Origin of the sequence: Bacillus halotolerans (assembly GCF_004006435.1) — a bacterium.
GTDB lineage: Bacteria > Bacillota > Bacilli > Bacillales > Bacillaceae > Bacillus > Bacillus halotolerans.
In genome coordinates this window covers 2,343,529-2,401,199 of record NZ_CP029364.1, presented here as the reverse complement: position 1 = coordinate 2,401,199, position 57,671 = coordinate 2,343,529, and the positions used below count along the sequence as shown (strand labels likewise).

Sequence of the window (57,671 nt, the reverse complement as noted above, 5' to 3'; positions counted from 1 at the left end):
AATTTTCATTGGGAAATATATTTCATGATTCATATGAAAGCATCTTTGACTCCCCTCTTGTCCATAAATTGTGGAAAGCGCAGGCGCCGCGGTTCAGCGAGCATTGCATGAAAGACAAATGCCCGTTCAGCGGCTATTGCGGAGGCTGTTACTTAAAAGGGCTGAACTCCAACAAATACCACAGAAAAAACATCTGCTCCTGGGCGAAAAATGAACAATTAGAAGATGTGGTCCAGCTTATTTAGGAGGGAAACAATTTGTCACCAGCACAAAGAAAAATGTTACTGTATATCCTTTCATTTATTTTTGTCATCGGCGCGGTCGTCTACTTCGTAAAAAGCGATTATGTGTTTACGCTGATTTCTATCGCCATCGCCATTATTTTCGGTATGCGCGCGCGGAAGGCTGACTCGCGATGAGCATTTTGGATATACACGATGTATCCGTGTGGTACGAGCAAGACAACGTCATCTTAGAAAACGTAGATTTACATTTAGAAAAAGGCGCCGTTTACGGACTGCTTGGGGTAAACGGCGCCGGAAAAACAACGCTGATCAATACGCTGACAGGGGTAAACCGCAATTTCAGCGGACACTTTACGCTGTGCGGCATTGAAGCGGACGCCGGCATGCCGCAGAAAACATCAGATGAGCTGAAGACCCGCCGCTACTTTGCTGCCGATTATCCGCTTCTATTTACAGAAATTACGGCGAAGGACTATGTTTCTTTCGTTCATTCTTTGTATCAGAAAGATTTCTCAGAGCAGCAATTTAACAGTTTGGCAGAGGAATTTCACTTTTCCCAATACACAAACCGGAGAATTTCCGAGCTGTCCCTCGGCAACAGGCAAAAGGTTGTGTTGATGACCGGGCTATTGCTCGGGGCTCCCCTGTTTATTTTGGATGAGCCGCTTGTCGGCTTGGATGTGGAGTCAATAGAAGTCTTTTATCAGAAAATGCAGGAGTATTGCAAGGCAGGCGGAACGATTTTGTTTTCTTCCCATTTGCTCGACGTGGTGCAGAGATTTTGTGATTATGCGGCCATTCTTCATCACAAACAGATCCGGAAGGTCATTCCGATTGGAGAGGAGACTGATCTTCGGCGTGAATTTTTTGAGGTGATCGGCCATGAATAACCTGTTTCCGATTCTGTCATTGCTGTTCAAACAGCTTTACGGCCGCCAAGGAAAAAAAGACGCCATTCGCATCACCGCAGGGCTTGCCGTTCTGGCCTTGTTTGAAATCGGGCTGATCCGCCAGGCAGGCATTGATGAATCAACCTTAGGAAAAACATACATCACGCTCGCGCTTCTGTTTATGAATGCGTACATGGTGTTTCTCTCTGTTACATCCCAATGGAAGGAATCTTACATGAAGCTGAGCTGTCTATTGCCGATCTCTTCCCGGAGCTTCTGGCTCGCTCAGAGTGTGGTTTTGTTTGTTGATACTTGCTTGAGAAGGACGCTGTTTTTTTTCATATTACCGCTGTTCTTATTCGGAAACGGAATGCTGTCAGGAGCACAAACTCTGTATTGGCTCGGCAGATTTTCGTTTTTTACTGTCTATTCAATTATTTTCGGCGTTCTGTTAAGCAATCTTTTTGTCAAAAAAAGGAGAACGGCACTCCTGCTGCATGCGGCGGTATTCACCTGCGTGTGCTTCAGTGCGGCTTGGATGCCTGCCGTGACGATCCCGCTATGTGCGATTCACATGCTCTGGGCTATTGTGATTGACTTCCCTTCATTTTTGCAGGCGCCTCAGCAGCAGAGCAAAATGCATTCTTTTATGCGGACATCAGAATTTTCGTTTTATAAAAGAGAATGGAACCGGTTTATTTCCTCCAAAGCGATGCTGTTAAATTATATCGTAATGGGGGCATTCAGCGGCTTCTTTTCGTTTCAGATGATGAACACCGGCATTGCCGATCAGCATGTCGTCTATATCGTAATTAGCGCTCTCCTGCTGATCTGCTCACCGATTGCTTTATTGTATTCTCTTGAAAAAAATGACCGGATGCTGCTGATCACGCTTCCGATTAAACGCAGAACGATGCTTTGGGCGAAATATCGCTTTTATTCCGGTTTATTGGCCGGCGGGTTTATTTTGATTGCCATGATTATGGGCTTGATCAGCGGCCGGCCGATTTCCCTTTTGACTTTTTTGCAGTGTATGGAATTGCTGCTGGCAGGGGCTTATATTCGGTTAATTTCAGATGAAAAAAAGCCGTCCTTCAGCTGGCAGACGGAGCAGCAGCTCTGGAGCGGTTTCTCTAAATACCGTTCCTATGTATTTTGTATCCCTCTTTTTTTAGCTACTTTAACAGGCACTGTTATTTCCTTGGCAGTCATTCCGATTGCCGGGCTGATCATTGTCTATTTACTGCAAAAACAGGATGGTGGTTTCTTTGATACAAGCGGAAAAAGAGAACGGCTTGGAAGTTAACCTGCTGACGACTGATCAATTTTCAACCATCTCGATTGCCGCGAGCTTTCTGAAGCCGATCGAAAGCGCGGCGGAACCTGAAGAAGAAACGATCTATTTTTATGGCGCGGCTGCACACCAGAAGCAAAACATCATCAACACTTTCGGCTATGCCGCCGGCCGCCGCTTCATGTATTCAGCAAATCTCTTTTTTGACCGGCAGCTGAAAACGTACGGGACCCGCATGATTCATCCGTTATATGCTGAGGGATTTCATACAGATGCCGTTCTGAACACCTTTGTTGACATGTCCTCCTTTCCGGCTTCTCTTTCTGCCAGCGCAGCGGAAAAGGCAAAAGCTGAACTGCTGCTGAAAATGGAAAAGACATTCGCTGACCCGTTCTCCTATTCAGCAGCCCGTCTGGCGGAGGAAGCCTTTGGAAACCCGATGTACGGCACTGCCATGTTTGGCCGGAAAGACAAGCTTATGGCTGTGCATCCTAAACGTTTTCTGGATGCGTCGGAATTTATCGCTGATTTATTTTCTCAGCAGAAAAAGCTGAACATATTAGGAAACATACAGTCATGTGATGTTCAGGGACATGCCCCACAGGCGTCTGCCATGTCTGCTGTAAGAAAACCCGTGAATCAGGATATTTTCGAAACAGAGACACGCAGCACAGCAGGTCCGTCCGTTATGACACTTGGCTTTGACTGCGGAGACATGAAAGATGTCCGCGATTATTTAGCCATCCAGCTGATAGACGGATTGCTCGGCAAGTACGGCCATTCCGCTTTATTTCGGCATTTTCGCGAAAAAGATCTGGCCGTTTATCATGTGATCACCCGCTATGACATCATGAGCAATATGCTGCTTGTTTCCGTATGCACCGACCAGCTTCATGAAAACGAGATTCCTCCAAGAGTTTTGGAAGCTGTATCGCGTTTCCACGCGGATGAACCGGAATTAAAAAAGGCACAACAATTTTTAATCAATGAAATCCTGCTGCAATTTGATTCTCCTGAAGGACTCTTAGCCTATATGGGAATCCTGCGCCGTTTCTCTTGCAAAAAAGAAGACTTGCTGGACAGCATCTCAGCGGTCACGTGCCGCGATTTGCTGCAATTCATCAAAAATCTTACATATATCGGAGCTCATGTAGTAAGGGGATGAGAGATATGGAAAAGGAAGCCTTTTTTCAACAGCTGGATGAACAAACCGATATCAGATACACAGACAAGGGAATGAAAATATTCAGGTTACAATTTCCCCGCGCCCATTTAAGATTGTGCAATGTCAAAACCGGCTTTGGAAGCCGGGATATCCGTTTACAGTCAGAAACCGGCGGCCGGATGCTGCCATATGGCACAGCGCACTTTTTAGAACATCTCCTCTTTTGGCATAACGGACGGAACCTGTATAGTGATTTTTTTGAACACGGCGCGCTGTTAAATGCGTTCACCACTTACACTGATACAAATTTCATGTTTACCTCATTGCCGGATCGGCTCAGACAAACCATTCCAATCCTGCTTGACGCTTTATGGAACCACTCGTTTGACGAGCAGATCATTGCTCAGGAAAAAGCCGTGATTACAAGTGAAATAGAAACGGCGCTTCTCAACCACCGGCTTCATTACCATTATCAGCTGATCCAGATGCTGTCTCCTGCCTCACCAGCCGCAGTCTTCCCCGCAGGCAGAAAAAAAGACATTGAGGCTCTGACGATCTGTGATCTGCAGGAAGCCTATGCTGCCGCCTACCAGCCCCATCGGATGACGCTGTTTCTGATTGGCGGCCCAGAAGATGCGGAAACTCTTTTGCCTTCTCAGCTGAGGCTGGAAAAGCGTTCTGGCAGCCGCTCTGACAGAAAGATCGTCCCTGCGTGCCCTCCCCTCTCACCAAAAGAGGTAAAGGGTGATCTGGAGCGGCCGGAAGACACTTGGACCGGAATACAAGTCGGGGCGCTCCCAGGAGAAAACGGACTTTTGACCTTGAAGCTGTACTGGGACATTGCCTCTCGCATCCTGTTTCACATGGATTCGCCGTTTTTTCAAGAGATCCGGCAAACGTACCGCTTGAATATCCAAAGCCTATCAGCGGAAGTTCACTTATCAGAGGATGGCGGCTTTTTGATCCTTCACAGTAAAGGGGCGCATTCTTCCGCATACATCGATGTGGCATCCTACTATATCACGCAGCAGAAAAACCGTACCGAAGCCTGGCTTGAGTACGGCAAGGATTCTTTAGTCAACGCGATCATCTATGACAGTGATTACGCGCGTAAATGCTTTGAATGGGCGGCAGAGTGTGAACAGTACGATTGCTCGTTTCTCGGCCTTTACCGCACCATTCAGCAGATGAATTCTCATGATTTCTTGGCTCTCATTGAAGCAATGGTTTCTTCTCACAAAGCAGTCATTCATGTACCCAAGAAAGAAGTGATGAGACAATGAAAAAAAGCACTGTCTTTACTTTATTATTGCTGCTTGCGGCCATGGCGGCTTATTCCTTCGGCTGGTTTCACTCAGGTGCCGAAGCCGCGGGCCAATATGTACAGCTGATCAAAAATGACGCTGTCCGCCTTGGGCTGTTGGCTTGTGCCGCTTCCGTACTGATGCTGCCCGCCTTTTTGTATCTTCACTACGTGACGCAATCTGTCAAAAACATGACAGCAGCTTTTCAGAAACTCACACAGTCTCATCAAAGCTGCTGTGACTTCCAGCATCGCAAGCTGTGCAGCCGTTATGCCGACGATGTAAAATTGCTGCGCGACAGCTATAAGGGCATCCGCCAATCATATGTGATGGCTGCTGTATTGTATCAGGTCATCGTTTTCGGCTGCATGTTTGAAATCGTCAAGGCCGTTCCCTTCAGCTTTCATACGCCCCCTGCCGTTACAATGGGGCTTGCGGTGTTACTGATGTTGTATTTATTGTTTTATATGCGAACGTACTTGCTGCAGCTTTTTCAGCACGGAAACCTGTTCAGAAAAGTGCTGGTGGGAGTGCTGACAGGAGCCGGGATTTGGTGGATGCTCAGTTTTACTATAAGTGAACTGCTGTTTCTGATCACCTTAGCTGCCATCCAGCAGATCGGATCTTTTGTTTATAAACGATTCTCTTACCGCAGCCCTGCTTCTCTCGATCTATAAAAACATCTACATTGCAATCGAGGACGGACCGGCGCCAACCGGAATGACCGTCACGGCTGAATCATCACTCGTGCTGTACACGGTCCCTGCATTGTCGCCGGGCTTTGTCGGGCGTTACTGTAAGGTCATAGACATTAGGAAGAGACACGTTTGCGATGATCCTTTGTGCGGCAGTATTAACGACATATACATTGTTAATGAGAAACGGTTCACTATAAGGCTCTAGAAAATAAGCCCTAGTACTATCCAGAGAAAATACAATTGTCCTCAAAGTTTCAAATAGACGGTCAAAGTCACCTCCCCTGCTCAAGGGTGACAAACTGATATCTGTTACACCCTTCGGCACAGTTCACCATTCATCACGTCTGTACTCCATGTAACCGCAGTGACTGCTTCCGCAGGATCAACGGCAAACCCCTCCGGAACTTCAATCGGCACTTGAAATAGCGCTTCACTGCTGGCATCTTCATCACAAAAACAGAAACAATTTTCCTGTAAAACAGAAAGATCATTCTTTTTCATGATTTCTCATCCCTTTTAGAAATGCACAATATACAGTTGATTAAATCGCAATGTCACTCGGTGAAACGCCAAGCGATATGACAGTTTCCACAGAATAATCATCCGTGTTGTAAACAGTGATGCTTTGCTCTATAAAATTTGTTGCATACAGAAATTCGCCATTCGGCGTAAACGCAAAGTCTCTTGCCGATTGCGGAAGATTTCCTATTACGCCTGCACCACTTGGACTGACGGAATATAGATTGTGAGTGAAATCATCAAACAAATACACCCCTGATCCGCTCTTGAACATTCCATATTCACCCTCATACTCCAGCTCTTGGGTGCTGCTGATCGTAAATGTATTCAAATCAATCACCGTCAAATAATTGAAAAAGAATTCTTGTTCTAATACATAAAGGTAACGTTCAGGCCAACCCGTTTCTAGGGCATTTACGATAAGATCCCGTTCAATAGTTCCTGTCACTTCACCTGTGTTTAAGTCCAATCTTTGCACTGAACCGAAACCAAGCAGATACGCGAACAATCCATTTGGATCAATTGCAACATCAAAGCCTTCAAAAGGAATAGACCTTTCAACAGTTAAGGTTTCAATTCCTATCACATTTATGGCACCACCAGCGACAACATAAAAAAATTCGTGTCCAGGTATAAAAGATATGGATTCCGGCGGCTGATCCAGCAAAATAGAAGCTGTAACACTCAATGTGTCTTGACTGATGACAGAAATGACACGATCATAGTAATGCAAAACAAACACAGAGGTGTTATCTGGCGCCTTTTCTATCCTTGTAGGTTGGTATGGAAGAGAAATCGTCGTCACAACAGTATGAGTGTTGGTATCAATCACAGAAACCGACTGATCATCTGGATTCGCTGTGAACGCATAAACGGGTTCGGGCTCCGGCGCAGGTACAAGCACAATCGTTCCCGTCACCGATAATGGACTGCCGTAAAATGGCGGGACGACAACAAGGTTCTCGATCGTAATGTCACTGACATCCGGACAATCATCCGGTTCATCAGAATAATAGACAACTTGATCGATCTCCACATTGTGAATGACAGAAACAGCCCCCTCCCCTTGTCCATATTGGTTTCGCACAGGTGAGACACTGACAAGAAGCGTAACGGTTCCCTGCAGGCGTACTGCAAATTGAACACCGATTTCATCAGGCTCAGGCCCCGTCTGAATTAAGCAACGTTCACTGACACAAGAAAGGCTGTCTGCATTCCACGTGACGTTTGCAACAGCTTCAGCCGGATCAACGACAAACCCCTCAGGCAATTCAATCGGCGCTTGAAACATGGCTTCACGACTGGTTTCTTCCTCACAAAAACATAAACAATCTTGTGCAGCTTCTGCTTTTTCTTTAAAGGAAAGCTTGTTTTTCCTCATTTCATCACTTCCTTTTCAGACATACACTGCTCACGCAGATACAACAGAATATGGAAGGTGAATGTATTTGCTTGTACAAACAGCCGAGGGTAAAAGCTGTTTTTGAAGAAATTCCGGCCATCATGCGGTGTAACGAAAGAAAAGATTGCGGTTTTTTTGCGCTTCTCACAAGAATGATGATGATAAAATATGACATATATAGAATAATGAAGGGAGGGATTTTCAAACGTGACAAGTGTCATATCTTCTTCTTCCGTTGGAGAAAAGATTAATGAATGGTATATGTACATACGCCGATTCAGCATACCAGATGCGGAATATTTACGAAGAGAAATCAAACAAGAGCTGGATCAAATGGAAGAAGACCAGGATCTTCATTTGTATTATTCACTGATGGAATTCCGGCACAATCTGATGCTTGAGTATCTTGAACCGTTAGAAAACATGCGGATAGAGGAACAGCCACGACTGTCCGATTTGCTGCTTGAAATCGATAAAAAACAGGCTCGTTTAACCGGACTGCTTGAATACTACTTTAATTTCTTCAGAGGTATGTACGAACTGGACCGCCGGGAATATATATTAGCCATTCAATTTTTTAAAAAAGCAGAGAGCAAACTGACTTTTGTTAAAGATAAAATTGATAAAGCTGAGTTCTTTTTCAAAATGTCAGAAGTTTATTACTATATGAAGCAAACTTATGTGTCTATGGACTATGCACGTCAAGCCTTTGAAATATACAACGAACAAACTACATATGATATCAGAATGATTCAATGCCAATCCCTGTTTGGAGCTAACTTTTTGGATCTGAAACAGTATGATAAAGCAATTGCTCATTTCCAAAAAGCTTATACACTTGCTGAGGCGGCACAGCAGCCGCAGCTAATGGGAAGAACGCTTTATAATATTGCACTTTGCAAGCAAAACCAACACAGTCTTGAATCAGCGATAGAGTATGTAAAAAAATCTATTCATGTATTTGAAGAATCGAAAATGCTTCCTTCACTGCCACAAGCTTTTTTCCTAATTACACAAATTTATTTTAAATTAGGTAAGATTGATAACGCTTGTGAATATCATAAAGAAGGAAGAGAATATTCAATAGCTGCCGGAGACACTGTGTACTTAATGGAGTTTGAATTTTTGGAATCTTTATACTTGTCTGGACCTGATGAAGAGGCAATAGAAAAATGTTTTGTTTTCCTTGAAAGTAAAATGATGTATGCTGATATTGAAGACTTTGCACTCGATGTTGCTAAGTATTATCATCAGCAGGAAAATTACAAAAAAGCATCTACTTATTTTTTAAAGGTTGAAGAAGCAAGACAGCACATTCAAGGGGGGGTGAATTTATATGAAATGGAAGTATAAATTATTACTCGCTTGTTTAGCGGTGAGTGCTGTATTTGTCACAGTAGAAGTATCAAATTCATCTACAGAACATTTTGATGTTGCACAACGTGCTATGATCTAAGACCGCCTTTATCGGCGGTTTTTTTCGTCCCCTCTTTCCATCTTGAATAAGATGTTTGCAAAGCATGGGAACAAAAAACATCCAGACAAGAGTCTGGATGTTTCTCTTATTTTACAAACCCAAGCAGCATTTCACGAATGATTTTGCTGGCTGTGTTTGCCGTTTGCTCTGAGTGGTCGTAAATCGGAGCTACTTCTACTAAATCAGCGCCCTTCACGTTTACTTCTGAGCGCGCGATTTCATGGACGGATGCAAGCAGTTCTTTAGACGTGATGCCGCCTGCGTCAACCGTTCCTGTTCCCGGTGCGTGAGCAGGGTCTAATACGTCAATGTCGATTGTGACATATACCGGACGGCCTGCCAGCTTCGGAAGAACCTTTTTCAGCGGCTCAAGCACTTCAAACTTAGAGATGTGCATGCCGTTTTCCTTTGCCCATTCGAACTCTTCTTTCATACCGGAACGGATTCCGAATGAATACACATTTTCCGGGCCGATTAATTCCGCCGCTTTACGGATCGGCGTTGAGTGAGAAAGCGGTTCTCCCTCATAATCGACGCGAAGATCCGTATGTGCATCAAAATGAATAATCGCCAGGTCAGGAAATTTCTTGTACATTGCTTTCATGACAGGCCATGACACGAGATGCTCCCCGCCCATACCCATCGGGAATTTTCCTTTTTCTAAAATGCTGTCCACATATTCTTCAATCATATCAAGACTTTTTTGCGGGTTTCCGAATGGCAGCGGAATGTCGCCGGCGTCAAAGAAGTTCAGGTCCGCCAGATCACGGTCCAGATACGGGCTGTATTCTTCAAGGCCGATTGACACCTCGCGGATTCTTCCCGGGCCGAAGCGTGATCCCGGCCGATAGCTCACCGTCCAGTCCATCGGCATGCCGTAAAGGATGGCGTCCGCCTCTTCCCACTCTGGACGGCTCGCGATAAATACTTTTCCTGAATAAGCTTCATCAAATCTCATCTATAAAACCCTCGCTTTCCTTTAAAAAAGCGCAAGATTCGCTCCTGCGCCATACATTCTTTATTTAATCAGGTCACTCACAAATTTCGGCAGAACAAACGCCGCTTTATGAATATCTTTTGTGTAATATTTCGTGTCAATATCAAAGAAACGGCTGTCTTCCACTGCAAGCGGATCATATTTTTTCGAACCGATTGTAAATGTCCACAAACCGCTTGGGTATGTCGGAATGTTCGCCGTATACAGCTTTGTAATCGGGAAGATTTCCTTCACGTCACGCTGTACATTTGTGATTAATTCCGGTGTGAACCATGGGTTGTCCGTCTGAGCGACGAAAATGCCGTCTTCTTTCAGCGCCTTCGCGATTCCGGCATAGAACCCTTTTGTAAACAGGTTAACAGCAGGTCCGACTGGTTCAGTTGAATCTACCATAATGACGTCATATTGATTTTCAGATTTCGCAATGTGCATAAATCCGTCATCCACTTGCACGTCAACACGCGGATCGTCAAGTTTTCCCGCAATAGAAGGAAGAAACTTTTTAGAGTATTCGATGACCTTGCCGTCAATATCAACAAGTGTCGCTTTTTTCACGCTCGGATGCTTCAGAATTTCTCTGATGACGCCGCCGTCACCGCCGCCGACTACAAGCACATGCTCCGGATTTGGGTGCGTAAACAATGGCACATGCGCCACCATTTCGTGATAAACGAATTCGTCTTTTTCTGACGTCATCACCATACCGTCCAAAAACAGCATGTTGCCGAACTCTTCTGTTTCCACCATTTCTAAATGCTGAAACTCAGTTTGTTCTGTATGTAATGTTTTATTAACCTTCAATGTAATGCCAAAGTTTTTCGTCTGCTTCTCTGTGTACCAAAGTTCGCTCAATTGTCATCTCCCTTTCAAGGCTGTATTCATTTATTGTAAGCGTCTTTTCAGCTTTTATTCCCGGTTGAAATCGCATTTTCACCTAAGGAAAAAGTATAGAGGATGGCGGGGAAAAAGTAAAGATACGTCCTGTCACACGATGTTTAAAAACAATCTTTTTTTCTCATAATAGTAGAAACATAAAAAAAGGGGGAACCATTGTGGATGCAATGACAAATAAACGGCTGAGACTGACGCTCAAAACCGTTCGCGCCTTTATCTTTCTTGGGGCTTTCGCGTGCTTAGCGGCAGCTGCTGTGTTTATGACTGTCATTTTGATAGCCAAATACCAGGGCGCTCCCTCGGTTCAAGTGCCGCAATCCACGATTTTGTTTGCGAGCGACGGCTCTAAACTCGGGGAGACGAACTATGGCGAAAAACGCTATTGGGTCCCCTTAAAAGACATGAATCCGACGATTGTAAAAGCGACGGTGGCGATTGAAGACCAGAACTTCTATGATCACCATGGCTTTGATTATAAACGCATGGCCGGTGCGGCGCTGGCCGACTTAAAAGCGCTGGCCAAGGTTCAGGGCGCAAGCACCATTACCCAGCAATATGCGAGAAACCTGTATCTTGAACACGACAAAACGTGGAAACGCAAATGGAATGAGGCATTCTATACCATTCGTCTGGAACAAAACTATTCTAAGGACGAGATATTAGAAGGCTATTTAAATACGATATACTACGGCCACGGCGCCTATGGCATCGAAGCCGCGTCCCGCCTCTATTTCGGCAAGCATGCCAAAAACCTGACAGATGCGGAGGCGGCGCTTTTGGCCGGTATTCCGAAAGGCCCTTCCGGCTATTCGCCTTATGTCAATGAAACAAAGGCCAAGGATCGCCAAAAAACAATTGTGCGGATGATGGAAAAGCAGCAGATGATCAGCCGCAAAAAAGCGGACGAGCTGATCAAGGAGCCTCTTTCCTATCAACCGTTGAATAAACACGCCATCAGCAGAAAAGCGCCTTATTTCTATGATAATGCGATGAGAGACCTGGAAAAAAAACTCGGCATGACACGGGAGCAAATTGAAACGAGCGGGGTAAATGTGTATACAACCGTGAATAAACGGCTTCAGCGCATTGCCGAGGAAACCATTACCGAAACGGTTAACGCCGGTTCTGACATTCAAGTCGGATTTTCAGCCATTGATCCACGCACAGGAAACGTTCTCGCTCTTGTCGGCGGCAGAGATTATCAAAAAAGCCCGTTTGACCGGACGACACAGGCGAAACGCCAGCCAGCTTCGACAATCAAACCGTTACTGTATTATAAAGCGATTCAGAGCGGGTTTACGCCAGTGACACTGATGAAAAGTGAAGAAACCGAGTTTCAAATCGATGCAAAGGGAGAAACCTATTCTCCAAGCAACTATAACGGTTACTACGCAAACAAACCGATTACGCTTCTTCAGGCCCTGGCGCTGTCTGACAACATTTATGCTGTGAAAACCCATCTCTTTCTCGGAATGAACAAGCTCGTTCAGGCGGCAAAGGAATTTGGCATCACCGCGCAGCTCCAAGCGCTGCCATCCTTGGCCCTCGGCACGGAACCGGTGCGCCCGATTGAGATGGTCAACGCCTATGCCATGCTGGCAAATGGCGGAAAGAAAATCGAACCAACCTTTATCACAAGGGTGACTGATGCGGCCGGACATGTACTGTACGAAAGCCCGAATCAGCAGAAACAAGTACTGGATGAAAAAGCTGCCTTTGTGACCGCTAATATGATGACAGGCATGTTTGATACAGATTTAAACGGCTATACATCCGTGACAGGACGGACAATCGCGGATCGCCTGACTAGAACCTATGCGGGAAAATCAGGCACAACAAGCGCAGACAGCTGGATGATCGGCTTCAACCCGAAGCTGGCTGCGGGTGTATGGACGGGCTATGACAAAAACAGCACCATTGACTCAGTCGCAGAAAAAAACTATGCCAAAACCATTTGGGCGGAGTTTATGGAGGATGCGCTCAAAGGAGAACCAGAAACAGCCTTTAAACCGCCAAAAGGCGTGACCGGCGTCTACATCGATCCGGCAACAGGCTACTCCTCCGGCCCCGGCTGCGCAGCCAAGCATTACACGTATTTTGTGAAAGGCACAGAGCCAGCGAATGTGTGCTACGGCTCAGAACCTGTCAAACAAACAAAAGACCAGCATCCAGTCAAGGAAAAGCCCGCCTCCCCGAAAAAGTGGTGGGACAAATGGCTGGGACGGAATCAGTAAAAAATAACCCGGCTGCTTGAATGCCGGGTTATTTAATATGGTTCTTCCATTATCCATGGGAGCAGCGTCACGCAGTCAAGCTGGAGAACGGGTTTCGGGAATCCTTCGGGGATAAAGCGGTCATCTCTCGGCACTTCAAATGATATATACCAGTTACGGTCCGGATCCCATTCTTTTTTCCCTTCTATAATACGTCCGACAATAAAATAGCTGGCCACATAAAGATGACGGTCACCCTCCGGCCCAAATTCATTAATATCCGTACAAACAGACGGCTGAAGACCAAAATCCTCAAACATTTGTGTCTTCTCACGCGGCAGTGTTTTCATTGCTTCCCGGTCATTTTCACAGAGAAGACACCCGCACATATCTTCAATATCTTTCGCATACTGCCTTCTCGTTTCCTCCACGTCCGCTTCAATGACCCAATCACCAATCCTCATGGTTTGAAACACGATATCTCCCCTATCTGCTGTCAAAAAAAATGAAAAACCCCGAGTCTTGGTTCGGCTCGGGATTTTCCATGTCCTATTTCTGTATCACCAGTTTACTCAATGTTCACAGAAAATAATTCAAATTTTCTAAAAGTTCACAGAAAGTTCACAAATTAATTTTCTTCTTGAAGCAGGCCTTTTTTCAATTCATCAGAAGAGCGTTCCCACAGGCCTTGGTCATGGTTTTTCAAAAATTCGCCAAGCACTTGCTTCGAGCTGTCATCCATTTGATCAATGATAATGTTCCGTTTCATCGATTTATCCATCAGATTCACATGCTCCGGGAGCGATTTGTAGCCTCTTCTGATGCTTCTGTCGACCGTCAGTTCACAGGCTGTTACCCCTGCGTAATAAGGGCCCTCTTCTCTTCTGTCAATCGTCACCCACACAAGCCAGTATGGTTTTCCGTTTGGAACATCTTCTTTATTAGGCAGAAATTTAATGCCTTTTTCAACGACGCTGCGGGCGTGCATCGCGCCGATATCAACGAACGCTTCTTTTTCCTCTACATCAACGAATACAGGTGAAATATTATCCAGGCTGAGTGCGCCTACGCCAAAGCCGCCGTGTCCGTCTGTCGGATCACTTTTGATAATATTAAACCCGATTGATTTTTTCTTTTTTTCTTCCATGAGTTCTACCTCCTACAAAAGCGGTTGAAATATCGCTGAAAACAAATGTAAAATCGAATCTCTTCCGGCGTTGAGCAATGGCCAAAGCACGTAAGATCCGAGCGGTGTCACAAACAGTACCAAAAAGACGATAAAGCCGTAGCTTTCCGCTTGCGTCATCTTGGCACGCGCCCCCGGCGGGACTAGATCTTCAATAATACGATAGCCGTCGAGCGGCGGCAGCGGCAGCAGATTAAATAAAAACAGAACGAGGTTCAGCTGTATCCAGATTGAAAAGAACTGGTCCAGTCCTGTACTGAATGCCGCAAGCAGTTCCATTCCGTAAGCATGCATCAACACTAACAAAGAGAAACCGATAAACGCAAGAATCAGGTTACTGATCGGCCCGGCAATGGATACGAGTACGCCGGCCAGACGAGGTTTCTTAAAGAAACGGCGATTGACGGGAACAGGGCGAGCCCATCCAAAGCCGGCCACCAGGATCAAAATGGTTCCGAACGGATCAAGGTGTTTGATAGGATTCAGCGTCAGTCTTCCTTCTTTTTTCGCCGTATTGTCACCAAATTTATATGCGACATAGGCGTGAGCGAGTTCATGCATTGTAAACGAAACAATTAAGGTAATGACCAGATATGGCATTAGAGACAACGGGTAATATAAAAAACGGTCCAAGTGAGATGATCCCTCTTTCTAAAAATGCAAGAATTTACTTTATTCAGTATACTATAAGAAGCCTCTTTTCCTAAAGAGAGGAAACGATATAAAGGAGGATTCACACCTATGCCATACGTAACCGTCAAAATGCTTGAAGGCCGTACAGACGAGCAAAAACGCAATCTAGTTGAGAAAGTAACAGAGGCCGTGAAAGAAACGACCGGTGCCTCTGAAGAAAAAATTGTTGTCTTTATAGAAGAAATGAGAAAAGACCATTACGCGGTCGCAGGCAAACGCCTCAGCGATATGGAATAATCTGATATAAAGCCGGCGCTTCGCAAGCCGGCTTTTTCATCTCTATTTCGTCATTTTTTCAATAATAGCTAAAAACGCTGCCTTCTCTTCGGCAGTCAAACGTTCAAACATGCCGTCAATCAGCTGCTGGCGATTTTGAATCATCTGAAGAGCCGCTGCCTGCCCCGATTCAGAAAGCGTAATCCAAACGGTCCGGCGGTCATTGTTATTTCTGGATCTCTTAATAAACCCTTCCTGCTCTAAGTGATTCAGAGCGGTTGTGGTGGCAGACGGAGACAGCGTGACCTCTTTTAGAATGTCCTTTATGGTGCAGCTCCCGTGTCGATATATAATCCGCAGAATAAATCCTCTTACATTATTCACATGTTTCGGAACGGTGGCTTCATCTAATAGTTTCGTGCTTTTCAAATATTTTGTTAGTGCGTGATCCAGCAAATTTGCTTCCAGTTTGTCATGATCCATGTAGATTTCCCCATTTCGAGATGCATTCATAACATACGAACGATATGATTACTTATTATTTTACTGATACCAGATAGGGAAAGTCAAAAAAGCAAACAGCGAATTCGCAACTTTTCTCCTACATGCTTCGATTTTTCACCTGTTCGACAATATTCTCTTTAAATACCTGAAAAGGAACTTGTTCACTCTTCTGATGTCCGAATTGACGGACGTTTACCGCCTTTTCACTCACTTCCTGATCCCCAAGCACCAGCATGTACGGGATTTTCTGCATCTGTGATTCTCTGATTTTGTAGCCAAGCTTTTCATTGCGTTCATCAATATCGACTCTTATCCCGAGCCGCTTTAGCTCAGACTGCACCTTTTCGCAGTAGTCCATATGAACGTGAGAAACCGGTATAATTTGGACCTGCACCGGCGCAAGCCAGACTGGAAAAGCTCCGCCAAAATGCTCGATCAGAATGCCGAAGAAACGGTCAATTGAGCCGAATACCGCTCTGTGAATGACGACGGGGCGAACCTTTTCATTGTGCTCATTAATATATGTTAAATCAAATTTTTCCGGCATTTGAAAATCAAGCTGGATTGTGGCGCATTGGTGGCTCCGCTTCAGAGCGTCTTTAATATGAAAATCGATTTTCGCTCCGTAAAACGCTCCATCCCCTGCGTTTACTTCATAAGGAAGACCCAGATCCTCAAGGACGTGTTTCAAGGCGTTTTCAGACATTTCCCACACGCTGTCTTCACCTGATGAATCCTCCGGGCGAGTGGAAAGCTCAACCGTATACTCGAAACCGAATGTGCGGTATACCTCGTCAATCAGCCGAATGGCTTCTTTAATTTCACTCTCGATTTGATCCTCCCGAACAAAGATATGCGCGTCATCCTGGCAGAACGTCCGGACGCGGAGCATTCCGTTTAGAGCACCGCTGTATTCATGGCGGTGCACCTGGCCGAACTCCGCCATACGAATCGGCAGATCCCGATAGGAGTACAGGCTGTTTTTAAAGATGAGCATATGGCCAGGGCAGTTCATCGGCTTCATTGCAAATGCAGTATGATCTACTTCCGAAAAATACATATTGTCGCGATAATGGTCCCAGTGCCCCGACTGCTCCCATAACCGCTGATTCATCATAAACGGCGTACGCACCTCGGCGTAGCCGGCATTTGTTTGCAGTTCACGCGAAAAGCGTTCCAGCTCATTGCGGACAATCTGCCCTTTTGGCAAATAAAACGGCATTCCCGGAGCTTCTTCCGAGAACATAAACAGCTCTAATTGTTTTCCCAGCTTGCGGTGATCCCGTTTCGCTGCTTCTTCCAGCATATGCAGATGCGCCTCGAGATCTTTTTTCTTTTGAAACGCAACACCGTACACCCGCTGAAGGACTTCATTTTGGCTGTCTCCTCGCCAATAAGCACCCGACACCCGTGTTAATTTGAACGCCTTGATCATTCCTGTTGAAGGAAGATGCGGCCCGCGGCACAGGTCAACAAATTCTCCCTGCTGATACAGCGTCATTTTCTCCCCGCCCGGAATGTCTTTCAAAATTTCCAGCTTAAACGGCTCGCCTTTCTCTGCAAAAAGCGCTTCAGCCTCCTCGTAAGAAACCTCTATTCGCTTGATATCCATATTTTCGTTTATAATATGCTTCATCTCTTTTTCGATGGTCTCTACATCTCCGGAAGTCAGACTCCGATCAAGCTTCATATCATAATAAAATCCGTCTTCAATGACAGGCCCTATTCCCAAAGATACTTCGCCGTACAGCCGTTTCACTGCCTGAGCCAGCACATGCGCTGATGTATGGCGAAGCACCTGCAAGCCTTCTGGAGAATCCAGTGTGATAATTGAAAGCTCAGCATCTTCCTCCAGCTTGAAGCTGACATCAACGAGCCGGCCATTAACCTGTCCCGCTGCTGCTTTCTTTTCCAAACTGGAGCTGATGGACGCAGCCGCCTCTTTGACTGTAGTGCCTTTCGGATATTCCTTTACCTGTCCGTCCGGAAGCTGAATACTAACATGTTTACTCATTTCAAACACTCCTTATTAATTGTTGTATATAAAAAAACACACCCGTCCCTCTGTAAGGGACGAGTGTGTGATTAACCCGTGGTTCCACCCAAGTTCCCAACGAACTTTCATGTTCATCGGCTCGGTGCTGTAACGCAGCATAAACGGCATTGGATACTGACTGTTCCCCAACGCTGCTCCAAGGCGGTAAATGATATTCCTAAGCTGGGAAGCTCGCACCTTTTCTTCCCTCTCTGAAAACCGTAAACATCATTCATGTCCTTTTCATCGCATATATTGACTCATATAAAAAAACACATCCATCCCTCACAAGGGACGAATGTGTTAAAATTCGTGGTTCCACCCAAATTCCCAACAAACATACATGTTCGTCGGCTCGGTGCTGTAACGCAGCATGACGGTATCAGATACTTAATTTCCCCGATACGGCTCAAAGGCGGTAAGCTGCTTTCTCTGCGTTAGGAAGGTTTCAGCTGATCCTTCCCTCTCTGGAAACCGTAAAAAGCATCTCGTGTCCTTATCAGTGCCTGTTTGAATAATTTCATATATCTTACTATATATTCCTTGAAAAGACAATGGACGATTTTAAGATGATGCGGAAGCGGACGTTTCTTTATGAAAAGTCAGAAACCGCCACACAAGGAATGCGGCCAGACTGTATGCCGCGCCCATCATCAAAAACGTAAACCCAGCTCCGGTGTACCAAGTGGCGGACAGATGAATGACCACTCCGGAAACCGCTACGCCAACCAATGCCCCGATTTGCCGGTTGGCATTTAAAGCTGTTCCTGCGATATTGGCATGCTCCTGTCCCGCTGTCTTCATAATCACAGCCGTCATGGCAGGAACCGTAATGCCGACACCAAGATTCATGACAGATGTCAGAACCGCAAGCTGCCAGTAAGGCAAATCCGGAGAAACCATGACAAATAACAGCAATGCCATGATGCAGCTGACAGCCATTGAAACAAACATAAGAAGCCCCGCTTCAAAACGGTTCGCCAGCCGGGCAAACAGCAGATTTCCGACCACAAAGACAGCCATCATCGGCAATAGTTCGACTCCCGCTAAAAAGGAACTTGCGCCTCTTGCTTCCTGCAAAAATAGACTTAGCATAAACATACCGCCGAAAAGAGCAAAATTCAGCAAAAACCCAACGAACTGCGCTGCCGAGAAACGTCCATTTTTATATAATGACGCAGGAAGAATAGATGTTGCCGAAAAAATTTCTCTCAGAAGAAAAAGCACAAACGCCAAAACCGCCGCCGCGAAAGCACCGAGAATGGTGAGCGAACTCCAGCCTATTGAAGCGCCCTGTATCAGCGCAAATGAAAGAAATCCGAGAGCCGCCATTCCAAGCAGATGCCCTGTGATATTCACCCGGCTGCCTTTTCCCGGGAAACTGCTGAGCGTTCGATAGGCGCAAATAAGCGCCGCAACCCCTAATGGCACATTGATCAGAAAAATACTCTGCCACCCTGCCGCATTCACCAGAACACCGCCGATAAAAGGCCCCAGTCCGGAGGCGGCGGAGACGAGAGCGGCCCACAAGCCAAACATTTTGGCCCGAACCCGTTCATCGGGGTAAGAGGCAGCCAAAAGGCTGAGTGAACTCGGCATAAACAAAGCCGCGCCAAGCCCCTGCAACAGCCGACCCGCGATCAGCATTTGGCCATTTGCTGCTACAGCGCATAGACATGAGGCAAGAACAAAAACGGCCAAACCCAGCATATAAATGTTCTTTGAGCCGTAACGGTCAGCCAGCGCACCGCCGGCCAGCAGAAGCGAAGCAAATGTAAGCATGTACCCGTCTACAACCCACGTCACACCTGAAAGTGAAAGGGAAAGAACGTTTTTCATATCAGCAATTGCAACATTCACCACGGTTACATCAAGCGTAGCCATGAGAAAACCGAGAGCGAGCACGATTAACACTGAGATGCCTGTTGATCCTGATTGATGTAAAGGCCCGCTGTTTTTCATTGCCATTGCCCTTTCAGCTGATGATGTACCCAATCATCGATTTTTTCGAGGTCATAAAGTTTACCGATTCTGTTCATGACACCCTGCAAGGTTTCTTCCTTCATGAGCGAAGACCATTTATCCTCAATATCCCCCATTACCGTCTCCAGCACACAGTGATCTCCGCTCTCAAATACAGATGGCAAAAGGCCTTTTCCTTGATACATGGAACCTCTTCCTTCAACAGCTTGATAGACATCATAGAGGGTAATATCCGTCAATGGCTTCGTAATCGTAAAGCCTCCCTTCGTACCTGGTATGGACTCTGCCAAACCAGCCTGCACCAAAGTTCTCATCAGCTTTTTCAGATAAGACGGAGACATGTGCAAGCGCTGGCTGATCGCCTCTGATGTTAAAGAAGCCTGCACGGGCAGCCGTGACAGTAACAGCAGCACAGAAACTCCCTGCTCCATTCCCGATTTCATTTTCATTATGTTCCCTCCCGGTTCATTATGGATAACTATTATCCACAATAGATCCATTAGCAGGTTTTGTCAATAAAAAAAGCAAAAGAAACGATTCATTTCTTTTGCTTGGTATGGTTAACAAATCTGCTTCAGCTCTTCTATGTATTGAAGCGCTTCGTCATATTCTTCATTGGTATACTTTTGCTTGCTTTTGATTGTAAATACCTTCTCTTTCTTTTCCTCAGCCTCAAGCCCGTCAAAGTAAAGAATCGTGGAGACCAGCTCTAAAAACCGTGATGAACGGTTGTTTACACTGTCAATATAGTGCTTGATATCAGGCATATCAAGATCGGCGTGGTCTAAAAACGCGGAGCCCGTCTCTGTCAGCGAATAACGGTATTGAAAGTAGCCGCCCTTTTTTTCCTTTACCTCATGCAGGAATCCAAGGTTGCACAGCTCTTCAATTTGGAGCGTCAGTTCCTCCGAATACGGCCCGTAAAAGTGAAAATCATATTTCTCATAGAAAGGAAACTGCATTTTCTTCGCAATATAAATCATTTTTTGCAGCTTCTTTCGCCCGATGATTTCTCCAGAATCCGAGAACACCTTCATCAGTTTTGCATGTTCTTTCAACAAATTCCCGACATCTCCTTTTTCCTTCTTTACCAATTTCTATGTCAGTCCCAGCAGCTGCCGGATTTTCATTTTCGCTTCCGGGTGTTCAGAGCCGTCATAAATCAGGTCCTTCGGATAGTACAGCTTGTGGTCCGTCCGCCGCTTACCGGAGATGGATTCCACAATGGCCGACTGTCTGGACAGCTCTTTGATTTGACCGTTTTGCGTCAAGAGATGGATCGGCAAACGCTCCTCTTCCTCTCCTGGACGGTAAAAATCGTATGGCAGATCTGAAGAAGAATCCACGACCAAATAATAGCTCGGATCGATTCCAGCCTCTTTGAATAATGAGGTCAGCTCAAAATATGCCGACATCTCTTCATTCGGATTAAATTCAACGTATTGGAACAGCTGGCGGTTAATGAATCTGCGGCACAAATCGGATAAAATCGGGTCTTCTTCATCCTCCCATGCCTGGAAATAATACAAAATAATAGATTCATCCAGCCTCAAATAATCCTCCAGCGTCAGTTTCCCTTCAAAAATAGAATAGAAATGAACCGGAGCATGAGTGAACACATAACCTTCATCATGGAGCTGCTTCGCTCTGTGGAGAATCTTCGTTAAAATAACCTCCGCACTTCTCGTCACAGGGTGGAAATAGACCTGCCAGTACATTTGGTAGCGGCTCATAATATAGTCTTCTACAGCGTGCATTCCGCTTTGTTTAATGACGATTTGATCCTCACGCGGGCGCATCACCCGGAGAATCCGCTCCATGTCAAAATGGCCGTAGCTGACGCCCGTATAGTAAGCGTCGCGCTGCAGATAATCCATGCGGTCCGCGTCAATCTGACTCGAAATCAGGCTGACCACTTGTTTGTTTTTATATGTTTTGGCAATGACTTCAGCAACATCCTGCGGGAAACGCGGGCTCACCTTTCTGAGCACCTGATTAACCTCTGTGTCTCCCAAAATGATATCTCTTGTAAAATCTTCGTGGTCAAGATGAAAGACTTTTTCAAATGAATGCGAGAACGGCCCGTGCCCGAGATCATGAAGCAGCGCCGCGGACAAGCAGAGTTCGCGCTCACTGTCATCCCATTCAGGACGGCCTTTAAAGACATCATCAACCATTCTCCTGACAATTTCGTAGACACCGAGAGAATGGTTGAACCGGCTGTGCTCAGCGCCATGGAACGTCAAATACGTCGTGCCGAGCTGCTTGATTCTGCGGAGACGCTGAAATTCGCGGGTTCCGATCAGATCCCATATCAGCTTGTCCCGTACATGAACATAGCGGTGCACCGGATCTTTAAACACTTTTTCTTCTGATAATTTTCCATTTGGATACGCCATCGTCATTCCCTCTTTTTTTTAGCCGTGTTTCTATTATATCGACTCTATTCTTTGAAAACATCCTTGAATTTGTCCGGCGATTTGTTCCATCTTTCCGAAAATCACATGATGTGAAGCAAAAAAGCCTGACCAGAGGGCCGAGGCTATGAAAAAATATGTTTTTACTTTTTTAATTTCTTTTTCACTTTGTCAATCAGCTCATCCTCTGTCGGAGCTGACAGCGGGCGATTGTTTACAAAAGCAAACGATTTTTTCCGTCCGGGCCCGCAATAAGATTGGCACCCTACCTCAACCTTTGCGTCCGGGTCTACTTCTTTTAAACGCGGCAGCAATGTTTTGATATTAGTGGCTTGGCAATCATCACACACTCGAAATTCATTAGCCATGACGTACGCTTCCCTTCATTTCTATGTTCATCTATGTTTTAAACCTAAAATCGCTTTGTCGAAAAAATCACATCACTCCTCATTGTACAAGGATTCGACTGTTCCTGCAAGCCGCTTCAGCCTCCGTATCTCCTATTCTTCCAGCCAATTTGTATAAATATTTTCCAATCTGGACATTCTAATATCATGAAAAGAAAAATGGGAGTTGAGATAAATGACAAAACAGCGCCAGGACGCTTGGTCAGAAGAAAATGATTTGCTTTTAGCCGAAACTGTGCTTCGGCATGTAAGAGAAGGCAGCACTCAGCTGAATGCCTTTGAAGAGGTCGGCGATAAATTAAATCGGACGTCCGCAGCCTGCGGATTCAGATGGAACGCTGTAGTGCGCCATCAATATGAAAAAGCGCTTCAGCTTGCAAAAAAGCAGCGGAAACAGCGCATGAGAGCCCTCGGAAACGGGCAGCCAGCGAAGAAAAGACTGCTATATCAGCCTCCTGCGGTTGATCCCGAAACAATTCAAGAAACTGCAGTGCAGGAGGAGCAGGTGAAACCTGAAACCCCGACTGCCGAAAATGAGAAGCAGGCTTTGATGTCAGGCGAGCACATGCCTTTTGTGGATGACAGCTTTAAGGAAGAGTTAGCTAGTCTATCACACTTATTGTCTCCTCAAACGTCTGCGCCTGAGATGACGATGAATGATGTCATCAGATTCCTGCAGAATTACGAAGGCAATCATGAGCAATCCTCAGCTTTAAAAATGGAAAATGAGCGTTTAAAGAAAGAAAATCAAGAATTACAAAGCAAAACAGAACAGCTGGAAGCAGAAGTTCAAAAACTTGAAAAAGATCAAAAAACGATCCAGGAAGATTATGAAACCTTGGTAAAAATCATGAATAGAGCCAGAAAACTAGTTTTATTTGAAGATGATGAACATGCCTCTCCGTCCTTCAAAATGGACCGGAACGGAAATTTAGAAAAAATGGCGGAATAGCTTTTAAAAACCCCAAAACGATGTCCTGTTTTGGGGTTTTGCCATTAAAAAATCCCCTTTTCCTTTTAGAAAAGAGGATTTTCTGTTTTTGCGGCGGCTCCGTTATTCTTGTAAAATGAGCCCAAGCTTATGCTAATCTATTAAGACACATGAGCCGCTTCAGCTGGCTTTTGCTTGCGAGGCGCCCCTGAAATGACCAGAAGCCCTAACATCATCAGCACGATGCCGAGCCATGAGGAAAGAGAAAGCATTTCACCTATGAAAAACACACCCAGCAATGAGGCGGTCAGCGGCTCAGCCAGGGACAGTGTAACCGCTGCCGAAGCCGGAACGCCGGTGAGCCCTTTTGCAAACAAAAAGTAGGCCGCGCATGTCGCAATTACCCCGATATAAAGGCTCGTTCCCCATCCTTTTGGGGTCAGCATCCAAGAGAGATCCGACTGCCACAATAGCGGCATCAGCAATATGGCGCTGAGCATAAAGACAACAGCTGAGGTAGCTCTCGGCGGCTGTGTTTTCATCATTGATTTACTGATCAAGGTATAACCCGCAAAAGATGCACCTGCTCCAATCGCCATGAGAACCCCTGACACATCAATCCGAACATTGGAGCCGTCTGAAAACAGGAGCCAGCATCCCGCCAAAGCCAATACAGTTGCAATCCACCAGGAATTTCGCGGACGTTTTTTCAAAACGGCCCACTCTAAGCTCCCGGCAATAATAGGCGCACTGCCGATGGCAATCACTGTCCCAACCGCAATCCCTGTTTCTTTTACGGCGGTGAAAAAAAGCGGCTGATAACAGGCCATACAAATCGCTGCTAAAAACACGGGCGGCCAAGACCAATTTTTCACGTGAAGCTCTCGGCTGATCCAGACCACAAGAAGCATGGCGCTGCCGCCTACCAATAATCTGACCGCTCCGAATGCCAGCGGAGTGGCGCTTTCTGGAGCCAGCGCCTGAACAGTGCCGGTTGTTCCCCAGAAAAAAGCCGCGATCAGCACAAACAGGCTGTAAACATTCCCTTTCATTTGCCTCTCCCCTTTGTATGCAGATGCTGCTGTTATTTTATCGCTTTTTTTGCTGTAATTGTTTTCTGTTTATAAGAAAGATTTATCTAAAGACAAGATGATAGCGAAAAAAAGCATGCCAGCCGTATCGGCTGACATGCAAGAGACGTTCATCCAAACACCTTTTCATTCCGTTCTGCCATCCGGACAAGATTTTTCTCAAATTCCAATTCCTCGTCAATGGACAGTCCGGCTGAGTAGAGGTGGGTGCTTAACGCTTTTAATTCCGTAAGCAAAGCAAGCATTAAATCCTGTACGGAGATATCGGTATGCAGAAGCTCACTTAACGATGCCATGGTTTCCGGACGTATATCCGGGTAGACGCCTTTTTTGTCGTTCTGTTTATCCTTCAGGGCGGCTTGATAGAATCGTCTGATCAGATCTGCCCTCTCGCTGCCGCTTTTATCTGCACAGAGATAAATTTGAACGGCTGCACCGCCGCGAAGACGTCTTTGAGAAATGCCGGCGAACTTTTTGCCGTCAATGCTGAGATCATAGCTGCCTGGACAATAGGAGCCCTCAATTTCATAGGCTTCAATCTTTGCCCCGTACGGCTTAAGCATCCGTTTCATCAGTTCCACCATTGCTTCGTATCCTCTGTCTATATCGATGCCCTTCTTTTGGTCCTCGAATATGAGAGAAATATTTAAAACGCCTTCATCCAAAACAACAGCAAGACCGCCGGAATTGCGGACGATGACGCGGTATCCCTCATTTTCCAGCAGGGCAATGCCGTCCTGCAAAAACGGGAGCCGCGTATCCTGAATACCGAGGACAATCGTGTCGTGGTGAACCCAAGAGCGTGCTGTCGCCGGCGACACGCCTTTTCCTACAGAGGCGCACAGCGTATCGTCCATAGCGAAGGATTGCTTCGCGTCAAATAAAGGGCCGAGACTGGATTGGTCAATGACTCTCCATGTCGGCTGCATCAGTAAATCAATCGGTTGGTTTGCCATCTATGTAAAACCCTTTCATGTTAGGCTTATGAACGAAAACTATTATATCATTTCACCCGTGATGATTGAAAATTGCTTTTCAGCATCGTAATGAAAATTTCTTTATTTTTTGTATTCTCCATGAGAGGAGAATGAATATAAGACAGCTTGCGCTTTAATGAGAAATCTTTAATGTGGAGAATTGAAATGTCACGGTGGATCAAATCCTTATGCAGCACGCTTCTTGATAAGACCGATAAACCCATGCCGCTGATCACCGCTTCTTTTACACCTTGATTGCTGCTGATCGTGAACATCGACTTCGGCCGCAGTCCGTTCGTGCTGAGCACATGATCGAGATATTCCCTTGTGCCGGAGCCTTTTTCCCTTGTCACCCACGCTTCATTTTGCAAATCGCTGATTGAAATGTCTCTTTTTCCGGCAAGCGGATGCTGGTTTGGCGCTGCGATGCACATTTCATCCTCCATAAACGGTTCAATTTCCAGTTCATTCTCGTCCGTATGTCCTTCAATCAGCCCGATATCAGCCTGAAGCATTCGGACACGTTCGCTTACCTCCTTTGTATTGCCAATCATGACGTCCAGATTCAGCTCAGGGTACAGCTTTTGCAGCTGGGCAAGAAGCGGCGGAAGAATATACTCTCCGATTGTAAAACTGGCGGCTATTTTCAATTCACCTTTTACATAATGATGGTGCGCGTAAATTTCAGCCTTGGCCTGCTCGTAGAGAAATACCATTTGCTTTGCCCTTTGATACAAAATGTCCCCTGTCGGTGTTGTCGTAAAATGCTTCGGCGACCGATTCAGCAGAGCCGTTTGAAATTCTTTTTCAAGATTTTTAATATGCAGACTGACGCTGGGCTGGGAAATCATCAGCTTTTCTGCTGCTTTTGTGAAGTTTTTTTCTTCCACCACCGCGATAAAGGTTTTCAGCACGTCGTAATACAAAGGCCCCACCCCTGTCATGAATAAGATTTATAATGATGATCAGTTTTCTTTATTTTACTCATATCATCTGTCCTGGTAAAGAAGGCGCAAAAAAAGCAGCCCTCTGCGAGAGAGCTGCCATCGCTTTTCTTACAGTGCTTGTGCCGCTGTAATTAATGCAAGATTGTAAACATCTTCAGCGTTACAACCTCTTGAAAGATCGTTAACAGGCATATTTAAGCCTTGCAGGATTGGTCCTACAGCTTCAAAGTTGCCTAAACGCTGAGCAATTTTGTAGCCGATGTTTCCTGCTTCCAAGCTTGGGAATACGAATACGTTCGCGTCTCCTTTGATCTCGGAATCCGGCGCTTTTTTCTCAGCTACAGATGGAACGAATGCAGCGTCAAATTGGAATTCGCCGTCAAGCGTTAATTCAGGCGCTTTTTCTTTCGCGATTTTCACAGCATCCGCTACTTTTTCTGTTTCATCAGATTTTGCTGAGCCTTTTGTAGAGAAGCTGAGCATTGCTACGCGAGGATCAATGTCGAACATTTTTGCCGTATTGGCGCTTTCGATTGCGATTTCTGCAAGATCTTGGCTGTCAGGTGCAATGTTGATCGCACAATCTGCGAATACGTACTGCTCATCGCCGCGTGCCATGATGAAGACGCCTGAAGTCTTTTTCACGCCTTCTTTTGTTTTGATGATTTGAAGAGCCGGACGGACAGTGTCGGCAGTTGAATGAGCCGCTCCGCTCACAAGACCCGCTGCAAGGCCTTTGTACACAAGCATTGTGCCGAAGTAGTTCTCGTCTAAGAGCGCTTTTCGAGCCTGTTCTTCTGTTGCTTTGCCTTTGCGGCGTTCTACGAATGCCTGTACAAGATCTTCCATGCCTTCATATGTATGAGGATCATAAATATCAACGCCGTCAAGCGTCACATTCAGTTCTTTTGCTTTTGCTTGGATCTCATTTTCATTGCCGATCACAATTGGATTCAGCACTTTATTTTCTGCAAGCTTGCTGACCGCAACTAAAATACGTTCGTCCAAGCCTTCAGGAAATACAATTTTAACGCCTTTTCCAGCTACTTTTTCTTGCACTGTTGAAAATAAATCTGCCACAATAAACCCTCCTCAAAAAGTTACAAAAACGCTTTCTTTTACTAGCATACTCTTCTTCCAGTCAAATTCAAACAGCCAACTTTTATTATAGCGCTTTCATCAAAAAATCTTATTTTTCTAACTAATTTAAGCAACTGATTCTTTCCTTATATGTTCTCTTATTTTTGAGGAGATATACGAATCGGATGTTCAAGGTTTCTCCACAGTAGAATCGGATAAACTATGATATAGTGAAGGCATTAACGAAAAGATAATAGGAGTGAAGATAAATGAGTGAACAGCAAATGACAAATGAAGCGGCAAAAACGCTGGACGGCTGGTATGCGCTTCATGATTTCCGCACAATGGACTGGACTTCCTGGAAGCTGCTGTCAAGTGATGAGCGCCAGTCTATCATTCATGAATTTACAGGATTGCTTGAAAAATGGGGAGTCGCCCAAAAAGAAGGGAAAGGCTCGCAAACCCTTTACAGCATCGTTGGCCAAAAAGCTGATTTTATGCTGATGATTCTTCGCCCTACAATGGAAGAATTAAATGAAATTGAGCTTGAATTCAACAAATCAAGACTTGCTGAGTTCACCATTCCGGCTTACTCCTACGTGTCAGTTGTTGAACTGAGCAACTATTTGGCGAGCGGCGACGGCGACCCGTATGAAAATCCGCATGTACGTGCGCGCCTTTACCCTGAACTGCCGGAATCAAAATATGTATGCTTCTATCCAATGGATAAAAGAAGATCCGGCAATGACAACTGGTACATGCTTTCTATGGAAGAACGAAGAAACTTGATGAGAAGCCACGGTTTAATCGGACGCAGCTATGCTGGCAAAGTGAAACAGATCATCACAGGTTCAGTCGGCTTTGACGATTACGAATGGGGCGTTACGCTGTTCAGTGATGATGTGCTTCAATTCAAAAAGCTTGTATATGAAATGCGTTTTGACGAAGTCAGCGCGCGCTACGGCGAATTTGGCTCGTTCTTTGTGGGCAACCGCCTTTCGCTTGATACACTTCCTCAATTCCTATATGTATAATTTCTCCTCCCGCCGCAGCTGGCGGGAGTTTTTCGATTCCTATTTGTCAGAATTTAAATAAGATTTGCTATTTTCTCCGTTTTTTTTTACGATGTAGATAATAATCCAATTTTTTCAAAGGGGTGCAGTTATTTGTCAAAACGAACCGCATTTATTATGGGAGCAAGTCAAGGAATCGGAAAAGCAATTGCTCTGAAATTAGCAGACCAGCATTTTACCGTCGTCATCAATTCGCGAGTCTTGGACAATATTGAACCTGTCAAAGAAGACATTTTGGCCAAGCATCCTGAAGCGAGTGTCATTGTCCTTGCGGGTGATATGTCTGACCAGCAAACGAGAGAGGAGATTTTTAAAGAAATAGAATCTCAATGCGGACGGCTTGATGTTCTGATTAACAATATCCCGGGCGGCGCGCCTGACACATTTGATAACTGTAATATAGAGGATATGACGGCCACGTTCACACAGAAAACCGTTGCCTATATTGACGCTATCAAGCGTGCCGCCTCTCTGATGAAACAAAACGAGTTTGGCAGAATCATCAACATTGTCGGAAATCTGTGGAAAGAACCCGGCGCCAATATGTTTACAAACAGCATGATGAATGCCGCTTTAATTAACGCCAGTAAAAATATTTCCATTCAGCTTGCTCCTCACAATATTACTGTCAACTGCCTGAATCCTGGTTTTATCGCTACAGACCGTTACCATCAATTTGTGAAGAATGTGATGGAAAAGAACAGCATATCCAAACAAGAAGCCGTAGAACAGATTGCTTCTGGCATCCCGATGAAACGGGTCGGATCAGCCGAAGAAACCGCAGCGCTCGCCGCGTTTCTCGCTTCCGAGGAAGCCTCCTATATCACCGGGCAGCAAATTTCTGCTGACGGCGGCAGCATGAAAAGCATATAAAAAAATCCCGCTTTTTAGCGGGATACTTCTTCTAATGAGGCAAACGGCAGGTTCAGCTTTTGAATCCGCATGACAAATTCCCGCAGATCCTCCTGCTTCGATACCATTGATATTCTGACATGACGTTTTCCGTTGCTGCCGAAAATCTCGCCCGGCGTTACGACAACATGGGCCTGCTCCAGCAGGTAGTCAGAGAATTGATGAGAAGACTCAAACATTTTTGGAATTTCAGCCCATACATAAAATGTTCCTTTAGGTTTTTCTATCTTCCAGCCCAGTTCTTTTTCACAAAGCTCCGTAAAAAAGTCAATCCGTTCCGCATAGATGCGTTTCAAGCGATCTGTTTGTTCCGGATCTCCTGACAGCGCCGCACTGGCCGCCTGCTGCAGTCCGCCGAACATGCCGACAAAGACGTGATCCTGAAATTCATTGACCGCTTGAATGATCTTTTCATTTCCGACGGCAAACGCCATTCTCCAGCCGGCCATGTTAAATGTTTTTGAAAACGAATAAAGCTCCGCGCCCACAGTTTTTGAGTCCTCCGCCTGCAGGAAGCTGGCCGGTTTTTTATCAAACTCAAATGCGCCGTACGCAAAGTCATGGATCAAATGAATCTGGTGCTCTTTTGCAAATGCGGCCGCTTTTGCATAAAAAGCCGCATCCGCCACAGCTCCCGTCGGGTTATTCGGATAGTTCAAAAACATCAGCTTCGCTTTTTGTAACACAGCGGGATCTATTTTCTCAAAGTCAGGCAGATAGCCGTTTTCTGCGTGCAGCGGCATTTCGTGCAGCTCTGCTCTTGCCATTGTAATACCCGAAAGGTATTCAGGATAGCCCGGGTTCGGGACCAAAGCGATATCTCCCGGATTGAGCAGGCATTGTGTCAAAACATACAAGCCTGCTTTTCCCCCGCCAAAGAGCGCCACTTCTGTTTCAGGATTGATTGTCACTCCGTATTCTCTTTTATAGAAAGCGGCAATCGCTTCCTTCAGAAAGGGATAGCCTCTGAATGGCCCATACCCGTGGAAAGAAGGGTTCACAGCCGCCTCCTGCAATGCCTGCACGATATGCGGCGGAGTAGGAAGGTCAGGGTTCCCCTGTCCAAGATTAATGACTTGCGCCCCCGTTTTTTCCATTTCTTTTACCTTTTGAAAAACGAGAGAAAATTCTTGCCTTGGAAGTGTCTTGATGACGTCGGACGGTGTTATTTCCATCTGAAAGACTCCTTATAAGTGAATTTGCTCAGTTTTTTTATCCCGTTCCAAAAAAGACTTGTTCACCAGCTTTGTATGCAAAAACAAACCGCTTACCATGATAACAATCAGCCCCATGATGACAGGAGCCTCTAATACGTTGATAAGCATGGAACCAATCGAAATGCACAAGCCAATAGACGCTTCAGCCACCGAAAAAATACGCCCTTGAATCTGGTTCGCCGCGTTTTCCTGAACTTTAACCTTTGCAAGCACTTCCCCATATTCCATGGCGATGAAAAAGAGAATGGCAGCAATGACAGATACAGCAAAAATGGGCGTGAATAAAAACAGCGCCAGCGAGACGATTGATAAAATGGTAAAGTACATCAAGCCTTTATTGTTGTTAAAGCCCCACTTGCTGACAAGCGCAGCTCCGATGAAACCGCCGAAGCCGATGCAGAAGGTAAGGATAAAGTTGCCGATCTCCCCGTCACCCAAAAAGCGGCTGACAATCGGAAAATAGCTGTACACGATCCCCCAAAGCATTGCCATCGTAATCATCGTAAACATGGCGTTTAACACGAATGAATTGGTTTTGATTTCCTTCAGCCCTTCTTTAAAAGACTGAAAGGCTTCTTTTATATTTTCAGACTGAATCGGGACAAATTGCAGCTTAATTCGCCTGATAAAAAACGCTGAAACCAGGTATGTCACACCGTTAAAGGCAACAGCCATCTCTACAGACCCGGCTAACAGGAATAACCCTCCGGCGGCCGCCCCGACAATGATAGAAATGGTCGTGGCTTTAGCGAATAAGGTATTGATATTTTTAATATCTGATTCCAGAGAAGACATGACCGCGAGACGCGCCGGATTAAAAAATACGCCGCTCCCGTAAGAGACAAACAGCAGGGCCAGAAAAACCAGCGGATACTCGCCTTTTGGGAGAAAGGTGAGCCCCAAAAAGATGATGCCCCTGATGACATCCGTCCACAGCATAATTTTAATTCTGTCCAATCGGTCAACGAGCACCCCTAAAAACGGCTGAAACACCATCGGAATGCTTCTGACCGCAATGACTCCTGACGTCACCCAATAATCGTGATAATATGTAGACAAAATGAGCAGGGCCGGGAGAACACAATAGTCTCCCATAAACGAAAGCGCCTGCCCGTAAAGCAAGTATTTAGAATTTGGCTTTAACTGTTTCATACCGGCAGCACATACTTCGCAGTAAGCTTTGCATGCTGCTGGATGTGTTTAATTGAATCGGCTACATCCTGGGAATTGCTTCCTTTCAGTTCAAATGCGGCAATGGAATTGAAGGCTTCAAACAGGCGCAAATCAACAGACGTACCTGGTGCCGCAGCCGAGAAAGAAACAAGTTCCGTATCTCCTTTCAGCAGCCCATCCGGAATGTTGATGGATTCAATGATCATATCCTCCGCCGCTTCAGGAAGCTGCCCGTTTTGTTTGAAATGCTCCGGGTACAAATGACAGTCGGCGATATAGCAAGGTTCTTGCTCCAGCAATCCATCCGGAAGATCGGCGTCTTTTCCGAAACAGAGAACATCCAGCAATAATTGCGCCATGTCGACGCCGAAGACCTTTTTAATATTCGGAATCATATTCCATCCGGCGAACCTGGCCGCAGACTCTATTAAACCGGCTTCTCTATTTTTCATTAACTTGATTTCTGTATGTGTCGCGCAGTTTTCCAGCCCAAGCCCTTCATTTGCTTTTTTGGCCGCTTCAATAATGATCTTTTTCGCTTCATCATCCAAGATGGACGGCGTGATATGCGATGTTTCCGTAAACCCGATTTGCGGTGTTTTGTCATGAATCGCGACTGGAAAATATTCTCCGTCCGCCATGATCCCTTCTATGCTGATATAGTCGGAGTATCCCTCGGTTTGATACCAGTCCGGGTATTCACCCTGTAAAAACTCCTCCGCAATAAACGGGGCTTCAAACGTAACCGCCTTCGGCACATTAATGGATTTCAGGTAGTCATTCACTCTGTTAAACTCGGCTTCTGCTGTTTTGGTGTCCGTAATCAGCGTCACGCCGATTGAACTCGCCAAGTATGTCGGTTTTAAGATGAGCGGCGTGCCGATCTCTTTCAGCGCGGAGCGGAAATCTTCAAGGGTTGTGACCCGTTTGTTTTTGATTGTTTTGACCCCGGCTTTATTAAACGCTGCCCTCATTTTATTTTTATCTCTGGCATTTTCGGCAGCTTGCACACCCGCTCCTCTTAAGCCGAGACGTTTACAGGCTTTCGCCATCGGAGCGATGAATAATTCATTGTTTGTTGTGATGGCTTCCGCTCCAAACATTTCGGCAACCTTGACGATTTGCTCGACTACCTCTTCTTCGGGTTTGTCATGATCCTCATGCGCCCAGTAAATGGAATCGGGATGCTCGAAATCTGTGATACTCTGAAAATAATCTTTATCCTTTATGACCGCGACCGAGTATTTTTCAATAAGTGCCGCATGGGAAGCTGTAATGGCAAATGGTCTCGGAATAAAGCTGACCAGGTTATATTTTTCAGCAGCGCTTTGATAAAACATATGCGGCGGGCAGCCTCCAAGATCAGCGATAACCAAAACTGTTTTTCTCTCCATATGTAAAACACTCCTTCTCTCTCTATTGTGCGGTATATCCTCCGTCTGCGGTGATGGCGCTTCCGGTCATGTAGCTTGATAAATCAGAGGCTAAAAACAGCATAACGTTTGCTATTTCTTCAGGTTTTCCGAGTTTTAGCATCGGATTCACCTTCGCCTTTTCTTTCTTGATTTCTTCAAGTGTGCCTTCATTATTTTCCATAAAGGATTTCTCATTTAACGGCGTATCAATAATCCCCGGACATACACAATTAACGCGGATTTGATGTTTGGCGTAATCAACAGCCATTGACCTTGTCAGCTGCAACACGCCGCCTTTGCTGGCGTTATATGCCGGGATATCAGGCCATGCCACGACTCCGCCGACAGAGCACGTATTAATGATATTGCCCTTGCCGGCAGCCAGCATATGCTTGAGTGCGTGCTTGCTCATTAAAAACATGCCCGTCAGATTGACTTGGAGCACCTTATTCCAATCGCTCAGCTCCATCTCATGAATAGGCGCCACGATTTCGATCCCCGCATTATTAATTAAAATATCTAATCCTCCGAATGTATTGATTGCCGATTGAACAGCGTGCTGGCAGGCAGCTTCGTCTGTTATATCTGTTTGCACAAAGTGCAGCCGGTCATTATTTTCTTGCCGGACCATTACTTCTCCCTGTGCTGCATCAATATCCGCCACAACCACATTTGCCTGCTGGTTCAAAAAAGCTTGAACCGCGGCATAGCCGATGCCTGATGCGCCTCCTGTTATGAGGACGGTTTTATCAATGAGGTTCATTATGATTCATCCGCCTTTATCTTTTTCATTTTTGCTCTGTTGTAGCGCGGCGGAAAGAAGATGTTAATGGATTGAGATTCTTTTTCAGAACGGTTGATGGCACCGTGGTCTTCACGAGGTTCACAGAAATAGGCGGTGCCGAATGTCATATCCACTGTGCAGCCTTCAACGGTCATATCATATCCGCCGCCGATGCAGATGCCGATTTGTTCATTGCGATGTTTATGGAAAGGCATTTCGCCGCCGTTTCCAGGAATCTTGGCCAGCATAATTTCTATCCAATCCTCAACAAAGAACGTGACTTCCATGCCAGGCAATAAATCTCTCGTTTTGAAAATATTCAAAAAGTAGTCTTCAGGACTTGTATACGTTTCATCAGCTTTATACCGTTTAATATCAATGGCAATGACTTCTTGGTCTGTTTCATTTCTTGCTCCGTGAGGCACATGCGGCGGCGCAATATATGCCGATTCCAAGGCTGTCATTTTTTTTGTGACGTCTCCGACAGTCATGGACAGCTCGCCTGAAACGACCATGCCGATTTGGACTTCCTTGTGCTGATGCGGTTCAACGTTCGTATGCGGCGGAACGTAAGACATTAGCACTTCAGTATCGCCGCGGACGGTGGAATACTGTCTCACTCCGTTCTCCCACTCTATTAATTTTGGTGTCGGGAAATAAATCTCCTTCACATCTTGTTCAGTTTTCATAATCAACGTCTCCTTTTCCGAATAATGACCAGCTCATAGGAATGCTTTTAAATGTCTTAACAAACTTGAGCCCGTATTTTTGTCTTGCCAGTTCATTGGTTAAAGCAATGTCAGAAAGACCTTCTTTTACTTTTTTTGCTGCGGCGCTGGTTGAGTTGACCAGCTCGAACCTGACGTCTTTCCGGGTAAAATATTTAATTAAATTGATAGGTGATGGGTGTGAAACAATAATAGATGTGTCAAGCATGTCGTCGCTGAATGTGAAATCAGGACGGACAGCCAGGCCGTACATCGGTGTATCGCACCTGAAGATTTGCAAAAGCTGCAAATCCGGCCTCATGTAGAAATGTTTAATGCCGTCATAAGCATGTGGAACGATGGTGTATTCCAGCGGGCTTTGAAGAGTCCTTTCGATGCATGATTCAAATGTATCATGCAAAGATAATTTACTGTTTAGCCCTTGGAGAAGAGTAAAATTAGAGATGAAATGTTTTGCTGCGTACTCACTGCTTGTCCCTTCTGGGCCGAGCGTGTTGACTGTAATCAGTTTTGATATTGAATAAGCTTTGTTTTTTGTCTGAATGCTATTATCCAATATAATCATGAGCACCAACCAATCTTTTAAATTTTAAGTAAATTTTATCCAGCGGAAATCGAACTGTCAACATTTTTTGAAAATACTGATAATTATTCCCATACAAACAGAAAAACCCTTAAGAAAGGGTTTTTTGTTATAGGAATTTAGAAACTTTGTTTATTGGGATAAGGAATGATCTGCTTTCTGCTCATGCTTTCCGTACTTTTTATATGCGAATACACTGAGCACAAAACCGAGCACTGTAATGATGGCGCAAATCATTCCGACAGCTGCATAACCGTATCCCACATATACAGGTCCCATCAAAGCAGAACCTAATGTCACAGCCAAATTTGAGGCAAGGCTGTAAAACGCCATAATTTTCCCGCGATGACGCTCTGAGCAATCACTCAAAATGGTGCTGAGCAGCGTCACCGTCAAGCTTTGCATTAACCCCCAGATGAATAGACTGATGATTAGCAGAGGCATTGATGCGGGCGCATACGCGATACAAGCCAGCAGAACGCTGATGACCGCCAGCGCAATGATCAGAGAGCGCATTTTTCCAATGCGGTCGGCAATCTTACCTGTAAAGACACTCATGGAAAACCCGATGCCATAAATCATAATAAATAAGCCGGCAGCCGTATTGCCTCCGGTAAAAACGTCCTGTAGGTAAGAGCCTAAAAACGAATACATACCGTAAAAACCAATCATATTGCACAAAGTGATTATGATATAAACGGGAACACGCGGCACTTTAAGCGCGTCTCGAAATGTCCCCGCCGGCTCATCTTTTTCCTCCTGGACGGTGCTTTTATTATCGTTATGGCGGCGCATTTCAAATAAGACGAGCAAAACAACAAGTGCACCCATCAAGGCGAAAATCCAGAATGTCCATCTCCAATGTAAGACGCCGCCTATAAATGATCCGATCGGCACACCGAAAATCAGTGCAAGCGACCAGCTTGATACGATCAGACCCATCACTTTCCCCCGATATGTATACGGAACACGATCCCCGACAACTGCGTAAGCGGTCGGGACAAACGCACCTGCCGCCAACCCTGAAAGCGCACGGCCTAAAAAGAAGAAAAAAATATTTTGCGCCAAAGCGCATATCACGGTTCCTATAATAAAGATCACGAGTCCCAGCATTAAACTCAGTTCTCTCGAGTATTTATCCCCTAAAGGCACCAGCAGCGGGGCACCGATAAAGATCATGATCCCATATATACTGATAGATAGCGCAAGCACGCTGACATCTGAGTTGAAGGCATCTGCTAAATCAGGCAGCAGCGGTGAAATGACAAGCTCTTCAGATCCAGCCGCAAATACGCCCATTGTTAAAGCCAGCGCAAGAAATAGCGGAAAATGATGTTTTGATTTGATGTGATTGTTTTGTTTACTGTTCATTCTCCCTTAACACCTCTTCCGGAATCTTAAAATAAAGTTGAATTATAGTTTAGCATCCTTTATTTGCAATTTACAATTCGAACGAAAATAATTTTCTTTTTATTATTTGCATTCAAATACGAATAAGGGATTTCTTGTTTCAAATTTAAAATAAAACAAAAACATATCCTGGGATATGCTATGTAATGCATTTGTTAAGGCGGGTCAGGTGATGAATCAAGGTTATTCACAGTTAGCCCGATTTCGGGAGGATTCATCCTTCAATTTACTGACTGGTCAACTTTGTTTATCATGCTGGCAGGGACCGGGTGTCTTATTTTTGTCACGGTTCTGACCGCATTGCCTGAATCACTGCCTGAAAGCTGATCACATGTCGGCACTTGCTTGGCGACCGGGCGTTTATGGGTTTTGCTTTCAGCCAGGCCTATATCGGGATCGGCATGTTTGCGTATATTTCCGGTTCGCCGTTTGTCCTGCAAAACATATACGGTGTGTCGGCTCAGATGTTCAGCATGCCGTTTGCCATCAACGGCGCTCGCCGGTGTTGCCGGGGAAGAAAACGCGCGGCCGATGGCGTTGAGTATATTCGGCTTTGATGTGCTCGCGATATTGTCCTATGTGTTTCTTGTCAGACGTAACGCGTAAAAAAGCTCTCCGGTCTCCCGGAGAGCTTCTTCTATTGCGCTTCTGTTTGCTCTTTTTTCAGCGGTTCATTTTGTAAGCGTTTCTTGACGCTCAGATGATAGTATGCATAGCAGAAAATAATGATTGGTACACCGCAGTACAAGCCGATTCTTTGATCTGGGATGAATATAAGGCTTATCAATACGCATCCGTATAATACAAACCCAAGAATCGGCACCAACGGATAAAGAGGGGTTCTGAATTCCAGGTCGTTCACGTTTCCGCCTTCAGCGAGGAACCGCCTGCGAAAGAAAAATTGCGAGGCGCAAATGGACATCCACGCGACAACTGTCACCATGCCTGAGATTGATATACACCATAAATACACGGTTTCTGCAGCCATGACGCTAGTCAGCAGCGAACAGCCGGAAATCCCAATCGTAATCAGCAGGGCATTGATCGGCACCCCTTTTTTGGTCAGTCTCGTTAAAAGGGCCGGGCCCATTTTGTTAGTTGAAAGCGACCACATCATACGCGAGGCTGCATATAAACCAGAATTGGCAACAGATAAAATCGCCGTTAATATGACAAAGTTCATCATATCAGCCGCAAATGGGATGCCGATTTGATCAAGCACCGCTACAAACGGACTCTCAATCACCCCAGCCGTTTCATACGGAAGAATGGCAACCAAGACAAACATAGCCAGCACAAAGAAAAACAGCGTTCGCCAGATGACATTTCGAATGGACTTTGGCAGTGTCTTTTCCGGACTTTCACTCTCCCCTGCCGCAATTCCGACCAGCTCTGTCCCCTGAAATGAGAAATTGACCATAACCAGCGTAAACATAACAGCCAGCACGCCATTTGGAAACAGTCCTTTATCAGTCATGAAATGAGATAGAAAAGGCGTTTCCTGACCGCCTTTAAAATCAATCAAGCCAAACACGGCGCACCCGCCGATCACGATAAATAATATGATCGCTGTCACTTTGATGCTCGAAAACCAAAATTCCATTTCCGCAAAGCTTCGGACAGACAGCGCATTAATCAAAAAGATGATGACACCGAAAACGAGACACCATATCCAGATCGGCACGGAGGGCAGCCATCTTTGCATCAAAATGCCCGCTGACGTTAGCTCCAAGCCGACTGTATTCGCCCAGCTGAACCAATACAGCCATCCGATCATAAAACCTGTCGACGGCCCCAAAAACTTTGTGGCGTAGGCTTGAAACGATCCGGACACCGGCATGGCGACAGCCAGCTCCCCTAAACAAAGCATGACCAGATACATTAAAAATCCGCCAATCATATAGGCAACAATGGCTCCGAGAGGACCCGCCTGGCTGATCGTAAAGCCGGAACCTAAAAACAGACCGGTGCCGATGACGCCGCCCAAGGCAATCATAAACAAATGCCGGCTTTTCATACTGCGCTGCAATTCATTTTTATGATCCTGCATCATCCTTCTCCCTTCGGCTCTTTTGTGCTGATATTCATCCGATAGCTTTGCAAAAGGTGAACAGTGGTCTGCTGTATCAGATCAGGCAATACATGAAATGTGTACGGCTTGTATACTCTTTCAGTCCATTTATGTCCGTCTTTTCCGTATACACCCATGTTAATGGAAGGAATGTTCAGTTTCCGTATGTCTTTAAACGGAATGGTTCCAATCATCTCCCACCCCGGGAAGTTTCTGATAAAGGAATCAATTTCGTCATCGGTTTCATGCAGCGATAAAAAGCTGCCGTCTGCCAAGTAAGGGAAAAACTTTTTGAAAACAAAGGTTTCGCCTGTCGTTTCGGCGGTTTTGTCCACCGCTTCTTTGATCACATGCTGCAATAGCTGGTCTCTTGTGCTTTCTTCTTTTAAATAGTTATGCGGTAAATAAGGAGGAGCATAAAACAGAATGACTTTTGCGCCCTGATCGGGATCAAGCTTTTGGAGTTCTTCAATTGCATGAAAACATCTCATGCGCAGTTCAAGGTGCTCATTGGCTTTGAATGCTTGCTCTATACACTGCTCAGGATCGACGCCGCGGCTTCTTAGCTTTTCCATGTATTGATCCAAACTGAAGACTTGAATATCCCAAGACAAATGTCTCTTCGGAAGATTTGTTCGTTTCAGATATTCTTCATAATAATCTGATAATTTTTGTTCTGTGTCCCGGCACGCCTCCTCAGCGACTTGGGTAAGCTGGTCCATGACTTCCTTTGCTGTTTTTTCATAGATAAAATAATTGAAATACAAATAGCTGCTGACGGCGGTTTGGACGTTATAGGATTCTTTGTTATCACGCTGGTACAAGCAGGATGGGGGCAGAACCAATTCGCCTTCAATCTTTTCTGCTAAATGAATATTGTTGTGGATGCGTCTTGTGATTTCAGAAGAAATGAGATTTGGATCGATGCCAGCAAGCGTGTCTCCGACATGCACTTCCCGGCCGGATATATAAAAGCAAGGCAGCAGCTTTCCCGCGGCTCCGGTATAAATATATCTGGTTGAATCACCATCGTACAGCGGCGTAATAAAATCGGTATTAATGGCAGCCAAATACTGAATCTGTTTTTCCTTTTTTAATCGGTTCAGCTCAGAAATACTGGCGAGAATACCGGCATGCTGACTTTCTTCATCCGGGTTTGCCATAAATAATAGATTTCCCGGCAATGCTTTGGGGTTCTCTGAAAAGTGCAGGAGATTGGACAAATGCACCGCGATGCCGCTTTGCATGTCGACAGAGCCTCTGCCGAACATCCACTCACCCGACTTGGCGTCCCGCTGAACGTCTTCATCAAAGTCATAGTTGGAGAAATACTCAGCCAATTTTCCAGAATCAAAAGCGATATCCTTAAGCGGGCCGAAATCTTCAATTCCCACCGTATCCAAGTGGGCGTGATAAATGACAGTATTCCGGCTTTCCCCGCTGCCTTCCACAAACGCAAAAATATTTTTCCGGTTGTACGGGTCATTAGGAATAGCCTGTTCCCATACATGGCAAGGATGTTCCTGAAAGTAAGGATAGCTCATGATGACTTCTTTGATAAAATCTGCTTTCGTCCCTTCGCCGATGGTGCCGTTTACACTGCTGAGGCTGACCAAAGACTTTGTCAGTGTCTCAACCCGTTCTGCCGGCGGCATGTGACTGATTTTTGTATAGAGCATACATCATCCCCCTCATCCAAACATGTAAATAGTGCGATCTAAAAACAATCGCACTATTTCGGTTTTCTCAATTAATACGCTTCGGACGTTGTTTTCGCCTGCATATGAAGAATTAAATAATCCGGACCTCCTGCTTTTGAGTCTGTTCCGGACATATTAAACCCGCCGAATGGCTGATAGCCGACAATAGCTCCGGTACAGCCTCTGTTAAAGTATAAGTTTCCGACATGAAAATCCTCGCGAGCCCGTTCAATGTGCACACGGTTTTTCGTCAGCAGAGCGCCTGTCAGTCCGTATTCTGTGTTATTTGCAATCTCAAGCATATGGTCGAAATCACGCGCTTTGCAGATGGCAGCAACCGGACCGAAGATTTCTTCCTGCATGAGACGCGCATGTTCATCAACATCTGCAAAGATCGTCGGCTGAATAAAGTAGCCTTTTGAATCATCGCCTTCTCCGCCGGCCAAAAGCTTGCCTTCAGACTTGCCGATTTCAATATAGCTCATGACTTTATTGTAGGAAGCTTCATGAATCACAGGCCCCATATACGTATCAGGGTCTTCCGGACTTCCGACTGTCAGCGTTTTGGTCAGCGCAACTGCTTTTTCTACGACTTCATCATAGACATCCTGATGAATCACTGCACGGGAACCCGCTGAACATTTTTGCCCTGAGTACCCGAATGCGGAGTAAACGATAGAAGAGGCAGCAAGATCCAAATCAGCATCTTTGTCGACAAGCACTGTGTCTTTCCCGCCCATTTCAGCAATCACGCGTTTCAGCCATTTTTGGCCAGGCTGTACTTTTGCGGCACGCTCATAAATCCGGCAGCCGACCGCACGGGAGCCTGTAAATGATACAAATCTTGTTTTAGGGTGTTCTACTAAGAAATCACCAATTTCCGCTCCGTCTCCCGGAATGTAATTGAGAACGCCGTTTGGCAAACCCGCTTCCTCCATCACCTCGACAAATTTAGCAGCCACTACTGGCGCAGCATCTGCCGGCTTCAACAGGATCGTATTCCCCGTGACAATCGCAGCCGCAGCAGTCCCTGCCATAATGGCGAGCGGGAAATTAAATGGCGAAATGACAATGCCGACGCCAAGCGCTTCATAATGATATTGATTGTACTCGCCTGCCCGGCTCTTTACCGGAGCCCCGTCCTTCAGTTTTAAGATTTGGCGCGCGTAGTACTCTAAAAAGTCTATTGCTTCCGCTGTGTCAGCATCTGCTTCCTTCCACGGTTTTCCCGCTTCCTTTACAAGATAGCTTGAAAATTCATGCTTTCTTCTGCGCAAAATAGCCGCAGCTTTAAAAAGGATATTCGCACGGTGCTCCGGTCTTTGTTTTTTCCACGATTCAAATGCCTGTAACGCTGATTGCATCGCTTTTTCAGCAAGCTCTTGATTAGCCGTTGAGGCGTAGCCGATCACTTCTTCCTTATTGGCCGGATTAATCGAAACAATTTTACGATCCGTTTCGATCTTTTCTCCATTAATGACAATCGGATAATGCTTGCCGAGCTGAGTATTTACAAAGGCCAGTGATTCTTGAAAGGCTGTTTTATTCTTTGCTTCCTTAAAATCAGTGAATGGTTCGTGCGCATATGAAACGGTCATATGTAATCCCCCTCGTTATGTAATGTGTCTTCATACGAATATAAAAGCAAGATTCGTACCAATATTTCGTCTTTTCACAAAAAAACTTGTAGAATCGCAGAGAACTTTGTCAGAAATCTAAACATTTTCCCTTTTATGAGTATAAAGTGCAAAATCACTTTGCGATTTTTATGTCGTTCGCAAACAAAAACGCAAAATATTTTTGCAGGAGAAAGGGGGGGATTATCCCCCCTAAACCCATCCGCGGAATTGAGACGCCTCTGCAGATTTTCTGATGCCCGTCATGTAAGCCGCCAAGCGCATATCGACTTTGTGTGCGGCCGCGGTCTGATAAATCGTTTCAAATGAATTGACCATCACGTTTCTCAGCTTTTCAGCAACCTCTTCTTCTGCCCAATAATATCCTTGGTTGTTTTGAACCCATTCAAAGTAAGAAACCGTTACGCCGCCGGCACTCGCCAGTATATCCGGCACCAGGAGTACGCCTTTTTCATTCAAAATCTTTGTCGCGTCGATTGTCGTCGGCCCGTTAGCCGCTTCGACCACAATTGAGGCCTTAATGTTATGGGCGTTTTTGGCTGTGATTTGATTTGAAATAGCCGCCGGCACTAAAATATCGCATTCTTGTTCGAGCAGCTCTTCATTTGTGATGACATCTGTAAATAAATTGGTGACCATTCCGAAACTGTCCCGCTTATCGAGCAAATAAGGAATATCGAGGCCATCCGGGTTGTACAGACCGCCGTGGGCATCCGAAATACCGATAACCTTGGCGCCGGCATCATGCATAAATTTAGCCAGAAAACTGCCGGCGTTCCCAAAGCCCTGTATGATGATGCGCGCGTTTTGCAGCTTGATTCCTTTTTTCTTAACCGCTTCTTCTATACAAATGGTTACGCCTTGAGCGGTTGCTGTTTCCCGGCCCTGTGAGCCGCCTAAAACGAGCGGTTTTCCTGTGATAAAACCCGGGGAATCGAATTCCCGAAGCCGGCTGTATTCGTCCATCATCCACGCCATAATTTGCGAATTGGTGTATACATCGGGAGCGGGAATATCCTTTGTCGGGCCGACTAACTGGCTGATGGCGCGGACATACCCCCGGCTCAGCCGTTCCAATTCTCCAAATGACATCGTCCGCGGATCACAAATAATGCCGCCCTTTCCGCCGCCGTACGGCAAATTCGTGATCCCGCATTTGAGCGTCATCCAAATCGATAACGCCTTCACTTCCTCTTCATTCACCTCGGGATGAAAACGCACGCCCCCTTTTGTCGGGCCGACCGCGTCATTGTGCTGTGAACGATAGCCTGTAAACACTTTCACACTGCCGTTATCCATTTTCACCGGAATTCGTACAGTGAGCATTCTCATCGGCTCTTTCATTAACTCATACATTCCGCTCGGATAGCCCAATTTCCGCAGGGCTTCCTTTATGATCGCTTGCGTAGACAGAAATAAATTGAGAGCTTCTTTTTCTTCATCCTTTGTGATTTGTTTTTCTGACATGTTTTTTCACCTCATCATATTTTTATCTCCAGAAAAATGTAAGCGCTTTTAAAAAACTGTAATAGATCAATTCCTTTCTTGATTGGGTTCACCCTTATCTACATGCAAGATTCGTACCAGTTTTTTAACCATACAAAAAAAGAGGCTGATATCACACCAGCCCCTGATCATTTCTATTGATATTAACGAGGGTCGATAACCAGCTGTGTTTCAGCATAAAAACTGCCGATTCCCAGACCGTTTACCACATCGCCTTTAATCGTGTATGTGCCTGCACGCGGAAGCGTTTTGCGCACCATGACGAGATCGAATTCAGACGCCCCTAACAAATCAAGAGTAAGCGGCAGCCTGACCGTTTTTCCATCGTTTAAAATCTGTGTTTCTTTCAGTGTTCTTCCATTCACAGAATCTCTTGTTGTCGCGTGGAATCCGTCAGGAAATTGAAACTCGACTGCTCCCAGAGAAAGCACTGCGTTTGGTTTATAAGTCACTTCAATATCTGAAGTCGTCCATTCTTTTGTACTGTTTACGGTTTTTGCCTCAATTGATGCAGACTGTGCATGCGCTTGGCCTGAAGGAAGCAAGATTGATAGCAGGACAGCTGAACTGATGAAAAATGAAGATACAAATGAATTTCTTTTTAACATGACATTTCCTCCTCAAATCACGGTTGGAATTTGGCCAGAGCGTCCTCTGCAGAAAAAGCGTTTTACCGTAACTCGCGAATTACCATTTCTTTTTCTTAAAAGTTAATCTATCACCATTTTCCATGGAAGTAAATGTTTTTTCAGGAATATTAACACTTGGAATGATGTAATAAATTCATCCTATTTACACAAGATTCTAATAGACTATTTCTGATCCGTATCTAGTAAAATATGCGCCTTGTATCTCTATCTTTTGTCCTGATATCAAAACAGGACAAAAAAAGTCGAAGATGCCTGATGATCTTCGATGGATAACTGCTCTATGATTTATTTAAATTCGGTATTCCAGTTAAAACCGATTGTCTCATCATTCCATGGGATTCTTTTTTCATCGGGCTGATCAGGGTTATACGAGGTTGTCGTAAAATAGATAATTGTCAGCGGCGTTTCGCCCAGCACTCTGTATCCGTGAGCGACGCCTTTTGGAATCAATAACAGCATCGGGTTGTCTTCTCCCATATAATAGACATCGGTTTCTCCCTTTGTTTCTGAATCCTCCCGCAGGTCGTAAAGGACAACCTGAGCGTGGCCTGTCGGGAAGAACCAGAGATCATCCTGCTTCTCGTGATAATGAAACGCTTTAATCACACCCGGATAGCTTTTGGACCAAGACGCCTGCCCAAAATGCTCAAGAAGGTTCTCATCATCGCGAACCAGTTCGGCAAAAAAACCTCTGTCATCACAATGCTTTGTCAGTTTCTTAACCTTGACTCCTTCAATCACGCGCACTGCTCCTTTCCTGCAAAAATTCCCGTAAAGCTTCCCGCCAATGGCGCGGGCGTATGCCGGCTTCTTCAATGGCCCGGTGGCTCAGCACAGAGTAAGCCGGCCGGGGTGTCGGATTCCCGTATTCCTCTGTCGTCACGGGCGTAATCGTTGTGTTCAGCCCGCTTTCTTCCATAATGGCCTTTGCGAACTCATACCAGCTGCATATGCCTGAATTGCTGACATGGTAGATGCCCGGCGGATGACTGAACAGCTTGATGACCGCTTCCGCCAAATCCTTCGTATAGGTCGGCGAGCCGATTTGATCATTCACAACCCGCAGCTCTTGTTTTGTTTCTGCGAGCTTCAGCATCGTATGAACAAAATTGCTGCCGCTTTGTCCATACACCCACGATGTTCTGATGATCGTGCTGTCGGTTCTTGCTAACTGGATCAGCTCTTCTCCGAGTTTTTTGCTTTTACCGTAGATGGTGTTCGGGTCAAGGTGGCCGTCTTCCCTGTATGGCTGGGTCCCCTTCCCGTCAAATACATAATCCGTGCTGATATGAACATATTGCGCTCCGATGCGGGATGACTCCAGCGCAGTGTAATAAGCGCCAACTCCGTTGATCAAGTATGCTTTATCCAGCTCCGTCTCGCATTTGTCGACGGACGTAAACGCGGCGGTATTGACCACGATATCCGGCTGATAATGCCCGAACGAATGCCGTACAGAACGCTGATCGGCGATGTTCATCATCTGCTTTGTTAATGCAATGACCTCATATCCGGCTTGCTTCAGCTGGCGGCACAGCTCCAAGCCAAGCTGTCCGCCCGCACCGGTTACCAATACCTTTGTCAATCGGATCACCTTCTCATCGGTCATTGTCTGTATACCAGCGAATCGTGCGCGCAATGCCTTCTTCAAACGGCACTTCCTGCCGCCAGCCAAGCTCATTTTTCAGCTTTGACGCATTGATCGCGTAGCGCCGGTCATGCCCTTTTCGGTCTTCGACGTGAGCAAACAATTCCTCACAGCCCAAATGTTTCATGATGATACTCGCCAGCTCTTTATTCGTGCGTTCATTTCCGCCGCCGATATTATACACCTCACCGTCGGTTCCTTTTTCTAAAATCAGCTTGATGGCGCGGCAATGGTCCTCTGCAAAAAGCCAGTCTCTGATCTGAAGCCCGTCGCCGTAGAGCGGAACCGGCAAGCCTTGTTTTGCATGGCGGATAATCGTTGGGATCATTTTTTCACTATGCTGATATGGGCCGTAATTGTTGCTGCAGCGTGTAATAATAGCCGGCAGTTTGTGTGTTTTCACATACGATAGAACAAGAAGGTCAGAGCTCGCTTTGCTCGCGGAATAAGGGTTGTTAGGAGAAAGCGGCGTTGCTTCCGTAAATGCGGGATCATTCGCTTCTAAATCCCCGTACACCTCGTCTGTTGAAATATGAATCAGCTTTTTGGCTTTTCCTTGTAAGACTGCCTCAGCCAGACGGTATGTGCCCATGACATTCGTTGTGATAAACGGCTCCGCTTGGGAGATGCTTCTGTCTACATGCGATTCCGCGGCGAAATGAATCACGGCGTCATAGGTCTCGTCAAACGCCCGGTCGATATCCTCCTGAATGCTGATATCCCCTTTTACAAACCGAAACCGGCTGTTTTCCTTTAGTTTTTCGATTTCCTGCGGGTGGCTGGCATACGTTAATTTATCTAGAACGGTAATGCGCGCATCCGTTTCCTCCAGCATGAGCTTTGTAAACGTGAGCCCTATGAACCCGGCCCCGCCTGTAATGAAATATGATTTTGCCATAGCTATTCGTCCTGTCCTTTCTGTAAAGCCTGATGTACCAGCCGGGAGGCGAGATAAAGCGATTCGTGTGTTCCTGCATCGACCCACCAGCCCGATAACACATCATACGTAAGCTTGCTGTTTTCAATGTATAAATTATTTACATCAGTGATTTCCAGCTCGCCGCGCTTGGATGGTGATATTTGTTCAATATACGAAAACACCTCTGCATCATACATGTAAATACCGGTTACACAAAGGTTGGTCGGCGGATGTGCAGGTTTTTCAATAATGGATCGAATGTGTTTGTTTTTCTCATCAATCTCAGCAATCCCAAAACGTTCTGGATCACCCACTTCTTTCAGAAGCACTTTCGCCCCTTTTCCCTGCTGTTGAAATCGCTCCGTATAAGGCTTTAATGAATCTTCGAATATATTATCACCTAATAATAAAATGAAAGGCTCCTTTCCGGTAAAGCGTTTTGCATATGATAACCCATCTGAAATTCCCGATGCGGCGGGCTGCACTTGATAAGTGACGGAGACGCCAAGCTCCTCCCCGCTTCCCAGCAGCTTATAAAACTGCGGCATGTGCTCTTTTTGGCTGATGAGTAAAATCTCTTTAATTCCGGCTTCCTCAAGCTTCATTATCGACCAGTAAATCATCGGATAAGGGCCTACAGGAAGCAAATGCTTGTTGACGGCTTTGGTTAAGGGCATAAGGCGTGAGCCGTTTCCTCCGGCTAAAATGACACCTTTCACATTAACACTTCCTTACGTGCATTTTTATATCTTATCATCAAGCAAATCATAAAGAATGGCTGATACCCGTTTCATTCCTTTTCCATCTACGAGCGGCCTTCCTCCCTCGTGCAGAGAAAGACGGAGAGGATAGCTGCTGAATATTTGTGACATATGATAAGCAAGCTTTTCAACGGATATATTCTCTCCCAGGCCAAGATCAAGAACGGCACCATGTTCCGCAAATTTTGCAGCGGTTGCGGTTTGATGGGCAACCTGAGAAAGCACGAGGCACGGCACGCCGATACAGATCGCTTCATAAAGCGAGATGCCGCCGGCGACAATGGCTGCATCTGCTTGCTTCATAAACACAGCCATGTCATTTGTCTGCTCGATTAGTGCGTATTGGGGTTTGTTTTGAATCAATTTACGGACCGCCTCTTGATGCGGTGAAGCGCTGCCCATGATAAAAATCATTTTCTTGTCTTTCCTGTCCGGAAGCTGATCGGCCGCTGCTATCACTTTAAAAACAAGCTGCTTTGGATCGCTTCCTCCTAATGCAACAAGAATATTGCGGCAGTCTTCCTTAAGTGCGTAATCAGCTCTTGCGGCTTGAAAGGCAGGGTGGAGAATAAGATAATCCGGGCCTTCATAGACACGGGCGTTTCCCTGATCGTAAACCTTGCTTCTAACATCGCCGTAAATTCCGTTAATGACCGCATCACTTTGACCTATCGCTTTCTCATTTTTTTCTTCGAACAGAACGATTTTGGCATCTGTGCCTGCTTTTATTTTTGTTAATAAATCGACAGGTGCACCAAGGATATCGAATAAAAGCAGATCGAGCTTTTTATCGTTTATTTCCCGGAGAATACATTCATTTTGCTGAAGCCCCGGTTTTACGATGACCTGCCAGTACTCTTCTTGAAGAAATTGTTCAGACTCGTCATTTGTGTAAAACGTAATGGAACAGCGGTGTTTGAGTTCTTGCGCAAGCCTTTTCATTCGAACGACGTGCCCCATTCCTTTCTCGAACCCGCCGTCTGCGAATATCCCGATATGCATGCTACTCAACCTCTTTTTGCTTTGTCATACCGTTCATCGCCGCCAGATCAGGGTGCTGGTTCAGCAGGCTGATTAACTCTGCAGCCGAGACATCAGGGCGCTCGCCTGCTTTTTGATAGAGGGCTGAGACCAATTGATAGTCTTCCTCCGTATCGACGGTCAGCCGATATTGAGGAGCGCAGAGCTGTTCCGGAGCCTCTAAAAACTGCAAACGGTAAAGATGGGGATGTTTCCGGACATACAAGGTGACATGCTCTTGGTATTTATCCTCCAGCATTTTGATGCCGCTGATATCGAGCAAAAGCTTGGCGCTCACCGCTTCACCGCAAATGCCTAACGGCGTGTTCAGGATATACGTATAATCCGCACCTTGATCAAGATGAGCCGAAATCATCATATCGAGCAACTCTGGATCGACAAACGGATTATCCCCCGTTAAGCGGATGACGACTTCCGGTTTCGAAGCCTTTATGACTCGCGCAAATCTGTCGAGAACCCGTTCCTCACTGCCGCGGAAAACGCGAATGCCGTTCTTGATGCAGTGTGCCTCTAATACATCGTCGGCTTTTTTGTCAGATGTAGCGATGACAAGATTATCGCGCTCCTTTTGATAGAATGCGCTTTGCCGTACGCGCTGAACGAGAATATCGAGTAAATGCTCCGAACCAAGCGGACGCAGTACTTTTCCAGGAAGGCGTTCCGATCCCATTCTCGCCTGCACGATAAAAAGTATGTCATCCATGGGACGGGCTGTCCTTCGTTAAAATATCTTCCCACGTAATGCCTGTGTCTGCCGGGATGTCCCTTACCGCACGCACGCCGCCGGTCAATAGCTCAAAAAATCTCGGGTGCAGCCCCTGAGGCTTTTGTCCGGGGCGGAGCACGGCAATATTGTTTTCGCTGAAGGCATCCCCTTTTTGAATCGGAACCGTTGTGAAAATTCCCCTATATGCAAATTTTCTGATCTCACCCTCAATGGCAGTTGTTGTTTTGTATGAACTGCCCAGCAGCTTTTCAGAAACTGGCTTCCTGATGCCTAGTTTCAGCTCGGCTTCCGTTTCCCTGATGGCCTTGACCATTTCCTTTAATTCATCCGGATTTAATGCAAATGAATGATCAGCCCCCGGCAGGTTTTTATCGATAGTAAAATGCTTTTCTATCAGTCTGGCGCCGAGCCGGACCGCGGCACATGGCGCTTCTGTCGGGTGCTCGCTATGATCCGAAAAACCGATGGGCGCATCCGGAAAAGCGGCGGCAAGCATCGGGATCACACTGAGGTTGCTGTATTCAGGCGGTGCAGGGTATTTCGCCACACAATGCATAATGGCAATTTCGTGGTTGCCCTCTGCTCTGATGGTGCGCCAAGCCTCATGAATATCAGCAATTTCCGCTCCGGCTGTCGAAAAAATCATCGGCCTGTTCATGCGGGCGACGTACTTGAGCAGCGGGAGATGGTTAATTTCATAGGATGCGATTTTAAAAGCACTTGGAGAAGTGGAAAGCAGCAGATCAGCTGATCCTTCATCACACACCGTGCTTAAAAAAATCACCTGTTTCTTGCGACAGTAGTCCAAAAGCGGATCAATCCACTCCGCGGGCAATTCCATGGACTGAACGAGAGAAAAAATTGATACATCATTGCCCGCAGCCGTTTTGTATAATCCAGGATCTTTCTGATACATCTTATCAGCCTGGAACATTTGAAATTTAACGGCATCTGCACCCGCTTCCGCCGCGGCATCAATCAGTGCAAAGGCCTGATCCAATTTTCCGTCATGATTAATTCCTGCCTCGGCAATGATAAAAACGGGAGCACCTTTGCCGACAGTTTTGTTTGCGATCTGAAAACCCGCCATTATTTCGCCTCCTTGCCCGGCCAAATGTGGTAATAGTAATATGATTGAACAGCGGTGAAGCCCATTCTTTCATATAGGCGGATCGCTCTTACATTATGAAGCTGCGTCCCCGCTGTTACCGTTTTATGCTTCAGCGTCTCCGGTTGTTCTATGAGATGCGCCAATAAATGAAACGCGATACGCTTGCCTTCATACCCCGGCTTCACAGCCATCAAATCAAGCACATACTCATCACCTTTTGATAAACCTTGCAGGTAGCCGATTATTTCCCCATTATATTTAGCGGCAATATTGATATCCGCTCTCCCCATCAGATTGTTTCGTGTCCACTCTTGAAAGATTTTGTTCGCTGCCTCACGGCTGAGATAAGGATCGTGAAAATATCTGCTTTTCGTAAATGCGTCGCTGGCTAACTGGCAAATCTCTTCGGTGTCTCCAGGCTCAGGCTGAACCAGTTCAAAAAATGGCGGCGTTTTTTCATATATAGACGGGGTCTTCGCCAGTTTAAGCAAACTGCCGACAAAATAAGAGGACGGCTGCTGCTGAATGACATGTACTGCTCCGATATCCTCTGCCGGTACACGCACAAACACAAAATCCGTTTCATCCGTTTGCCGAACAGAATAAAAGGCCTGAAATAGCCGTTTCAGCTGTCCTGTGCTGTTAGCCGCGAGAAGCTTTACGTTCATGACTTTTTTCTGAAGCATTTTGCTTTCCCAAAGGGCGTCTTCATACAGCATCACGCCTTGAAGCTGGCTGTTTTCAAATAGGCCGAGCGAAAATTGATACGACCCGTCAAGTGTCATCTGTTTGCTTTGGAGAAATTCCATGATCGCCTCTTTGGAAACATTCTCTTTTATCGTATACACCTAACCAGCCCCTTTTGCGATGTCCCGCACGGCCTCTATCACGTCGTTGACATCTTCGTCAGACATTGATGGATACAGCGGGAGTGACAGGGTGCGTTTGTAATACTTCATGGCGAGCGGGTAGTCTGTTTCCTTAAATCCGAATTCCTTTTGATAATACGGATGAATATGCACTGGGATAAAATGAACACTGGTCCCGATATTGTATTCATCCTTTAGAGCCGTAATCATTTCATCCCGAGTGACGCCGGCCTGTTTTTCATCAACTTGCAGGACATATAAATGCCAGGCGTGCCGTCCTTCGTTGTGAACAAACGGCGTGATCAGCCCCGGGATTTGCTGAAAAGCGGCTTGATACTGACCTGCAATCTCTTCTCTCCGTTTTTGCATGTCATCCAGCCGTTTCAGCTGATGAAGCCCGAGCGCCGCCTGCAGATCAAACATGTTCATTTTGTAGCCGGGCGACTCGATCTCATAGTACCAGCTGCCATTTGAAGAATAACGGTTCCACGCGCCTTTGCTCATGCCGTGAAGGCTCAGAACCCTGATTTTGTCGGCAAGCTTCTCATCATCCGTCGTCAGCATGCCGCCTTCCCCTGTCGCCAGGTTTTTGGTCGCGTAGAAGCTGAATGCTGTCGCATCCCCGATGGAGCCGATCATTCTCTGCTTATAAGTGGTGTATACTGCGTGCGCCGCATCCTCGAGCACAAATAGACCGTGCGTTTGGGCAATGGCTAAAATTGCGTCCATGTCACAGGACTGCCCCCCAAAGTGGACGGGTACAACGGCTTTCGTCCGCGGTGTGACCGCCGTCTCAAGCTTTTTCGGATCAATGTTAAGCGTCTTTTCATCTATATCCGCAAACACCGGCGTTGCTCCGGTATGAATAATCGTATTGGCGGTTGAGCTGAACGTCAGTGGAGAGGTTATGACTTCATCACCCGGTCCGACCCCTTTTGCTTTTAAAGCCAAAAATAAAGCAGCGGTACATGAATTCAGCGCCACGGCGTGCTTAGCTCCGACAAACGCGGCAAACTCTTTTTCAAACTGCTGAACCTTCGGACCTTTGGAAAGCCATCCGGATTCAAGCGTTTCTGTGACCTCCTGAATTTCTTCCTTTCCGATCAGCGGCAAGGAATAAGGAAGAAAATGATTTCTCTTTTGCACCATTTCTTTGCGCTCCTATCGTTTTATTCAGAATGATCCCGCCTGTAATCAACTCCTGTTTTTGCTCTCAGTTCCGAAAACAAGGCGAGCGTCGACTCAGTAACCGGGTAATTGGAAGCCGTAAATGACAGACGCGCCGCTTCAGCCTTCTGATACATGGCGGGATTTTGAAGAACCTCAATCAGGGTGCGCGCTAATTCCTCCGGTTTTTCAAATATAAAATCGCCAAGAGACTCGTAATAAGGATACGTGCGGTTTCCGGTCGATTTCCCGATCAGTGCGGGCTTTTGAAACAGCATGGCCTCAAGGCCCACCGTTGAGGTTTGTGTCACAGCGGCGTCAGCATACGCCAGAATATCGTACAGATCCATCTCTTTTTTGATGACTCTGCATGCTTTATGTTTTTTTGCCGCCGCATGATACAGATCCAGCTTGTTTTTTCCGATTTCCCATGGGTGAGGTTTAATGATGATTTGCAGCTGTTTTTGCGTGGTAAGCTCCGCTAACACACTTGAATAAAATTCCTCGGAAAAGGGCTGTGTCGCGATCAAAATGATTTTTTTAGACGGGTGAAAGGCCAGCTTTCGATAAAATACTGACATGTCCATAGGTGTCCTGTTAAAAATTTCGTCAAAGCGGGGATGTCCCGTTATGAGAATCTGTTCTGGTTTGCAGCCTTTTTGCTGATACCAACCAGCTTCATATGCGCCAAAAACAGCCTGATAGGTTGTAAAAACGGGCAAGAAGGCTTCATCACCCATCAGCGCTCCATGCTGAAGGCAGACGCTCACGGCCCCTCTCCTTTCGCACATAAGAGCGAGCACCCTGCTGTAAATGTCTTCTGTCGTTCCTACGACAACGGCAGAAATGTTCTCTTTCTTGAATAAAGCATCTACTGTGTCAATGGCTTCCATGAACAAAGGAATATCCTTGAAAAGCCGTTCACGAAATGCTTGATCACCGAATGCCGGGTGGTCATCATAAGCCGAAAGAATCGAAAAAGCCTTTTCAAGATACGGCTTCGGATCGCCTTTTTCACATGAAGCAGCCACTTCAGGCTTGCTGATCACAGGCAAATCGCAATAATTCGGCATACTCCATCTTGCCAAAACAGCTGTTTTCTCAGGATCAAATTGGTAGTAATTAGCGTTTGCAAAACGAAGGTGATCAAAATGCAAGATCACTTTTCCCTTAACAGGCGCGTCATTTGTTTTGGCAATGCTCTGTTTTTTCTCTTCAAAAAACGTCTGAATCTGGCCTTCATCGATATGCTGATCCGCAGGCCCGAATAATTCCGGTTCTTCTTCCATCATCACTCTCAGCTCAGGGTTGATGTATTGGTAAAAATTACTAATAAGCCCAAGCGGAATCCCCTTGTAGCGAAGCCTGTCAAAAAGCTCCGCATACTTCCGGTACAACACCCAATAATTGCTTAAATAGGCCGACAAACTCTCACCCCATTCCAAGCTTTTTTAATGATTCACGCAGTTCGCGGCAGTTGCGCTGAGGAGGAAGATTCCGAACGAACTCGTTTTTTTCTGACTCAAACAGCTGAAAATGAATGGATTGGTCTGTAATATAGTTCAGATCAAGCTCCTCGGCCAGCGGGTAAAACGGATAAAAATGATTGACTCTCCAAAAGAACCGGGCATCACCGATCCGATAAAACGCCGGGCTTTCATCCCAATAAGAGCCAAACGACTCCTTCACCTTCTCAAGCACCGAATACCTGTGCATCACCGAGCAATGGTCAATTGCGCACGGAGCGTTCCACGTTACTTGACTGGCGGGCCTGACAGTTTCTTTTATAATGTCTCGATTCTGGTTTAAATGATAGGTTTTCGAGCTTGAGTAGATCACAGCCTTTTCCGGGTGATCATCGAGTTCACGCACCATCTTTAACAGCCGATCCGGCATATAGATGTTGTCATCCGTCGCATAGGTGATATATTCACCCTCTGCCATCTCAATCGCTTGATTGATCAGGGCCGCGTATCTCGTTTTTTCCGTTCTTTCCTTCACTCCAGATACATCGCTTTGATAGAAATGCACACGGTTATCATTCAAAAAGGGACGGATTTCATTCAGCGTCTCTTCATTTGAGTTGTCATCCATAATAAACAATTCAAAATCAGAAAAAGTTTGTGAGAGTATGCTTGAAATGGATTTTGCCACATAATCGCTTTTGTTATAGCTCGTCATAATCACTGAAACTTTCGGCAAATCCTACACCTCCTTCTTGAATTTTCACACCTGAAACTAACGTTATCTTATGTTGCTTAAGCGCAAGTTGCGCTAGGAATACAGACTAATATGCGAAAAGATTGTGTACGTCCATTGAAAAAACAGTGATCGCCCAGAGAAATCGGCACGCTCACTGTTCTTTTTTTCAGCATATTCCAAGCTTTGGCCTCATAAGGTGAAAGAGATAAAAATCGCACTAGCGACTAAGATCGTTTGTCATCGGAGGTGAGTCATCTCGGATCGTTTATTTATACATCCGGAACATGTTCTGAATGGTTTTCATAAAAAGGAGGAACGATATGAAACCGAAAAAAAATCAATATCAGCAAATGCAGGGATATGATATGCAGGGGTATTCGCCTCAATTCGGCCCAAATCCGTACCCGCAGCCGCAAGGGCAAGGCCCGCAAATGCAAGGCCCACAAATGCAGACTATGGGACAAATGCAGCAAATGCCCATGCAGCAGGGGCAGCAAGGCTTCGGATTCCCCACTCAGCAGCAAGGCCAGGGCGGCGGGTTTCAAATTCCATCGGGGCCGACGCCATCGGGCGGCCAAAACATTCCCGGCATGCTGCCTGTCGAGGAATCATATATCGAAAATATACTGCGACTGAACAGGGGAAAAACGGCTACCATCTATATGACATTTGAAAACAGCAAAGAGTGGGGATCAAAGATTTTTCGCGGCGTCATCGAGGCTGCGGGCCGGGATCACATTATTATCAGCGATCCAAAGACAGGAACCCGCTATCTTCTGCTGACGATCTATCTTGATTACGTTACCTTTGATGAAGAAATTGCATATACGTACCCATACTCGATGTCATCCTATTCGCCAAGATAGAGAAAAAAAGCCAATCACTCATAATCATGAGGATTGGCTTTTTTATTTATAGATATTTGACGGCTGCGACAACGATCATGATCCAAGAAATAATGAACGCCACACCGCCAAGCGGCGTGATTGCCCCGAGAATGGAAATTTGCGTCACACTGAGGATGTATAAGCTTCCGGAAAACAGCACAATCCCCGCAAACATCAGCCAACCGGCTGTTGTGACGCTGCCGATGCCAGACAGTTTATCCGCAAGAAACGCGACAACAAAAAGCCCCAGCGCGTGATACATATGATACTGCACGCCTGTGTGCCACACCTGAAGATATTTATCAGGAATTTTCCCTTCTAATCCGTGTGCGCCAAATGCCCCGAGGCCCACGGCAAGCATGGCATTAATAGCGCCTAATATAATAAATACTTTCATCTATTCTCTCCCGCCTTTTCGTTAAACTCATATCAATTATCATATCGCACCTGTATGAAAATTCAATGTTTGTTCTCTGATGACACGAGATTGTCGGATTTTCTCCTGCGCCAAAGCTGAAACTGATCCATCGCTATTGCAGCAAGCGTCCCTAAGACAAGCCCGTTGCTTAACAGAGAAATAAACACCGGATGCATATCCTTTAATGCACTTTCTGGCACAAACATAATGCCGACACCTGTAAGCAGTGAAATGCCGATCACAGCCCGCACTCTTTTCAGCTCTGATTTCTCATAGGAATCAAATTCAGTAAACGCCAAACCAACCATTGCCGAGAACACAACAAAGTTTACCGCGAATCCAACGGGTGACGGCAGACTCGCAAACGCATTCATAAAAAACGGAATCACGCTGATGAAAACGACCAGCATACTGCCGAGAACAAACGGCTTTTTAGAAGGCATCTTTGTCGTTTCAATAAAACCCGCGGCTCCCGAAATCGGAACCGGTGCAATGGCTCCAGACAAACCGCTCAGCAAATGGCTGAATGCAGCCGCAAAACCGGCAGGGCGCTCATGACGCTTTCCATCTGTCTGTTTGCCGAATTTTTTCACCGCAATGTCCACAACCTTCATACTTGCCAGCATGTTAACGATCAGCAGGATCGTAATAAAAACCGAGGTGATGGCTAGGCCGCTGTTAAATAACGGAGCACCGAACGGAAACAGAGACGGCAGCTGAAACAGCCGATCCGGCATTTCGATCGGTTTCGCAACGCCCGCAGCCGCAAACAGCACCCATCCGCCGAAAAGGGCCAATAAAATAGAATATTGCTTTAAAAAAACGATATGAGAATTTGACATGATAAAAGCTGCGGCGACGACAACCAGCGCCAGGACAAATACAAGACCGTCCACGCTGTCTTTTAAATAGCCGATGCCGAGAAGCCCTTTTATTATCGGCTGGCTCAGCTGCATGACGAGCAGCAGCAAATAGACCCCTGTCACAACCGGAGTAAACAAGGCAGCAAGCCGGTCAATGACCTTGAAGACACTTAACAAAAAGAAACATACAGCGCTTACAAGAAGCGCCCCCTGCAAGCCGCGCAATGTTTCGCCATATGTCGCAAACACCGTTCCGGTCAGGCCGCCGTAGATCGTGTACACTCCCCACCACAAGCCGGCAGGGCTTTCATTTATAGGCAGCCGGTGTCCTTTCAAACACTGAATAACTGCGGCAATTCCCAATACAAAAAAAGTGCTTTGAATCAGCCGTGCAGAATCTGAATGATCCAGATGAAACGACTGGGCAACCGCCACCGGAACAACAATCGCCGCGGCAATCATAAACGCTGTCCATTGCAGAGCGCCAAGAACCAATTTCACGTAAGCTCAACCTTTCTGATTAAAAATCAAATAAAGACTCTCCGTTTCCATCCTCTTCCTGCTTATCTTTTTCCTGCTTCCGATATTTGTTTAATCCCGCGCTGCCCATCATTTTTTCCATCAGCAGCTGGTC

Annotated in this window: 59 protein-coding genes, 2 pseudogenes and 2 other annotated features (2 of these 63 only partly in view); of the genes and pseudogenes, 16 read left to right on the top strand and 45 right to left on the bottom strand. The window is 45.9% G+C overall.

Annotated features, from left to right (window positions below; translation table 11 throughout):
* The 7 genes in view from albA to DIC78_RS12235 are tightly spaced (at most 12 nt apart) and all read left to right on the top strand, a layout consistent with a single transcriptional unit that may run on beyond the window.
* Window positions 1-245, top strand: the end of a protein-coding gene (gene albA, locus DIC78_RS12265) for a subtilosin maturase AlbA (RefSeq protein WP_044159802.1). The gene continues 1,102 nt to the left of window position 1, outside the view; only the last 245 of its 1,347 coding nucleotides appear in the window; its start codon lies beyond the left edge, outside the window; the stop codon is at window positions 243-245.
* Window positions 246-257: 12 nt separating this feature from the next.
* Window positions 258-419 carry an antilisterial bacteriocin subtilosin biosynthesis protein AlbB gene (gene albB / locus DIC78_RS12260; RefSeq protein ID WP_059292334.1) on the top strand — a complete coding sequence of 54 codons (162 nt, stop codon included), beginning with the start codon at window positions 258-260 and terminating at the stop codon, window positions 417-419.
* Complete coding sequence (locus tag DIC78_RS12255) at window positions 416-1,135, top strand: ATP-binding cassette domain-containing protein (RefSeq protein WP_127696381.1); 720 nt, start codon at window positions 416-418, stop codon at window positions 1,133-1,135. The genes albB and DIC78_RS12255 overlap by 4 nt, the downstream gene beginning before the upstream one ends.
* The gene (locus tag DIC78_RS12250) at window positions 1,128-2,441 is read left to right on the top strand and encodes a bacteriocin biosynthesis protein AlbD (RefSeq protein WP_127696380.1); all 1,314 of its coding nucleotides are present in this window, start codon (window positions 1,128-1,130) and stop codon (window positions 2,439-2,441) included. Before DIC78_RS12255 ends, DIC78_RS12250 begins: the two co-directional genes overlap by 8 nt.
* Window positions 2,431-3,594 (top strand): insulinase family protein, encoded by a 1,164-nt coding sequence (locus DIC78_RS12245; protein ID WP_106019944.1) that lies wholly within the window; start codon window positions 2,431-2,433, stop codon window positions 3,592-3,594. The genes DIC78_RS12250 and DIC78_RS12245 overlap by 11 nt, the downstream gene beginning before the upstream one ends.
* 5 nt (window positions 3,595-3,599) lie before the next feature.
* Window positions 3,600-4,877 (top strand): M16 family metallopeptidase, encoded by a 1,278-nt coding sequence (locus DIC78_RS12240; RefSeq protein WP_127696379.1) that lies wholly within the window; start codon window positions 3,600-3,602, stop codon window positions 4,875-4,877.
* Complete coding sequence (locus tag DIC78_RS12235; RefSeq protein WP_127696378.1) at window positions 4,874-5,575, top strand: bacteriocin biosynthesis protein AlbG; 702 nt, start codon at window positions 4,874-4,876, stop codon at window positions 5,573-5,575. Before DIC78_RS12240 ends, DIC78_RS12235 begins: the two co-directional genes overlap by 4 nt.
* A 6-nt stretch (window positions 5,576-5,581) precedes the next feature.
* Here the strand turns inward: DIC78_RS12235 and DIC78_RS12230 are convergent.
* The 3 genes and pseudogenes from DIC78_RS12230 to DIC78_RS12225 all read right to left on the bottom strand — a co-directional run.
* Window positions 5,582-5,938 (bottom strand): annotated as a pseudogene (locus tag DIC78_RS12230) (YncE family protein); the annotation flags it as partial.
* Window positions 5,930-6,097: pseudogene (locus DIC78_RS22175) on the bottom strand (YncE family protein); the annotation flags it as partial. The pseudogenes DIC78_RS22175 and DIC78_RS12230, both read right to left, overlap by 9 nt.
* Window positions 6,098-6,137: 40 nt before the next feature.
* Window positions 6,138-7,496 carry a YncE family protein gene (locus DIC78_RS12225; protein WP_106019735.1) on the bottom strand — a complete coding sequence of 453 codons (1,359 nt, stop codon included), beginning with the start codon at window positions 7,494-7,496 and terminating at the stop codon, window positions 6,138-6,140.
* Window positions 7,497-7,724: 228 nt separating this feature from the next.
* Here DIC78_RS12225 and DIC78_RS12215 point away from each other — a divergent pair, with 228 nt between their 5' ends.
* On the top strand, window positions 7,725-8,870 hold the full coding sequence (locus tag DIC78_RS12215; protein WP_127696377.1) for a response regulator aspartate phosphatase: 1,146 nt from the start codon (window positions 7,725-7,727) through the stop codon (window positions 8,868-8,870).
* Window positions 8,854-8,973, top strand: coding sequence for a PhrC/PhrF family phosphatase-inhibitory pheromone (locus DIC78_RS12210; RefSeq protein WP_024123223.1), 120 nt, complete (start codon window positions 8,854-8,856; stop codon window positions 8,971-8,973). Before DIC78_RS12215 ends, DIC78_RS12210 begins: the two co-directional genes overlap by 17 nt.
* Before the next feature lie 106 nt (window positions 8,974-9,079).
* Here DIC78_RS12210 and speB read toward each other — a convergent pair whose 3' ends face one another.
* A complete protein-coding gene (speB, locus tag DIC78_RS12205; RefSeq protein ID WP_101864909.1) occupies window positions 9,080-9,952 on the bottom strand; it encodes an agmatinase in 873 nt (290 codons plus the stop codon).
* 60 nt (window positions 9,953-10,012) lie between these two features.
* Window positions 10,013-10,843 (bottom strand): spermidine synthase, encoded by an 831-nt coding sequence (gene speE, locus DIC78_RS12200; protein WP_064815948.1) that lies wholly within the window; start codon window positions 10,841-10,843, stop codon window positions 10,013-10,015.
* A gap of 200 nt (window positions 10,844-11,043) precedes the next feature.
* On the opposite strand from speE, the gene DIC78_RS12195 reads away from it, so the two are divergent.
* Entirely contained in the window at window positions 11,044-13,119 is a 2,076-nt protein-coding gene (locus tag DIC78_RS12195) for a transglycosylase domain-containing protein (protein ID WP_127696376.1), read from the top strand.
* A gap of 32 nt (window positions 13,120-13,151) precedes the next feature.
* On the opposite strand, the gene DIC78_RS12190 is transcribed toward DIC78_RS12195, so the two are convergent.
* The 3 genes from DIC78_RS12190 to DIC78_RS12180 form a co-directional block, all read right to left on the bottom strand.
* Window positions 13,152-13,574 (bottom strand): hypothetical protein, encoded by a 423-nt coding sequence (locus DIC78_RS12190; RefSeq protein WP_127696375.1) that lies wholly within the window; start codon window positions 13,572-13,574, stop codon window positions 13,152-13,154.
* A gap of 152 nt (window positions 13,575-13,726) precedes the next feature.
* A complete protein-coding gene (locus DIC78_RS12185) occupies window positions 13,727-14,245 on the bottom strand; it encodes a YwhD family protein (RefSeq protein WP_127696374.1) in 519 nt (172 codons plus the stop codon).
* A gap of 12 nt (window positions 14,246-14,257) precedes the next feature.
* Window positions 14,258-14,917: a site-2 protease family protein gene (locus DIC78_RS12180; protein WP_069486773.1), complete on the bottom strand. Its 660-nt coding sequence runs from the start codon at window positions 14,915-14,917 to the stop codon at window positions 14,258-14,260.
* Window positions 14,918-15,025: 108 nt separating this feature from the next.
* Here DIC78_RS12180 and DIC78_RS12175 point away from each other — a divergent pair, with 108 nt between their 5' ends.
* Window positions 15,026-15,214 (top strand): 2-hydroxymuconate tautomerase, encoded by a 189-nt coding sequence (locus DIC78_RS12175; protein ID WP_003222038.1) that lies wholly within the window; start codon window positions 15,026-15,028, stop codon window positions 15,212-15,214.
* Window positions 15,215-15,256: 42 nt separating this feature from the next.
* Here the strand turns inward: DIC78_RS12175 and DIC78_RS12170 are convergent, their stop codons facing one another.
* From DIC78_RS12170 to DIC78_RS12140, 7 genes are all read right to left on the bottom strand, one after another.
* Window positions 15,257-15,676 (bottom strand): MarR family transcriptional regulator, encoded by a 420-nt coding sequence (locus tag DIC78_RS12170; protein WP_024123229.1) that lies wholly within the window; start codon window positions 15,674-15,676, stop codon window positions 15,257-15,259.
* Between the two features lie 118 nt (window positions 15,677-15,794).
* Window positions 15,795-17,711, bottom strand: coding sequence for a threonine--tRNA ligase (gene thrS / locus DIC78_RS12165; RefSeq protein ID WP_127696373.1), 1,917 nt, complete (start codon window positions 17,709-17,711; stop codon window positions 15,795-15,797).
* 52 nt (window positions 17,712-17,763) lie between these two features.
* Window positions 17,764-17,988 (bottom strand) — a binding site (T-box leader).
* Between the two features lie 31 nt (window positions 17,989-18,019).
* Window positions 18,020-18,244, bottom strand: a binding site (T-box leader).
* Between the two features lie 52 nt (window positions 18,245-18,296).
* Window positions 18,297-19,694 carry an MFS transporter gene (locus DIC78_RS12160; RefSeq protein ID WP_127696372.1) on the bottom strand — a complete coding sequence of 466 codons (1,398 nt, stop codon included), beginning with the start codon at window positions 19,692-19,694 and terminating at the stop codon, window positions 18,297-18,299.
* Window positions 19,691-20,164, bottom strand: a complete 474-nt coding sequence (locus DIC78_RS12155) for an Rrf2 family transcriptional regulator (protein ID WP_127696371.1) — start codon at window positions 20,162-20,164, stop codon at window positions 19,691-19,693. The genes DIC78_RS12160 and DIC78_RS12155 overlap by 4 nt, the downstream gene beginning before the upstream one ends.
* 111 nt (window positions 20,165-20,275) lie before the next feature.
* Window positions 20,276-20,776, bottom strand: coding sequence for a YwgA family protein (locus tag DIC78_RS12150; protein WP_024123233.1), 501 nt, complete (start codon window positions 20,774-20,776; stop codon window positions 20,276-20,278).
* Window positions 20,777-20,812: 36 nt separating this feature from the next.
* Window positions 20,813-22,114: an HD domain-containing protein gene (locus DIC78_RS12145; RefSeq protein WP_024123234.1), complete on the bottom strand. Its 1,302-nt coding sequence runs from the start codon at window positions 22,112-22,114 to the stop codon at window positions 20,813-20,815.
* Window positions 22,115-22,275: 161 nt separating this feature from the next.
* Entirely contained in the window at window positions 22,276-22,500 is a 225-nt protein-coding gene (locus DIC78_RS12140; RefSeq protein WP_024123235.1) for a YuzB family protein, read from the bottom strand.
* A gap of 214 nt (window positions 22,501-22,714) precedes the next feature.
* On the opposite strand from DIC78_RS12140, the gene zapB reads away from it, so the two are divergent.
* Window positions 22,715-23,491 carry an RsfA family transcriptional regulator gene (zapB, locus tag DIC78_RS12135; RefSeq protein ID WP_024123236.1) on the top strand — a complete coding sequence of 259 codons (777 nt, stop codon included), beginning with the start codon at window positions 22,715-22,717 and terminating at the stop codon, window positions 23,489-23,491.
* A 140-nt stretch (window positions 23,492-23,631) separates the two neighbouring features.
* Here the strand turns inward: zapB and DIC78_RS12130 are convergent, their stop codons facing one another.
* The 4 genes from DIC78_RS12130 to pta all read right to left on the bottom strand — a co-directional run bounded on the left by DIC78_RS12130 (window position 23,632) and on the right by pta (window position 27,565).
* Window positions 23,632-24,522: a carboxylate/amino acid/amine transporter gene (locus DIC78_RS12130; RefSeq protein WP_095712780.1), complete on the bottom strand. Its 891-nt coding sequence runs from the start codon at window positions 24,520-24,522 to the stop codon at window positions 23,632-23,634.
* Window positions 24,523-24,671: 149 nt separating this feature from the next.
* Window positions 24,672-25,517 (bottom strand): octanoyl-[GcvH]:protein N-octanoyltransferase, encoded by an 846-nt coding sequence (gene lipL, locus DIC78_RS12125; RefSeq protein ID WP_024123239.1) that lies wholly within the window; start codon window positions 25,515-25,517, stop codon window positions 24,672-24,674.
* A gap of 47 nt (window positions 25,518-25,564) precedes the next feature.
* Window positions 25,565-26,464 (bottom strand): cysJI operon transcriptional regulator CysL, encoded by a 900-nt coding sequence (cysL, locus tag DIC78_RS12120; RefSeq protein ID WP_106019742.1) that lies wholly within the window; start codon window positions 26,462-26,464, stop codon window positions 25,565-25,567.
* Window positions 26,465-26,593: 129 nt separating this feature from the next.
* Window positions 26,594-27,565: a phosphate acetyltransferase gene (gene pta / locus DIC78_RS12115; protein WP_095712778.1), complete on the bottom strand. Its 972-nt coding sequence runs from the start codon at window positions 27,563-27,565 to the stop codon at window positions 26,594-26,596.
* Window positions 27,566-27,834: 269 nt separating this feature from the next.
* Between pta and hemQ the strand changes: the two genes are divergently transcribed.
* Both hemQ and bacG read left to right on the top strand, forming a co-directional pair.
* Entirely contained in the window at window positions 27,835-28,599 is a 765-nt protein-coding gene (gene hemQ / locus DIC78_RS12110; RefSeq protein ID WP_003235942.1) for a hydrogen peroxide-dependent heme synthase, read from the top strand.
* 132 nt (window positions 28,600-28,731) lie between these two features.
* Complete coding sequence (gene bacG / locus DIC78_RS12105; protein ID WP_105954423.1) at window positions 28,732-29,511, top strand: NADPH-dependent reductase BacG; 780 nt, start codon at window positions 28,732-28,734, stop codon at window positions 29,509-29,511.
* Window positions 29,512-29,525: 14 nt separating this feature from the next.
* Here the strand turns inward: bacG and DIC78_RS12100 are convergent, their stop codons facing one another.
* The 7 genes from DIC78_RS12100 to DIC78_RS12070 form a co-directional block, all read right to left on the bottom strand.
* Window positions 29,526-30,725, bottom strand: coding sequence for a transaminase BacF (locus DIC78_RS12100; protein ID WP_024123243.1), 1,200 nt, complete (start codon window positions 30,723-30,725; stop codon window positions 29,526-29,528).
* 12 nt (window positions 30,726-30,737) lie between these two features.
* The gene (gene bacE / locus DIC78_RS12095; protein ID WP_024123244.1) at window positions 30,738-31,919 is read right to left on the bottom strand and encodes a bacilysin exporter BacE; all 1,182 of its coding nucleotides are present in this window, start codon (window positions 31,917-31,919) and stop codon (window positions 30,738-30,740) included.
* Window positions 31,916-33,334 (bottom strand): alanine--anticapsin ligase, encoded by a 1,419-nt coding sequence (locus tag DIC78_RS12090; protein WP_095712776.1) that lies wholly within the window; start codon window positions 33,332-33,334, stop codon window positions 31,916-31,918. The genes bacE and DIC78_RS12090 overlap by 4 nt, the downstream gene beginning before the upstream one ends.
* Window positions 33,335-33,356: 22 nt before the next feature.
* Window positions 33,357-34,118, bottom strand: a complete 762-nt coding sequence (bacC, locus tag DIC78_RS12085; RefSeq protein ID WP_024123246.1) for a dihydroanticapsin 7-dehydrogenase — start codon at window positions 34,116-34,118, stop codon at window positions 33,357-33,359.
* Window positions 34,118-34,828 (bottom strand): 3-((4R)-4-hydroxycyclohexa-1,5-dien-1-yl)-2-oxopropanoate isomerase, encoded by a 711-nt coding sequence (gene bacB / locus DIC78_RS12080; RefSeq protein ID WP_106019744.1) that lies wholly within the window; start codon window positions 34,826-34,828, stop codon window positions 34,118-34,120. The genes bacC and bacB overlap by 1 nt, the downstream gene beginning before the upstream one ends.
* Window positions 34,818-35,432, bottom strand: a complete 615-nt coding sequence (gene bacA / locus DIC78_RS12075) for a prephenate decarboxylase (protein WP_095712765.1) — start codon at window positions 35,430-35,432, stop codon at window positions 34,818-34,820. The genes bacB and bacA overlap by 11 nt, the downstream gene beginning before the upstream one ends.
* A gap of 150 nt (window positions 35,433-35,582) precedes the next feature.
* Window positions 35,583-36,821: an MFS transporter gene (locus DIC78_RS12070; protein ID WP_024123249.1), complete on the bottom strand. Its 1,239-nt coding sequence runs from the start codon at window positions 36,819-36,821 to the stop codon at window positions 35,583-35,585.
* 401 nt (window positions 36,822-37,222) lie between these two features.
* Here DIC78_RS12070 and DIC78_RS22170 point away from each other — a divergent pair, with 401 nt between their 5' ends.
* Window positions 37,223-37,417 (top strand): hypothetical protein, encoded by a 195-nt coding sequence (locus DIC78_RS22170; RefSeq protein WP_223255258.1) that lies wholly within the window; start codon window positions 37,223-37,225, stop codon window positions 37,415-37,417.
* 80 nt (window positions 37,418-37,497) lie between these two features.
* Here the strand turns inward: DIC78_RS22170 and DIC78_RS12060 are convergent, their stop codons facing one another.
* The 16 genes from DIC78_RS12060 to spsA all read right to left on the bottom strand — a co-directional run bounded on the left by DIC78_RS12060 (window position 37,498) and on the right by spsA (window position 54,869).
* A complete protein-coding gene (locus tag DIC78_RS12060) occupies window positions 37,498-38,910 on the bottom strand; it encodes an amino acid permease (RefSeq protein WP_127696370.1) in 1,413 nt (470 codons plus the stop codon).
* The gene (locus tag DIC78_RS12055; protein WP_127696369.1) at window positions 38,910-40,610 is read right to left on the bottom strand and encodes a M20 family metallopeptidase; all 1,701 of its coding nucleotides are present in this window, start codon (window positions 40,608-40,610) and stop codon (window positions 38,910-38,912) included. Before DIC78_RS12055 ends, DIC78_RS12060 begins: the two co-directional genes overlap by 1 nt.
* A gap of 71 nt (window positions 40,611-40,681) precedes the next feature.
* Window positions 40,682-42,229 (bottom strand): L-glutamate gamma-semialdehyde dehydrogenase, encoded by a 1,548-nt coding sequence (gene pruA, locus DIC78_RS12050; RefSeq protein WP_127696368.1) that lies wholly within the window; start codon window positions 42,227-42,229, stop codon window positions 40,682-40,684.
* Between the two features lie 231 nt (window positions 42,230-42,460).
* Window positions 42,461-43,735, bottom strand: coding sequence for a glutamate dehydrogenase (gene rocG / locus DIC78_RS12045; protein ID WP_024123255.1), 1,275 nt, complete (start codon window positions 43,733-43,735; stop codon window positions 42,461-42,463).
* 182 nt (window positions 43,736-43,917) lie between these two features.
* Window positions 43,918-44,382 (bottom strand): biofilm surface layer hydrophobin BslB, encoded by a 465-nt coding sequence (gene bslB, locus DIC78_RS12040; RefSeq protein WP_024123256.1) that lies wholly within the window; start codon window positions 44,380-44,382, stop codon window positions 43,918-43,920.
* 327 nt (window positions 44,383-44,709) lie between these two features.
* Window positions 44,710-45,165: a dTDP-4-dehydrorhamnose 3,5-epimerase family protein gene (locus tag DIC78_RS12035; RefSeq protein ID WP_010332322.1), complete on the bottom strand. Its 456-nt coding sequence runs from the start codon at window positions 45,163-45,165 to the stop codon at window positions 44,710-44,712.
* Window positions 45,158-46,009, bottom strand: coding sequence for a dTDP-4-dehydrorhamnose reductase (gene rfbD / locus DIC78_RS12030; protein WP_095712760.1), 852 nt, complete (start codon window positions 46,007-46,009; stop codon window positions 45,158-45,160). Before rfbD ends, DIC78_RS12035 begins: the two co-directional genes overlap by 8 nt.
* Window positions 46,010-46,022: 13 nt before the next feature.
* Entirely contained in the window at window positions 46,023-46,970 is a 948-nt protein-coding gene (rfbB, locus tag DIC78_RS12025) for a dTDP-glucose 4,6-dehydratase (protein ID WP_024123258.1), read from the bottom strand.
* A 2-nt stretch (window positions 46,971-46,972) separates the two neighbouring features.
* The gene (locus DIC78_RS12020; RefSeq protein ID WP_106019749.1) at window positions 46,973-47,710 is read right to left on the bottom strand and encodes a sugar phosphate nucleotidyltransferase; all 738 of its coding nucleotides are present in this window, start codon (window positions 47,708-47,710) and stop codon (window positions 46,973-46,975) included.
* A gap of 24 nt (window positions 47,711-47,734) precedes the next feature.
* Window positions 47,735-48,754 (bottom strand): PseG/SpsG family protein, encoded by a 1,020-nt coding sequence (locus DIC78_RS12015; RefSeq protein ID WP_106019750.1) that lies wholly within the window; start codon window positions 48,752-48,754, stop codon window positions 47,735-47,737.
* Window position 48,755: 1 nt separating this feature from the next.
* Complete coding sequence (locus DIC78_RS12010; RefSeq protein WP_106019751.1) at window positions 48,756-49,496, bottom strand: cytidylyltransferase domain-containing protein; 741 nt, start codon at window positions 49,494-49,496, stop codon at window positions 48,756-48,758.
* Window positions 49,489-50,610, bottom strand: a complete 1,122-nt coding sequence (locus DIC78_RS12005; RefSeq protein WP_106019752.1) for an N-acetylneuraminate synthase family protein — start codon at window positions 50,608-50,610, stop codon at window positions 49,489-49,491. Before DIC78_RS12005 ends, DIC78_RS12010 begins: the two co-directional genes overlap by 8 nt.
* On the bottom strand, window positions 50,610-51,479 hold the full coding sequence (locus tag DIC78_RS12000) for a GNAT family N-acetyltransferase (protein ID WP_106019753.1): 870 nt from the start codon (window positions 51,477-51,479) through the stop codon (window positions 50,610-50,612). Before DIC78_RS12000 ends, DIC78_RS12005 begins: the two co-directional genes overlap by 1 nt.
* The gene (locus tag DIC78_RS11995; RefSeq protein ID WP_127696367.1) at window positions 51,480-52,649 is read right to left on the bottom strand and encodes a DegT/DnrJ/EryC1/StrS family aminotransferase; all 1,170 of its coding nucleotides are present in this window, start codon (window positions 52,647-52,649) and stop codon (window positions 51,480-51,482) included.
* A 20-nt stretch (window positions 52,650-52,669) separates the two neighbouring features.
* Complete coding sequence (locus DIC78_RS11990) at window positions 52,670-54,094, bottom strand: CDP-glycerol glycerophosphotransferase family protein (RefSeq protein ID WP_127696366.1); 1,425 nt, start codon at window positions 54,092-54,094, stop codon at window positions 52,670-52,672.
* A gap of 4 nt (window positions 54,095-54,098) precedes the next feature.
* Window positions 54,099-54,869 (bottom strand): spore coat dTDP-glycosyltransferase SpsA, encoded by a 771-nt coding sequence (gene spsA / locus DIC78_RS11985; RefSeq protein WP_103671841.1) that lies wholly within the window; start codon window positions 54,867-54,869, stop codon window positions 54,099-54,101.
* Window positions 54,870-55,189: 320 nt separating this feature from the next.
* Here spsA and gerQ point away from each other — a divergent pair, with 320 nt between their 5' ends.
* A complete protein-coding gene (gene gerQ, locus DIC78_RS11980; protein WP_024123267.1) occupies window positions 55,190-55,735 on the top strand; it encodes a spore coat protein GerQ in 546 nt (181 codons plus the stop codon).
* 46 nt (window positions 55,736-55,781) lie between these two features.
* Here gerQ and DIC78_RS11975 read toward each other — a convergent pair whose 3' ends face one another.
* The 3 genes from DIC78_RS11975 to DIC78_RS11965 form a co-directional block, all read right to left on the bottom strand.
* Window positions 55,782-56,153: a DUF423 domain-containing protein gene (locus DIC78_RS11975; RefSeq protein ID WP_010332332.1), complete on the bottom strand. Its 372-nt coding sequence runs from the start codon at window positions 56,151-56,153 to the stop codon at window positions 55,782-55,784.
* 62 nt (window positions 56,154-56,215) lie between these two features.
* Entirely contained in the window at window positions 56,216-57,538 is a 1,323-nt protein-coding gene (locus tag DIC78_RS11970) for a purine/pyrimidine permease (RefSeq protein ID WP_106019756.1), read from the bottom strand.
* A gap of 19 nt (window positions 57,539-57,557) precedes the next feature.
* Window positions 57,558-57,671: the end of a YwdI family protein gene (locus tag DIC78_RS11965; RefSeq protein WP_095712750.1), read on the bottom strand. 204 nt of this gene lie beyond the right edge of the window; the window shows 114 of its 318 coding nt (coding positions 205-318); its start codon lies beyond the right edge, outside the window — the gene reads right to left on this strand; its stop codon occupies window positions 57,558-57,560.

Excerpts from the sequence above, each read along its gene's own strand:
- DIC78_RS12255 (WP_127696381.1), top strand. The coding sequence starts at position 416 with ATGAGCATTTTGGATATACACGATGTATCCGTGTGGTACGAGCAAGAC.
- DIC78_RS12250 (WP_127696380.1), top strand. The coding sequence starts at position 1,128 with ATGAATAACCTGTTTCCGATTCTGTCATTGCTGTTCAAACAGCTTTAC.
- DIC78_RS12240 (WP_127696379.1), top strand. The coding sequence starts at position 3,600 with ATGGAAAAGGAAGCCTTTTTTCAACAGCTGGATGAACAAACCGATATC.
- DIC78_RS12235 (WP_127696378.1), top strand. The coding sequence starts at position 4,874 with ATGAAAAAAAGCACTGTCTTTACTTTATTATTGCTGCTTGCGGCCATG.
- DIC78_RS12225 (WP_106019735.1), bottom strand. The coding sequence starts at position 7,496 with ATGAGGAAAAACAAGCTTTCCTTTAAAGAAAAAGCAGAAGCTGCACAA.
- DIC78_RS12210 (WP_024123223.1), top strand. The coding sequence starts at position 8,854 with ATGAAATGGAAGTATAAATTATTACTCGCTTGTTTAGCGGTGAGTGCT.
- speB (WP_101864909.1), bottom strand. The coding sequence starts at position 9,952 with ATGAGATTTGATGAAGCTTATTCAGGAAAAGTATTTATCGCGAGCCGT.
- DIC78_RS12185 (WP_127696374.1), bottom strand. The coding sequence starts at position 14,245 with ATGGAAGAAAAAAAGAAAAAATCAATCGGGTTTAATATTATCAAAAGT.
- DIC78_RS12175 (WP_003222038.1), top strand. The coding sequence starts at position 15,026 with ATGCCATACGTAACCGTCAAAATGCTTGAAGGCCGTACAGACGAGCAA.
- DIC78_RS12170 (WP_024123229.1), bottom strand. The coding sequence starts at position 15,676 with ATGGATCATGACAAACTGGAAGCAAATTTGCTGGATCACGCACTAACA.
- thrS (WP_127696373.1), bottom strand. The coding sequence starts at position 17,711 with ATGAGTAAACATGTTAGTATTCAGCTTCCGGACGGACAGGTAAAGGAA.
- DIC78_RS12160 (WP_127696372.1), bottom strand. The coding sequence starts at position 19,694 with ATGAAAAACAGCGGGCCTTTACATCAATCAGGATCAACAGGCATCTCA.
- DIC78_RS12155 (WP_127696371.1), bottom strand. The coding sequence starts at position 20,164 with ATGAAAATGAAATCGGGAATGGAGCAGGGAGTTTCTGTGCTGCTGTTA.
- DIC78_RS12145 (WP_024123234.1), bottom strand. The coding sequence starts at position 22,114 with ATGGCGTATCCAAATGGAAAATTATCAGAAGAAAAAGTGTTTAAAGAT.
- DIC78_RS12140 (WP_024123235.1), bottom strand. The coding sequence starts at position 22,500 with ATGGCTAATGAATTTCGAGTGTGTGATGATTGCCAAGCCACTAATATC.
- zapB (WP_024123236.1), top strand. The coding sequence starts at position 22,715 with ATGACAAAACAGCGCCAGGACGCTTGGTCAGAAGAAAATGATTTGCTT.
- DIC78_RS12130 (WP_095712780.1), bottom strand. The coding sequence starts at position 24,522 with ATGAAAGGGAATGTTTACAGCCTGTTTGTGCTGATCGCGGCTTTTTTC.
- lipL (WP_024123239.1), bottom strand. The coding sequence starts at position 25,517 with ATGGCAAACCAACCGATTGATTTACTGATGCAGCCGACATGGAGAGTC.
- hemQ (WP_003235942.1), top strand. The coding sequence starts at position 27,835 with ATGAGTGAACAGCAAATGACAAATGAAGCGGCAAAAACGCTGGACGGC.
- DIC78_RS12100 (WP_024123243.1), bottom strand. The coding sequence starts at position 30,725 with ATGGAAATAACACCGTCCGACGTCATCAAGACACTTCCAAGGCAAGAA.
- bacE (WP_024123244.1), bottom strand. The coding sequence starts at position 31,919 with ATGAAACAGTTAAAGCCAAATTCTAAATACTTGCTTTACGGGCAGGCG.
- DIC78_RS12090 (WP_095712776.1), bottom strand. The coding sequence starts at position 33,334 with ATGGAGAGAAAAACAGTTTTGGTTATCGCTGATCTTGGAGGCTGCCCG.
- bacC (WP_024123246.1), bottom strand. The coding sequence starts at position 34,118 with ATGAACCTCATTGATAAAACCGTCCTCATAACAGGAGGCGCATCAGGC.
- bacB (WP_106019744.1), bottom strand. The coding sequence starts at position 34,828 with ATGAAAACTGAACAAGATGTGAAGGAGATTTATTTCCCGACACCAAAA.
- bacA (WP_095712765.1), bottom strand. The coding sequence starts at position 35,432 with ATGATTATATTGGATAATAGCATTCAGACAAAAAACAAAGCTTATTCA.
- DIC78_RS12070 (WP_024123249.1), bottom strand. The coding sequence starts at position 36,821 with ATGAACAGTAAACAAAACAATCACATCAAATCAAAACATCATTTTCCG.
- DIC78_RS22170 (WP_223255258.1), top strand. The coding sequence starts at position 37,223 with ATGGGTTTTGCTTTCAGCCAGGCCTATATCGGGATCGGCATGTTTGCG.
- DIC78_RS12060 (WP_127696370.1), bottom strand. The coding sequence starts at position 38,910 with ATGCAGGATCATAAAAATGAATTGCAGCGCAGTATGAAAAGCCGGCAT.
- DIC78_RS12055 (WP_127696369.1), bottom strand. The coding sequence starts at position 40,610 with ATGCTCTATACAAAAATCAGTCACATGCCGCCGGCAGAACGGGTTGAG.
- pruA (WP_127696368.1), bottom strand. The coding sequence starts at position 42,229 with ATGACCGTTTCATATGCGCACGAACCATTCACTGATTTTAAGGAAGCA.
- rocG (WP_024123255.1), bottom strand. The coding sequence starts at position 43,735 with ATGTCAGAAAAACAAATCACAAAGGATGAAGAAAAAGAAGCTCTCAAT.
- bslB (WP_024123256.1), bottom strand. The coding sequence starts at position 44,382 with ATGTTAAAAAGAAATTCATTTGTATCTTCATTTTTCATCAGTTCAGCT.
- rfbB (WP_024123258.1), bottom strand. The coding sequence starts at position 46,970 with ATGGCAAAATCATATTTCATTACAGGCGGGGCCGGGTTCATAGGGCTC.
- DIC78_RS12015 (WP_106019750.1), bottom strand. The coding sequence starts at position 48,754 with ATGCATATCGGGATATTCGCAGACGGCGGGTTCGAGAAAGGAATGGGG.
- DIC78_RS12010 (WP_106019751.1), bottom strand. The coding sequence starts at position 49,496 with ATGGATGACATACTTTTTATCGTGCAGGCGAGAATGGGATCGGAACGC.
- DIC78_RS12005 (WP_106019752.1), bottom strand. The coding sequence starts at position 50,610 with ATGGCGGGTTTTCAGATCGCAAACAAAACTGTCGGCAAAGGTGCTCCC.
- DIC78_RS11995 (WP_127696367.1), bottom strand. The coding sequence starts at position 52,649 with ATGGTGCAAAAGAGAAATCATTTTCTTCCTTATTCCTTGCCGCTGATC.
- gerQ (WP_024123267.1), top strand. The coding sequence starts at position 55,190 with ATGAAACCGAAAAAAAATCAATATCAGCAAATGCAGGGATATGATATG.
- DIC78_RS11975 (WP_010332332.1), bottom strand. The coding sequence starts at position 56,153 with ATGAAAGTATTTATTATATTAGGCGCTATTAATGCCATGCTTGCCGTG.